At 67.0% G+C, this 54,693-nt stretch carries 56 protein-coding genes (2 of these 56 running past the window's edge); 29 read left to right on the top strand and 27 right to left on the bottom strand.

All coding sequences use genetic code 11. The features are described 5' to 3' along the window. The 3 genes from OE647_RS06090 to guaB form a co-directional block, all read right to left on the bottom strand. A protein-coding gene (locus tag OE647_RS06090) for a hybrid sensor histidine kinase/response regulator (RefSeq protein WP_263720813.1) crosses the window boundary here: on the bottom strand, positions 1-775 show its beginning. Its footprint begins 1,637 nt before the window's first position; 775 of the gene's 2,412 nt are visible here — the first part of the coding sequence; its start codon is at positions 773-775; its stop codon lies beyond the left edge, outside the window. A 90-nt stretch (positions 776-865) separates the two neighbouring features. After that, positions 866-2,053: an RsmB/NOP family class I SAM-dependent RNA methyltransferase gene (locus OE647_RS06085; RefSeq protein WP_263720812.1), complete on the bottom strand. Its 1,188-nt coding sequence runs from the start codon at positions 2,051-2,053 to the stop codon at positions 866-868. Positions 2,054-2,122: 69 nt separating this feature from the next. Then, positions 2,123-3,571, bottom strand: coding sequence for an IMP dehydrogenase (gene guaB / locus OE647_RS06080; protein WP_263720811.1), 1,449 nt, complete (start codon positions 3,569-3,571; stop codon positions 2,123-2,125). Positions 3,572-3,704: 133 nt separating this feature from the next. On the opposite strand from guaB, the gene OE647_RS06075 reads away from it, so the two are divergent. Then, on the top strand, positions 3,705-4,403 hold the full coding sequence (locus tag OE647_RS06075) for a type 1 glutamine amidotransferase (protein WP_263720809.1): 699 nt from the start codon (positions 3,705-3,707) through the stop codon (positions 4,401-4,403). Positions 4,404-4,410: 7 nt separating this feature from the next. Here the strand turns inward: OE647_RS06075 and OE647_RS06070 are convergent, their stop codons facing one another. Then, a complete protein-coding gene (locus OE647_RS06070) occupies positions 4,411-5,376 on the bottom strand; it encodes a TDT family transporter (RefSeq protein ID WP_263720807.1) in 966 nt (321 codons plus the stop codon). A 175-nt stretch (positions 5,377-5,551) separates the two neighbouring features. Between OE647_RS06070 and speB (OE647_RS06065) the strand changes: the two genes are divergently transcribed. The 7 genes from speB (OE647_RS06065) (at position 5,552) to OE647_RS06035 (ending at position 12,149) form a co-directional block, all read left to right on the top strand. After that, positions 5,552-6,529 carry an agmatinase gene (gene speB, locus OE647_RS06065; RefSeq protein ID WP_263720806.1) on the top strand — a complete coding sequence of 326 codons (978 nt, stop codon included), beginning with the start codon at positions 5,552-5,554 and terminating at the stop codon, positions 6,527-6,529. Positions 6,530-6,568: 39 nt separating this feature from the next. After that, the gene (locus OE647_RS06060) at positions 6,569-7,459 is read left to right on the top strand and encodes a DMT family transporter (RefSeq protein WP_263720804.1); all 891 of its coding nucleotides are present in this window, start codon (positions 6,569-6,571) and stop codon (positions 7,457-7,459) included. Between the two features lie 120 nt (positions 7,460-7,579). Beyond that, positions 7,580-8,656 carry an outer membrane protein transport protein gene (locus OE647_RS06055; RefSeq protein WP_263720802.1) on the top strand — a complete coding sequence of 359 codons (1,077 nt, stop codon included), beginning with the start codon at positions 7,580-7,582 and terminating at the stop codon, positions 8,654-8,656. An 84-nt stretch (positions 8,657-8,740) separates the two neighbouring features. Then, positions 8,741-9,604, top strand: coding sequence for an ATPase (locus tag OE647_RS06050; RefSeq protein WP_263720800.1), 864 nt, complete (start codon positions 8,741-8,743; stop codon positions 9,602-9,604). Between the two features lie 38 nt (positions 9,605-9,642). After that, on the top strand, positions 9,643-10,581 hold the full coding sequence (gene metA / locus OE647_RS06045; protein ID WP_263720799.1) for a homoserine O-acetyltransferase MetA: 939 nt from the start codon (positions 9,643-9,645) through the stop codon (positions 10,579-10,581). A 61-nt stretch (positions 10,582-10,642) separates the two neighbouring features. Beyond that, positions 10,643-11,539 (top strand): polyphosphate kinase 2, encoded by an 897-nt coding sequence (gene ppk2, locus OE647_RS06040; protein WP_263720798.1) that lies wholly within the window; start codon positions 10,643-10,645, stop codon positions 11,537-11,539. Next, a complete protein-coding gene (locus OE647_RS06035) occupies positions 11,532-12,149 on the top strand; it encodes a TetR/AcrR family transcriptional regulator (protein ID WP_263720797.1) in 618 nt (205 codons plus the stop codon). The genes ppk2 and OE647_RS06035 overlap by 8 nt, the downstream gene beginning before the upstream one ends. 3 nt (positions 12,150-12,152) lie before the next feature. Here the strand turns inward: OE647_RS06035 and OE647_RS06030 are convergent, their stop codons facing one another. After that, the gene (locus tag OE647_RS06030) at positions 12,153-13,556 is read right to left on the bottom strand and encodes an aminotransferase-like domain-containing protein (protein WP_263720796.1); all 1,404 of its coding nucleotides are present in this window, start codon (positions 13,554-13,556) and stop codon (positions 12,153-12,155) included. 109 nt (positions 13,557-13,665) lie between these two features. On the opposite strand from OE647_RS06030, the gene OE647_RS06025 reads away from it, so the two are divergent. After that, positions 13,666-13,881, top strand: coding sequence for a DUF1127 domain-containing protein (locus OE647_RS06025; protein ID WP_263720795.1), 216 nt, complete (start codon positions 13,666-13,668; stop codon positions 13,879-13,881). 64 nt (positions 13,882-13,945) lie between these two features. Here the strand turns inward: OE647_RS06025 and OE647_RS06020 are convergent, their stop codons facing one another. Continuing rightward, positions 13,946-14,197 carry a hypothetical protein gene (locus OE647_RS06020; RefSeq protein WP_263720793.1) on the bottom strand — a complete coding sequence of 84 codons (252 nt, stop codon included), beginning with the start codon at positions 14,195-14,197 and terminating at the stop codon, positions 13,946-13,948. A 174-nt stretch (positions 14,198-14,371) separates the two neighbouring features. Here OE647_RS06020 and OE647_RS06015 point away from each other — a divergent pair, with 174 nt between their 5' ends. From OE647_RS06015 to OE647_RS06005, 3 genes are all read left to right on the top strand, one after another. After that, a complete protein-coding gene (locus OE647_RS06015; protein WP_263720791.1) occupies positions 14,372-14,932 on the top strand; it encodes a DUF4202 domain-containing protein in 561 nt (186 codons plus the stop codon). A gap of 133 nt (positions 14,933-15,065) precedes the next feature. Beyond that, on the top strand, positions 15,066-15,332 hold the full coding sequence (locus OE647_RS06010) for a hypothetical protein (protein WP_263720790.1): 267 nt from the start codon (positions 15,066-15,068) through the stop codon (positions 15,330-15,332). A gap of 66 nt (positions 15,333-15,398) precedes the next feature. Continuing rightward, on the top strand, positions 15,399-15,743 hold the full coding sequence (locus tag OE647_RS06005) for a TfoX/Sxy family protein (protein ID WP_263720789.1): 345 nt from the start codon (positions 15,399-15,401) through the stop codon (positions 15,741-15,743). 76 nt (positions 15,744-15,819) lie between these two features. Here OE647_RS06005 and ndk read toward each other — a convergent pair whose 3' ends face one another. After that, a complete protein-coding gene (ndk, locus tag OE647_RS06000; RefSeq protein WP_263720788.1) occupies positions 15,820-16,242 on the bottom strand; it encodes a nucleoside-diphosphate kinase in 423 nt (140 codons plus the stop codon). A 186-nt stretch (positions 16,243-16,428) separates the two neighbouring features. On the opposite strand from ndk, the gene OE647_RS05995 reads away from it, so the two are divergent. From OE647_RS05995 to OE647_RS05985, 3 genes are read left to right on the top strand one after another with little or no spacing between them, the layout of a single operon-like run. Beyond that, positions 16,429-18,273 (top strand): ABC-F family ATP-binding cassette domain-containing protein, encoded by a 1,845-nt coding sequence (locus OE647_RS05995; protein ID WP_263720787.1) that lies wholly within the window; start codon positions 16,429-16,431, stop codon positions 18,271-18,273. Positions 18,274-18,276: 3 nt separating this feature from the next. Further along, on the top strand, positions 18,277-18,894 hold the full coding sequence (locus tag OE647_RS05990) for a MarC family protein (protein WP_263720786.1): 618 nt from the start codon (positions 18,277-18,279) through the stop codon (positions 18,892-18,894). Positions 18,895-18,904: 10 nt separating this feature from the next. Next, positions 18,905-19,480, top strand: coding sequence for a retropepsin-like aspartic protease family protein (locus OE647_RS05985; protein ID WP_263720785.1), 576 nt, complete (start codon positions 18,905-18,907; stop codon positions 19,478-19,480). Here OE647_RS05985 and OE647_RS05980 read toward each other — a convergent pair. Together OE647_RS05980 and OE647_RS05975 are read right to left on the bottom strand one after the other, a co-directional pair. Beyond that, a complete protein-coding gene (locus OE647_RS05980) occupies positions 19,477-19,950 on the bottom strand; it encodes a DNA polymerase III subunit chi (RefSeq protein ID WP_263720784.1) in 474 nt (157 codons plus the stop codon). The genes OE647_RS05985 and OE647_RS05980 overlap by 4 nt on opposite strands. Beyond that, positions 19,950-21,419: a leucyl aminopeptidase gene (locus OE647_RS05975; RefSeq protein ID WP_263720783.1), complete on the bottom strand. Its 1,470-nt coding sequence runs from the start codon at positions 21,417-21,419 to the stop codon at positions 19,950-19,952. The genes OE647_RS05980 and OE647_RS05975 overlap by 1 nt, the downstream gene beginning before the upstream one ends. 115 nt (positions 21,420-21,534) lie before the next feature. Between OE647_RS05975 and lptF the strand changes: the two genes are divergently transcribed. The 6 genes from lptF to rsmA are packed head-to-tail and all read left to right on the top strand — an operon-like array spanning position 21,535 to position 29,075. Further along, positions 21,535-22,689 (top strand): LPS export ABC transporter permease LptF, encoded by a 1,155-nt coding sequence (gene lptF, locus OE647_RS05970; RefSeq protein ID WP_318527934.1) that lies wholly within the window; start codon positions 21,535-21,537, stop codon positions 22,687-22,689. Continuing rightward, a complete protein-coding gene (lptG, locus tag OE647_RS05965; protein ID WP_263720780.1) occupies positions 22,686-23,774 on the top strand; it encodes an LPS export ABC transporter permease LptG in 1,089 nt (362 codons plus the stop codon). The genes lptF and lptG overlap by 4 nt, the downstream gene beginning before the upstream one ends. After that, positions 23,771-25,900: an LPS-assembly protein LptD gene (locus OE647_RS05960; protein ID WP_263720779.1), complete on the top strand. Its 2,130-nt coding sequence runs from the start codon at positions 23,771-23,773 to the stop codon at positions 25,898-25,900. The genes lptG and OE647_RS05960 overlap by 4 nt, the downstream gene beginning before the upstream one ends. 54 nt (positions 25,901-25,954) lie before the next feature. Further along, positions 25,955-27,247 (top strand): peptidylprolyl isomerase, encoded by a 1,293-nt coding sequence (locus OE647_RS05955; RefSeq protein WP_263720778.1) that lies wholly within the window; start codon positions 25,955-25,957, stop codon positions 27,245-27,247. Further along, positions 27,244-28,233 (top strand): 4-hydroxythreonine-4-phosphate dehydrogenase PdxA, encoded by a 990-nt coding sequence (gene pdxA / locus OE647_RS05950; RefSeq protein ID WP_263720777.1) that lies wholly within the window; start codon positions 27,244-27,246, stop codon positions 28,231-28,233. Before OE647_RS05955 ends, pdxA begins: the two co-directional genes overlap by 4 nt. Further along, positions 28,233-29,075, top strand: a complete 843-nt coding sequence (gene rsmA, locus OE647_RS05945) for a 16S rRNA (adenine(1518)-N(6)/adenine(1519)-N(6))-dimethyltransferase RsmA (protein ID WP_263720776.1) — start codon at positions 28,233-28,235, stop codon at positions 29,073-29,075. The genes pdxA and rsmA overlap by 1 nt, the downstream gene beginning before the upstream one ends. A 59-nt stretch (positions 29,076-29,134) precedes the next feature. Here rsmA and OE647_RS05940 read toward each other — a convergent pair whose 3' ends face one another. From OE647_RS05940 to speB (OE647_RS05920), 5 genes are all read right to left on the bottom strand, one after another. Further along, positions 29,135-29,800: a DUF4167 domain-containing protein gene (locus OE647_RS05940; RefSeq protein WP_263720775.1), complete on the bottom strand. Its 666-nt coding sequence runs from the start codon at positions 29,798-29,800 to the stop codon at positions 29,135-29,137. A gap of 248 nt (positions 29,801-30,048) precedes the next feature. Then, positions 30,049-30,906 carry a peptide chain release factor N(5)-glutamine methyltransferase gene (prmC, locus tag OE647_RS05935; RefSeq protein ID WP_263720774.1) on the bottom strand — a complete coding sequence of 286 codons (858 nt, stop codon included), beginning with the start codon at positions 30,904-30,906 and terminating at the stop codon, positions 30,049-30,051. Next, positions 30,903-31,958 (bottom strand): peptide chain release factor 1, encoded by a 1,056-nt coding sequence (gene prfA / locus OE647_RS05930; protein WP_263720773.1) that lies wholly within the window; start codon positions 31,956-31,958, stop codon positions 30,903-30,905. Before prfA ends, prmC begins: the two co-directional genes overlap by 4 nt. A gap of 109 nt (positions 31,959-32,067) precedes the next feature. Continuing rightward, positions 32,068-32,511 carry a DUF1499 domain-containing protein gene (locus tag OE647_RS05925; protein ID WP_263720772.1) on the bottom strand — a complete coding sequence of 148 codons (444 nt, stop codon included), beginning with the start codon at positions 32,509-32,511 and terminating at the stop codon, positions 32,068-32,070. Continuing rightward, positions 32,508-33,473 carry an agmatinase gene (speB, locus tag OE647_RS05920; RefSeq protein WP_263720771.1) on the bottom strand — a complete coding sequence of 322 codons (966 nt, stop codon included), beginning with the start codon at positions 33,471-33,473 and terminating at the stop codon, positions 32,508-32,510. The genes OE647_RS05925 and speB (OE647_RS05920) overlap by 4 nt, the downstream gene beginning before the upstream one ends. Positions 33,474-33,654: 181 nt before the next feature. Here speB (OE647_RS05920) and OE647_RS05915 point away from each other — a divergent pair, with 181 nt between their 5' ends. Next, the gene (locus OE647_RS05915) at positions 33,655-35,001 is read left to right on the top strand and encodes an NAD(P)/FAD-dependent oxidoreductase (RefSeq protein WP_263720770.1); all 1,347 of its coding nucleotides are present in this window, start codon (positions 33,655-33,657) and stop codon (positions 34,999-35,001) included. On the opposite strand, the gene OE647_RS05910 is transcribed toward OE647_RS05915, so the two are convergent. From OE647_RS05910 to OE647_RS05900, 3 genes are all read right to left on the bottom strand, one after another. Then, the gene (locus OE647_RS05910) at positions 34,998-36,398 is read right to left on the bottom strand and encodes an aminotransferase (protein WP_263720769.1); all 1,401 of its coding nucleotides are present in this window, start codon (positions 36,396-36,398) and stop codon (positions 34,998-35,000) included. The two genes, OE647_RS05915 and OE647_RS05910, sit on opposite strands and share 4 nt — an antisense overlap. Positions 36,399-36,653: 255 nt before the next feature. Beyond that, entirely contained in the window at positions 36,654-37,814 is a 1,161-nt protein-coding gene (locus OE647_RS05905; RefSeq protein WP_263720768.1) for a M20 aminoacylase family protein, read from the bottom strand. A gap of 80 nt (positions 37,815-37,894) precedes the next feature. After that, positions 37,895-39,058, bottom strand: coding sequence for a M20 aminoacylase family protein (locus OE647_RS05900; protein WP_263720767.1), 1,164 nt, complete (start codon positions 39,056-39,058; stop codon positions 37,895-37,897). 60 nt (positions 39,059-39,118) lie between these two features. Between OE647_RS05900 and mazG the strand changes: the two genes are divergently transcribed. Beyond that, positions 39,119-39,952, top strand: a complete 834-nt coding sequence (gene mazG, locus OE647_RS05895) for a nucleoside triphosphate pyrophosphohydrolase (protein WP_263720766.1) — start codon at positions 39,119-39,121, stop codon at positions 39,950-39,952. Here the strand turns inward: mazG and OE647_RS05890 are convergent. The 8 genes from OE647_RS05890 to OE647_RS05855 form a co-directional block, all read right to left on the bottom strand. Then, positions 39,949-40,530, bottom strand: coding sequence for a hypothetical protein (locus OE647_RS05890; RefSeq protein ID WP_263720765.1), 582 nt, complete (start codon positions 40,528-40,530; stop codon positions 39,949-39,951). The genes mazG and OE647_RS05890 overlap by 4 nt on opposite strands. Positions 40,531-40,572: 42 nt before the next feature. Further along, positions 40,573-41,076: a holin family protein gene (locus tag OE647_RS05885; protein WP_263720764.1), complete on the bottom strand. Its 504-nt coding sequence runs from the start codon at positions 41,074-41,076 to the stop codon at positions 40,573-40,575. Beyond that, positions 41,067-41,678 carry a holin-associated N-acetylmuramidase gene (locus tag OE647_RS05880; RefSeq protein WP_263720762.1) on the bottom strand — a complete coding sequence of 204 codons (612 nt, stop codon included), beginning with the start codon at positions 41,676-41,678 and terminating at the stop codon, positions 41,067-41,069. Before OE647_RS05880 ends, OE647_RS05885 begins: the two co-directional genes overlap by 10 nt. A 46-nt stretch (positions 41,679-41,724) precedes the next feature. Next, positions 41,725-42,183, bottom strand: coding sequence for a cytochrome c maturation protein CcmE (gene ccmE, locus OE647_RS05875; RefSeq protein ID WP_263720761.1), 459 nt, complete (start codon positions 42,181-42,183; stop codon positions 41,725-41,727). Between the two features lie 66 nt (positions 42,184-42,249). Beyond that, complete coding sequence (thpR, locus tag OE647_RS05870) at positions 42,250-42,819, bottom strand: RNA 2',3'-cyclic phosphodiesterase (RefSeq protein WP_263720760.1); 570 nt, start codon at positions 42,817-42,819, stop codon at positions 42,250-42,252. A gap of 41 nt (positions 42,820-42,860) precedes the next feature. Beyond that, positions 42,861-43,739 (bottom strand): DMT family transporter, encoded by an 879-nt coding sequence (locus tag OE647_RS05865; protein WP_263720759.1) that lies wholly within the window; start codon positions 43,737-43,739, stop codon positions 42,861-42,863. A gap of 109 nt (positions 43,740-43,848) precedes the next feature. Next, positions 43,849-44,661: a glutamate racemase gene (locus OE647_RS05860; protein WP_263720758.1), complete on the bottom strand. Its 813-nt coding sequence runs from the start codon at positions 44,659-44,661 to the stop codon at positions 43,849-43,851. A gap of 156 nt (positions 44,662-44,817) precedes the next feature. Then, positions 44,818-48,231, bottom strand: a complete 3,414-nt coding sequence (locus tag OE647_RS05855) for an indolepyruvate ferredoxin oxidoreductase family protein (protein ID WP_412174929.1) — start codon at positions 48,229-48,231, stop codon at positions 44,818-44,820. A gap of 146 nt (positions 48,232-48,377) precedes the next feature. On the opposite strand from OE647_RS05855, the gene OE647_RS05850 reads away from it, so the two are divergent. The 5 genes from OE647_RS05850 to grxD all read left to right on the top strand — a co-directional run bounded on the left by OE647_RS05850 (position 48,378) and on the right by grxD (position 53,396). Continuing rightward, positions 48,378-49,298, top strand: a complete 921-nt coding sequence (locus tag OE647_RS05850) for a LysR family transcriptional regulator (RefSeq protein WP_263720755.1) — start codon at positions 48,378-48,380, stop codon at positions 49,296-49,298. Between the two features lie 461 nt (positions 49,299-49,759). Beyond that, complete coding sequence (gene purL / locus OE647_RS05845; RefSeq protein WP_263720754.1) at positions 49,760-51,919, top strand: phosphoribosylformylglycinamidine synthase subunit PurL; 2,160 nt, start codon at positions 49,760-49,762, stop codon at positions 51,917-51,919. A gap of 89 nt (positions 51,920-52,008) precedes the next feature. Continuing rightward, entirely contained in the window at positions 52,009-52,659 is a 651-nt protein-coding gene (locus OE647_RS05840) for an ureidoglycolate lyase (RefSeq protein ID WP_263720753.1), read from the top strand. 119 nt (positions 52,660-52,778) lie between these two features. Then, positions 52,779-53,021, top strand: a complete 243-nt coding sequence (locus OE647_RS05835) for a BolA/IbaG family iron-sulfur metabolism protein (protein ID WP_263720752.1) — start codon at positions 52,779-52,781, stop codon at positions 53,019-53,021. Positions 53,022-53,027: 6 nt separating this feature from the next. Then, the gene (gene grxD, locus OE647_RS05830) at positions 53,028-53,396 is read left to right on the top strand and encodes a Grx4 family monothiol glutaredoxin (protein ID WP_263720750.1); all 369 of its coding nucleotides are present in this window, start codon (positions 53,028-53,030) and stop codon (positions 53,394-53,396) included. 70 nt (positions 53,397-53,466) lie between these two features. Here the strand turns inward: grxD and OE647_RS05825 are convergent, their stop codons facing one another. Together OE647_RS05825 and OE647_RS05820 are read right to left on the bottom strand one after the other, a co-directional pair. Then, positions 53,467-53,847 carry a cell division protein ZapA gene (locus tag OE647_RS05825; RefSeq protein ID WP_263720749.1) on the bottom strand — a complete coding sequence of 127 codons (381 nt, stop codon included), beginning with the start codon at positions 53,845-53,847 and terminating at the stop codon, positions 53,467-53,469. Continuing rightward, a complete protein-coding gene (locus OE647_RS05820) occupies positions 53,847-54,314 on the bottom strand; it encodes a hypothetical protein (protein WP_263720748.1) in 468 nt (155 codons plus the stop codon). Before OE647_RS05820 ends, OE647_RS05825 begins: the two co-directional genes overlap by 1 nt. A gap of 221 nt (positions 54,315-54,535) precedes the next feature. On the opposite strand from OE647_RS05820, the gene tkt reads away from it, so the two are divergent. Next, positions 54,536-54,693, top strand: the start of a protein-coding gene (tkt, locus tag OE647_RS05815; protein ID WP_263720747.1) for a transketolase. Its footprint extends 1,861 nt past the window's final position; the window shows 158 of its 2,019 coding nt (coding positions 1-158); its start codon is at positions 54,536-54,538; the stop codon falls past the right edge of the window.

Genomic DNA, 54,693 nt, shown 5'->3' with positions numbered 1-54,693 from the left:
GGCGCGGCTGGTTCGGCCGCGTGACCTCGGCAATCAGGAAACGCCGGCGCCCATAGCTCGTTTGAACCTCCTGGATGTCACCACCTTGGACCGGAAGGCGGCTGAAGACATCTGCGAGCGTGCTGATCCGCGCGCCCAGAAGCTGGCGCAGCGCGTCGTTCATGAAGACCACCGAACCGGCGGCAGAGACAGCCATCATCGGCAACCCCCCGCCATCGCCCGGGCGCGCCAGGGAGGTGTCGGCCCCGACCGCCTCGATCCGCCAGATGAACAGCGTCCGGGCCGCACGGTGAAGGCAAATCCGTAACGGGCCCCTGGCGGTCACGACCTCCTCCGCCGCAGATCCGTCGAGGAGCGCGCCCTGCCGGAGCCGCCGGAGGACCGGCGCGGGGGCCGCCATGACCGCCCCCAGAACCTCGCTCATGCTGCGCCCGCCCGCCCCGAACTGCGCCTGCGCGGCGCCGTTGCGCGCCAGGATCGCGCCATCTGCGCCTTCGGTAAAGCTCGCCAAACGGTCCTGCGCAACGAAGGCAGCCATTACCTCAGCCAGCCGGGCGTCACGCGCCGCGCGCAGACAGTCAAGGCAGAATACTGCCAGACCGATTGCTAGCAGCGTGGCGGCACCGGTCAGGCAGGCCAGTCCAGCAAACGTGCCCGCAGTCAGGTAGGCGAGAAACGACAGGACCACCCCGCCGGCCAATGGGATCGAGGCGCGCGACAGCCCTTCGAGTGCCCGCCTGATCGCGGGACGCGCCGCCCATGCCTCTCGCGTCACCAGTTCTCCTCCCGAATTCGAACGGTTCCATACGACCGACAAAGGCTTAACGGGCGCTTAACGACAAACCATCTGCGTAAAACTTGCAACCTAGCGGCGTCTGAGACAAGCGAGATAGAAACCATCGCCACCATCTAGCGGGCTGAAGCGACGCTCCAGCTCAAGCGTGAAATCCGCGAACCGCGCGAGGAACGCCGCGATCCTCTCCGCGTTTTCGCTGTCGAGCAGCGAGCAGGTCATGTAGGCCAAGAGGCCGCCGGGCCTGACGAAATTCTGCGCCTCGGCCAGGATTTCATCTTGCGTGCGGTTCAGCGCCGCGAGCCGTTCCGGCCGCAGGGTCCATTTCGCCTGCGGCGTGCGGCGCCAGGTGCCAGAGCCCGTGCAGGGCACGTCGGTCAGCACCAGATCGAAGGGCGCCTCGCCCGGAATCGCGGCGGTGGTCAGGCGGCGCACGGCCACGCCCGCCCGCTCTGCCCGCGCGGGCAGGTCCGCCATCCGCCGGGAATCGGCATCATGGGCGAACCAACTGCCCCGCACGCGCGCGGCCATGGCCAGGACCTTGCCGCCGCCGCCCGCGCAATAGTCGAGCGCGCGAAGACCCGCTTGCAGCGGCAGCGCTTCCACCGCCGCCTGAGAGGCCGCGTCCTGCAATTCAACCAGCCCCGTCAGGTAGGCTTGCGACGATTTGATCCGCGCGGCGCCGTCGGTGACCTCCAGCGCGCCAGCGGCAAGCACGGAGGGGCGGGTCGCGATGCCCTCGGCGGCGAGGGCAGCCATCGCGTCGTCTCGATCCCCACGCGCTGCGTTCACCCGCAGGAAGATGGGCGCGCGATGACGCATCGCCTCCATCGCGGCGTGAAAGTCGGCGCCCAGGCGGGCCTTCAGCGGCGCGACGAGCCAGTCGGGCAGATCCAGCGCCACGGCCTCGGGCAGCGCCGCGGCCGAAGGGGCAGCGGCCAGCGCCGCGGCCTCATCCCCGGTTAGGTGCGCGGGCGCGTAGCCTTGGCCCGAGAAAATCGTGGTCGGATCGGTGCCCGCGTCCCGCAGGAGCCCGATCATCAGCGCGCGCCCGGAAGGCGCCGCCTGCCCCGAAAGCGCCAGCGCCGAGCGGCGGCGGCGCAGCGCGTCATAGACATGGTCGCGGATCGCCGCGCGGTCGCGCGATCCGGCAAAGCGGCTGCCGCGCGCCCAGGTAGTCAGCGCGCGCTCTGCGGCCTCGCCGGCCAGCACCCGATCGAGGATTTCGACCGCGGCCCCGATACGTGCCTCTGGGGTCATGCGCTACCTCCGGTTGCGGCGGGGCCGCGCGGGCCGCCGCCCGGCGTCGGCAGCCCGAGGGTCTGGTCCCTACATCGCGCGGTAGTTGGGGCTTTCGCGAGTGATCTGCACGTCGTGAACGTGGCTTTCCTTGAGCCCCGCGCCGGTGATGCGCACGAACTGGCAGTTCTTGCGCATCTCCGCCACGGTCCGGTTCCCGGTATAGCCCATCGCCGCGCGCAAGCCGCCCACCAGCTGGTGGACGACGGCACCCGCGGAACCCTTGTAGGGCACCTGCCCCTCGATCCCCTCGGGCACCAGCTTGTCGGAGGCCGCGTCCTTCTGGAAATAGCGGTCAGCAGAGCCGCGCGCCATGGCGCCAAGGCTGCCCATGCCGCGATAGGCCTTGAAGCTGCGGCCCTGCCACAGGATCACCTCGCCGGGGCTTTCGTCGGTTCCGGCGATTGCGGACCCCACCATCGCGCAGGAAGCGCCCGCCGCGATCGCCTTGGCGAAGTCACCGGAAAACTTGATGCCGCCGTCGGCGATCACGGGGATATCGCCCGCCGCCTGCGCGGCATCCATGATCGCGGTCAGCTGCGGCACGCCCACGCCCGCGACGATCCGCGTCGTGCAGATCGAGCCCGGCCCGATCCCGACCTTCACCGCATCCGCCCCGGCGCCGATCAGCGCCCGCGTCGCCTCCGCCGTCGCAACGTTGCCGGCCACGACCTGCACGGCGTTCGACAGCTTCTTGATCCGCTCGACCGCCTTCGCCACGCCTTCGGAATGGCCGTGCGCGGTGTCGATCACCACCATGTCCACGCCCGCGTCGATCAGCGCCTGGCTGCGTTCGAACCCGGCGTCGCCCACGGTCGAGGCCGCCGCGACCCGGAGACGACCCAGGTCGTCCTTGCAGGCATGAGGGTTCAGGACGCTCTTTTCGGTGTCCTTCAACGTCAGGAGGCCGGTCAGCTTACCCTGCCCGTCGGTGACCAGAAGCTTCTCGATCCGGCGCGCCTTCATCAGGCTGATGGCCTGGTCGCGGTCCACCGGCTCTTTCAGCACGGCGAGGTTGTCCGAGGTCATCATCACCCGCACCGGCGTCTTGTCATCGGAGGCGAAGCGCATGTCGCGGTTGGTGACGATGCCGACGACCCGGCCCGCCTCATCCACGACCGGAAAGCCGGTGATGTTGTAGCGATCCATCAGCCCCTTGGCGTCGGCCAGGGTCTGGTCAGGCGTCAGGGTGATCGGACTGTAGACCACGCCGCTTTCGAAGCGCTTCACCCGGCTGACCTCACGCGCCTGCGTCTCGGGGTCAAGGTTGCGGTGGACCACGCCGATCCCGCCCGCCTGCGCCATGGCGATGGCCATACGCGCCTCGGTCACCGTATCCATCGCCGAGGACAGAAGCGGAATATTCATCCGGATCGAGCGGGTCACGAAAGTGGACGTGTCGGCATCCGATGGCAGCACGCTGGATGCGGCCGGGACAAGAAGCACGTCGTCAAAGGTGAGCGCCTCGCGAATCTCCATGGGGGCCTCCTCGGGGAGTCATCGTTTGGCGGCTCCCCATTTCACGGGGCGGTCAAGAGTGCAAGGCTTAAATCCTGTCCCTTGCACTTCCCCCGCGCGCCGTGATCAATCGCAACGACCGAAGGGGGGCATCATGCGCGTCGCGATCGTGGAGAATACCGAAGTCACACACCTGGGCCAGATCGGCGTTGCCCTGGCCGAGGCGGGCGCCCTTATCGACGTCTGGCGCCCATGGGAGGACAGCCGCCTGCCCGGCGGCATCGGGCGCTATGCTGGGCTTGTCGTGCTGGGGGGCGAGCAAAGCGCGCTTGACGACCATAGCCACCCGTACCTGCCGGACCTCGCCGCGCTGATGCGGGCGTCGGCCGATCAGGGCGCGCCGGTTCTGGGGGTCTGCCTTGGCGGCCAGTTGATGGCGCGCGCCTTCGGGGCCGCGAACCGGCTGGGCGAGGCGCACGAATTCGGCTGGCACCGCGTGACGCCCACCGACGCGGGCCGGGCCGACCCGCTTCTGGCCGGGCTGGACGCCGGGTTCCCGGTCTTCCAGTGGCATTCCGATACCTTCAACCTGCCGGAAGGGGCCGTGCATCTTGCAGGCAATGACGCCGTGGCCAATCAGGCCTTTCGCATCGGGCGGGCGGCCTATGCGACGCAGTTCCATTTCGAGGCCAGCCGCGCCGTCGTGCAGGCCTGGAACCGCGACTTCCCCGAGGCGGTGGAGGCGCGTCAGCCCGGTTGGCTTGCCGATTTCGCGCAGATCGCGGCTGAACACGCGGCCCAAGCCGACGCCACGGGCCTGGCGATCGCGCGGGCCTGGACGCGGCTACTTTAGCGCCGCGTCAGGCCACGGCCGCGTTGGTGATGGTGGCCAGTTGCCCCCGCGCCCAAAGCCTTAGCACCCGCCAGCCGATCAGCGGTACGATGGCGGAGGTCGCGGCAAGCGCGATCACGCCCGGCACCGCCCAGATCCCGCCAAGCGCCAGCCAGAGAGAGGCCGTCGCGGCGAGCGGAAAGGTGAAGGCGCCCCAGAACGGCGTGAAGCCTGACGCCGTCAGCCAGCGCACCCGGATCACCAGCAGGATCAGGATCGCGGCGGAAAACCCCGCGAACCCCATGGCCAGAGACTTCAGGTCGAAGCCAAGCGCCACGAGCCCGAAAAGGGCCGCAGGCGACAGGTGAATCGCCAGCAGCGGGCGCAGCGGCGCGGGCACGCCCTCGCGCCGGAACTGCTCAAGACTGGCGCCCCAGATGACCAGCGCCAGGAAGAAGGTCGTGACGAAGATCACCTCCGCCAGTTCGGCCAGCCGCATCGGCTGGGCCGCCAAGGCCGCGACGATGAAGCCCACGAAACTCAGGTGCCAGACTGGGGTGACGCGGCGCTGCTCCTTCGGGCCGCGCACGAACCGCGCGATCATCACGACCACGACAACCCCGTGCCACAGAAGCCCCGCGTAAAGCACCGCCCGCGCCACGCCCGGCACATAGGGCCAGAGCGCCGCGGCGGCGAGGTAGACGGACAGGCATTGTGCGGCCAGTCCCGCGCGCCCCGGGAGGATCGTCAGATCCTCCGCCAGGACCGCGGGGCGGCGCGCCAGCTTGACGACATAGGCCAGCATCGCGAAGGCGAAAAGCCCGGTGACCGCGCCCAGAACGATCTCTCCGATGACCGAGGGCCAGTCCAACAGCAAGCTGCCGCGGCGCCAGGCAAGGCCCAGGCCGAACAGCCCGAGGATGGAGGGGAAGACCGCGGGCGGCGTACGACGCCACAGCCCGGGCGGAACGGGTTTCGGGGGATGGAAGGCCATTTTTCTGCCTCTTCTGCTCGTGCGCGGACTCTGCCCCCTTCGCCGATGAGATGCGAGCGCAAACTGCCCCGGTTGGCACGATTTTCGGCCAAGGGGCGACATGGGGGCAACGGTTTGCAGATGGACGACCGGATGGACTGCCCCTAGTCTGCGCGCAAAACGGGAGACTCGGCCGATGGCGGGACACGGATATGAAAGCGGGCGGCTGAACCTGCCCTTCGTTGGCATCGCGACCTTCGGCAAGCGGCCCTATGTCTCGGACTGGGACGCGATCGAGGCCGACGCGGCGATCCTCGGGGCGCCCTTCGACATGGGCACCCAGTTCCGTTCGGGCGCCCGCTTCGGCCCGCGCGGGGTGCGGGAGGCCTCGACGCTTTTCTCCTTCGGCCACGCGGGCGCCTACGACCACGAGGACGACGCCACCTACCTCGGCCCCGAGGTTCGTATCGTCGACATCGGCGATGCCGACATCGTCCACACAGACACCGAGAAAAGCCACGCCAACATCGAGGCGGGCGTGCGGGCGATCCTGAAAGCGGGCGCCCTGCCGGTGGTCATCGGCGGGGATCATTCGGTCAATATCCCCTGCATCCGTGCCTTCGACGATCAGGGGCCGATCCATATCCTTCAGATCGATGCGCATCTCGATTTCGTGGACGAACGCCACGGGGTGCGGCACGGCCACGGGAACCCGATGCGGCGCGCCGCCGAAAAGGGCTACGTCACCGGCCTGACCCAGCTTGGCATCCGCAACGTCTCCTCGACCGCGAAGGAAGGGTACGCGGCGGCGCGCGCGATGGGATCGGATATCCTGTCAGTGCGCCAGGTCCGCGCCCTGGGGCGCGAAGGCGTGCTGGCCCGCATTCCCCAAGGCGCGCGGCTTTACGTCACCATCGACATCGACGGATTCTGCCCTTCGATCGCGCCGGGAACGGGCACGCCGAGCCACGGCGGCTTTCTTTACTACGAGGTCCTGGAGATTCTTCAGGGCGCCGCACATGCGCATGAGATCGTCGGCATCGACCTGGTGGAGGTCGCGCCGGATTACGATCCGACCGGATCGACCTCGATCCTCGCGGCGCAGCTGCTGCTGAATTTCATGGGCTTCATCTTTCACGCCCGCGCCAGCCGCGCTGGACAATCGCGCGGCTAGGCGTCAGGACACCGGCGACTTAGGAACCCGGGAGACCTCATGGGCGACGTCCACCGACCTTTTCTGGCCGCGCTCTGGATGATGGGCTCGGTGGCGGGCTTTTCGCTGATCGCGGTTTCCGGGCGGCAGATCGGCACCGCGCTCAACCCGCCGGAGATGATGCTTTACCGTTCGCTGATCGGGGTTGCGCTGGTCGTCGCCTACGCGCTTCTGTCCGGCCGCCTGGCCGAGATCCGGGCGGAACGCCTGGGTTTCCACCTGCTGCGCAACGTCATCCATTTCGCCGGTCAGAACCTGTGGCTTTACGCCCTGGCGTTGATCCCGCTCGCCCAGCTCTTCGCGGTCGAGTTCTCCTCCCCCCTGATGGTGGCGCTGGCCGCCCCCCTGCTTCTGGGCGAGCGGATGACCGCGACCAAGGCCGTCTCGGCGGCGGTGGGCTTCACGGGCATCCTGATCGTCGCCCGCCCTTTTTCCGAGGGCGGGCTCGGGCCGGGGATTCTGCTGGCGCTGGCTTCGGCACTGGCCTTTGCCGGCACCGCCATCGTGACGAAGCGCCTGACGCGGCGGGTCACGGTGGTCGGGATTCTTTTCTGGCTGACGGTGATGCAAAGCGGACTTGCCGCCGCGGTCGCGGGCTGGGACGGCGCTATTGCGCTGCCGGGGCCAGTGGAACTTCCCTGGGTCGCGGCGATGGGGATCGGCGGCATCGTCGCGCACATGGGGCTGACCAAGGCGCTGACGCTGGCCCCCGCCACCATCGTCGTGCCGGTCGATTTCCTCCGCCTGCCGGTCATCGCCGTCATCGGCATGCTGGCCTATGGAGAACCGATGGACCTTTGGGTCTTCCTGGGCGGCGCGATCATCTTTTGCGCCAATTGGCTGAACCTGTCGGCAGGCACCGCCCGCGCAGTTGCGAGCGGAAAGGTGTGATTCAAAATCTACCCTCGCCAAGATAATCGCCCGCAACGTCACGCCGCGCTCACGCCACGTCACCGATTGACGTATGAATTATGCAAAATAACGCTAACTCCGGTTTCAGGAGGAGGAACTATGCGAGCTAGGGTCATCTGCCTTTTGGCGGGCGTTTCGGGTATTGCGACAAGCGCGGTCGCAGGCGGGGTGGAGCGTGCGCCGTTTTCATCCGGGATCCTGTTCCAGGAGGGCGACTACGCCGAGTTCAGTCTGGGCTATGGCGATCCGAACGTCAGCGGCGTTCTTGGCATCGGCTCAGGCGATGCGCTTTCCGGCTACCTGACCTATTCCTTAGCCTTGAAAAAGGCGCTCAGCGACAAGCTTGACCTGGCCATCATCCTGAACGAGCCGATCGGGGCCGATATCAACTACCCATCCGGCACCGGCTACCTGCTTGAAGGCACCACCGCCAACCTGCAGGCCGCCGCGATCACCGGGCTTCTGCGCTATGAGGTGCAGGACAATATCTCGGTTTACGGCGGTATCCGGGCCGAGCAGGCCAAGGGCGATGTCTCGATCTCGCTTGGCGGGACACCGGTTTACCTGCTGTCGACCAACCGCCAACTGGCCTGGGGCTACATCGTCGGCGCGGCCTGGGAAAAGCCCGAAATCGCGGCACGCGTGGCGCTGACCTATACCTCCGATATCACTCATGAGCTCAACTCCACCGAAAACGGCGTGGCGACCGGCTCGTTCGAAACGACGGTCCCGCAGGCGCTGAACCTGGAGTTCCAGACCGGCATCGCCGAGGACACGCTGCTGTTCGGGTCGGTGCGCTGGCAGGAATGGTCAGCCTTCGACATCAGCCCTGCGGCCTACCTGACGGCGTTCTTCAACCCGCAGGGGCTTCCGCTGGCCTATTACCAGTCCGACCGCATCACCTATTCGCTGGGCGTCGGGCGCAAGTTCAACGACACCTGGTCGGGCGCGGTGACGCTGGGATACGAACCCTCGAACGGCGATGTCACCGGCAACCTCGGCCCCGTTGACGGGTTCAAGAGCCTCGGCCTCGCCGCCAGTTACACGCGCGACACGATGACCGTGACCGCGGGCGTCAGCTACTTCCAGATCGGCGACGCCACGACCTCGATCGGCGCCAATTTCGCCGACAACGACGGGATCGCGGCCGGCATCCGGGTCGGCGTCGGCTTCTAGGCGCGCCCGCGCGGCGAAAATTCCGCGTGAAACTTCCGTCGCCTGCCGGTAGGAACGTGCGAAACGAACCGGGCGGGCGGCGGAATGATCTATCGGACGGCGGAAGAGTGGCTGGGTGCGGACCGGAAGCGGGTGCTTCTGTTTGGCATGTCGGGCCTTGGAAAGACCTATGTGTCGAACATGCTGCGTGGAAGCGGCAAGTGGTTCCAGTACTCGATCGATTACCGCATCGGCACGCGCTACATGGGCGAACACATCGCCGACAACTTCAAGCGCGAGGCGATGAAGGTTCCGCTTCTGCGCCAGCTTCTGATGACGGACAGCGTCCACATCACCTCGAACATCACGTTCAACAACCTGGCGCCCTTGTCCACCTACCTCGGCAAGCCGGGCGATCCCGCGAAAGGCGGCCTGCCCTTTGCCGAATACCAGCGCCGGCAGGACCAGCACCGCACGGCCGAAGTCGCGGCCCTGCACGACACTGGCCATTTCGCCAACCGCGCGCATGACCTTTACGGCTACGACAATTTCGTCTGTGACTCGGGCGGCTCGATCTGTGAGGTCGTGGACCCCTGGGACGCCGAGGACCCGGTCCTGGGCGATCTGTCGAAGACCGTCCTGATGATCTGGATCAAGGGCGATGAGACCCACCGGGCCGAGCTGATCCGCCGCTTCGACCGCGACCCGAAACCGATCTACTACCAGCCCGAATTCCTCCTCCGCGTCTGGGGCGAATACCTGGAGCAGGAGGGCCAGCCCGCCGACCGCGTGGACCCCGACGGCTTCCTCCGCTTCGCCTATGCCCGGCTTCTGGATCACCGCCAGCCCCGCTACGACGCGATGGCCCGGAACTGGGGCATCACCGTGGAGGCAGAGACCGTCGCGCGCCTGCGCAGCGCCGGAGACTTCGCCGCACTTGTCGCCGAGGCCCTTGAGCAGGCGGGCTGACCGGCCTATCTACCGCGTTCCCGAAGGAGACTTCCCCGATGCCCATCACCCTGCCCCGTACCCTTCCCGCCTTTGACGTGCTGTCGAAGGAAGGCGTGATGGTGATGACGCCGGACCGCGCCGCGCATCAGGACATCCGGCCGATCCGCATCGCACTTCTCAACCTGATGCCGAAGAAGATCCAGACCGAGAACCAGTTCGCCCGCCTGATCGGCGCGACCCCGCTTCAGATCGACTTTCGCCTGATCCGCATGTCGGAGCATCAGACGCGGAACACCGCGTCCGAGCACATGGCCGAATTCTACCGCCCCTTCCAGGAGGTCAAGGACGAGAAGTTTGACGGCCTGATCATCACCGGCGCCCCGATCGAGCATCTCCCCTTCGAGGAGGTGACCTATTGGGACGAGCTGCGCGAGATCATGGATTGGACCCAGACCAACGTCCATTCCACCTTCGGCGTGTGCTGGGGCGGCATGGCGATGATCCATCACTTCCACGGCATCAAGAAGCACATGCTGGACCACAAGGCCTTCGGTTGCTTCCGGCACCGCAGCCTCACGCCCGCGTCGCCCTATCTGCGCGGCTTCTCGGATGATTTCATCATCCCGGTCAGCCGCTGGACGGAGATGAAGCAGGCCGAGATCGACGCCGCCCCCGGTCTGCGCACGCTTCTGGGCTCGGATGAGGTTGGGCCTTGCCTGGTCGAGGATCCGGCGCACCGCGCGCTCTACATCTTCAACCATTTCGAATACGACAGCGATACGCTGAAGCAGGAATACGACCGCGACGTGGCCAACGGCACGCCGATCAACGTGCCGATGAACTACTACCCCGACGATGACCCCTCGCGCGCGCCGCTGAACCGCTGGCGCAGCCACGCGCATCTGCTCTATGGCAACTGGGTCAGCGAGATCTATCTGACCACGCCCTTCGACATGGACCGGATCGGCCAGGAAAGCACCGACTGGCGCGGCTAGGCGCGATTGCAACCGGCCCTGCAATCGCCATACTGGCCCGACAGGATCCGGAGAGACCCGCATGGCAAGATCGGAAGCGCCCGCCCCCCAGGCCATCCCCTTCGTGGGCGAGATTACGAAGTTCCTTGAAACCGAGGCCCCGGAAGAGGTGCGCCGCGCGATCGCGGAGGCGGACAGGAAAGATATCCTGTCCAAAAGCTACCCCTACGACCGCGAGATGAAGCGCAAGGATTACGACGCGCAGATGGAGCGGCTCCAGATCGAACTCGTGAAGATGCTTCACGACCTGCGCACGACCGGCAAGCGGCTCTGCGTCCTCTTCGAGGGGCGCGACGCGGCCGGCAAGGGCGGCGCGATCGAGCGGATGCGCGAAAACCTCAACCCCCGCAACGCCTATATCGTCGCCCTGCCCAAACCGACCGAACGCGAAGCCTCCCAGTGGTTCTTCCAGCGCTACATCGACTGGCTGCCGGCGGCGGGGGAAATCGCGCTCTTCGACCGGTCCTGGTACAATCGCGGCGTGGTGGAGCATGTCTTCGGCTTCTGCACACCCGAGCAGCGCAAGCTTTTCTTCCGCCAGTTGCCCGATTTCGAGCGCATGCTGATCGACGAGGGGATCACGCTGGTCAAGCTCTGGCTCAATGTCGGGCGCGCTGAACAGCTGCGCCGGTTCCTGGCGCGCGAAAGCGATCCGCTGAAACAGTGGAAGCTCAGCTGGATCGACGTGGAGGGGCTGAAGAAATGGGACGCCTACACCGCCGCGATCCGGGAAACGCTGGAGAAGTCGCACGCCAAGACTGCGCCCTGGACGGTGATCCGTGCCGATGACAAGGCCCGCGCGCGCATCGCGGCGATCCAGTCCGTGCTGCATGCGCTTGACTACGCGGGCAAGGATCGCAAGGCCATCGGCAAGGTGGACGGAAAGATTTGCGGCGGCCCCGGCCTTCTGAATGGCTAAGCAGGGCTATCATCACGGCAACCTCAAGCAGGCGCTGATCGAGGCCGCCCTGAAACTGATCGAGCAGCAGGGCCCGCAGGGCTTTACGCTGTCGGACGCGGCCAAGTCTGCAGGCGTCACCCCGGCGGCCGTCTACCGACACTTCGCGGGGCGCGACGACCTGATCGCCGAATGCGCCCGCCAGGGGTTCGCGATCTTCGGCGACCTGATGGAACACGCCTACAACGACGGCAAGCCCTCGGCCCTGCGCGCGTTCGAGGCGACGGGCCGCGCCTACCTGGCTTTCGCGCGGAAGTTCCCGGGCCATTACATGGCGATGTTCGAAAGCGGCATTTCGCTCAACACCGACCCGGCGCTGGCGCGAAGCGCGGAACGGGCGCGCGCGGTCCTGACCCGCGCGGCAGAGGAGTTGACCAAGCAGATGCCCGCCGGACGGCGCCCGCCCGCTGCGATGTTCGCGGCCCACATCTGGGCACTAAGCCACGGTGTCGTCGAACTATTCGCCCGCGGCACACCCGGCGCGCGCTCCCCCTTCCCGCCCGAGGAACTGCTGGAGGCCGGTTTGGGGATCTACCTGCGCGGCCTCGGCCTCGTCCCGCAGGACAGCTGAGGGTCAGACCGGGATCTCGGCCGGTGGATTGTCCAACAGCCGCGCCAGAGTCGCGATCGCCTTGGTGAAGCGCGCCTCCTCGACCTCACCGTCCAGGGCGATACGCACGGCGTTTGGCGCATGGCCATCGACAAGCGCGTATTCGTCGGCGGAACGGATCAGCACGCCCGCGCTTTCCGCCTCGCGCGCGAAGGTCGAGCCGCGCCAGCCGCGCGGGAGCGGTAGCCAGACGAAGCTGAGTCCCATCTGCCAGCGCAACTCATGGCGTCCAAGGATATTGAGCAGCAGTTCCAGCCGGCGGGAAAAGACCGCCTGGCCTGCGTCGCGCAGCCGCGCGGCCTCGCCCGTCGTCAGCAGCTTCAGCGCGATCTGCGAAAGCGGCAGCGCAAGCCCGAAGTAGGAGTGCTGCGCGGCGATCCGGCCAGATTCGCCATGGCCCGTTGGGCAGATGATCGTGCCCACCCGAAGTCCCGCTGAAACCGATTTCGACAGCGACGTGACGTACCACGTCCGGTCCGGCGCCAGCGCGCGGATCGCGGGGGCGGAGGGTTCAGCCACCGAATAGCAGTCATCCTCAATGATCTGGAGGTCGTGAATCGCGGCGATCTCGGCGATCCGACGGCGGCGGGCAAGGCTCATCCGGCCGGCGGTCGGGTTCTGCGCCTCGGGCGTCACACAGAGAAGCCGCGCGCCGGTGCGGCGGCAGGCGGCGTCCAGCGCCTCGGGCACGATCCCCTCGTCATCAAGCGGCACCGCGACCACATCGGCCCGGTTGAGCCGCGCCGCCCGGCGAAAACCCGGAAAGGCCAACTCCTCGCACAGCACCGCCGGGCGCTCACCGCGCAGGCAGCATTGCATCACCAGACCGACGGCGTTCTGTCCGCCATGGGTCAGCACGAGGTCGTCGGCATCGAAGGCCCCGAGCCCCCGGTCCGCAAGCCAATGGGTGAAGGCCTGTCTAAGAGGCAGGTCGCGACGGTTCGTCGGATAGCCGCGCCAGTCGCAGCCTTCGCGGGCGATCTCCATCAAGATGCGGGCGAAGGCCTGCGAATGGCCAGCGTCGGGCAATTGCGGTGCGCGCAGGTCCACGGGCCCCTCGGCCCTGTCGGGAAGCGGCGGGGCATCGGTAAAAAGCGGCTGGGTCGGCCCAAGCCTCGGGTTGCGCGCCGCGACAAAGGTCCCGCGCCCCACGACCGCGTCCAGAAGCCCGTCCTGCGTGCCGATCTGATAGGCGCGCGCCACGGTGCCAGGGGTGATGCCAAGCTGCCAGGCAAGCTCGCGGACCGGGGGAAGCTTGGCGCCTTCGGGAAGCTCGCCCGATCGCACGGCAGCCCTGAGCGCATGGCTCAGCGCCAGATACTTCGGCCCCGCGAATTGTGCCAGGTCAGGCCGCCACTCCATGGTCATGACATCCTCTTTGTACCCGTGACAATGTTTCTATGGACGTCATTGTGCCCCTATTGTAGCCATATGTCTACAAGATAGTTCTACATTGTATCAATACAAAGGTGATCCGATGACTGCCCCCGCCAAAACCGCCCTTTCCCTGCCGCAAAGCGCTGGCATGGCCGGCCGTGTGGCGACGCGGATCGTGACGATCCTTCGCGACAGCCGCCAGCGTCGCAAGACCCGCCGCGACCTGGCCCGCCTGGACGACCGGCTGCTGCGCGATATCGGCGTCGATCCGCTGACCGCGCAAAACGAATGCTCCCGCCATTTCTGGCAGGGCTGAGGGCCTCCACAAACATCCCCTGTGGAGTCTCTTCCAACTGGCCGGGCAGCCGCCCGGCCATTTTTCATCCCGCGACGGTCTCCACCGCGATGGAGCGCTTCCTGAGCTCGGCGTAAAGCGCGGGAACGACGCGGCTCTGGTTGACGGCGGTGCGCAGGATATCCCCCAGCGCCCGGTCGCTGACCGCCGAGCGGACCCGCCAGACCTTGCGGCGCGCCACGCCGTCGTCATAGACGATCTCTGTCCCGCCCACGCGATCTTGCCTGAGCCCAAGGTAATCTACACCCCCGGAGGGGCTGTGGAACGTTTTTTGCATGGGCATTTTCTGCTCGTTATGCTGCCTCTGTCGGGAATGATGTGTGTAGCGGGGCGCCTGCGTCAATCGGGGGCCGAACAAATCCCGGTGAACGAGTCGGCGCGGCCACACCGGCGGGCGCTTGACCCGCGCCCCACGCAATGCGACCGTCACCGGAAAACCGACAGGAATGCCATGTCCCGCCTTGATGCCGCCCTCGCCGCGATCGACGTCGCCAACACCCAGGACCCCGACACGCATGAAGGCCGCCCCGCCGCATTGCTTTACGGCGAGCGGATGAGCGACGAGCTGGCGCGGCTTTTTCCCGATGCCTCCGACGTCCTTCAGATCGCGGCGCGCGGCCAGCACATCGAGCGCTGGACCTCGCCGCGCGACAGCTACCCGGAGGGGCGGGCGGGCTACCTTGCCTGGCGGCGCGATCTGGGCGCCTTCCATGCCCGGCGGGTCGCGGAGATCATGCGCGACGCCGGCTACGACGAGGCCGAGGCGGAGCGGGCGGGCACCCTGCTGCGAAAGGAGGGGATCAAGCGCGACGCAGAAGTCCAGGCGCTGGAAGACGTGATCTGCTTCGTTTTCCTGCGCTGGTACTTCGCCCCCTTCGCGGATGGGCGCGATGCCGACGCGCTGCTCAGAATCGTCGAAAAGACCGCCCGCAAGATGTCGGCCAATGCCCGCGCACGCGCTTTGCGGGAATTTTCACTGCCCGAATCCCTTGCCGCCGCCTTTCAGGGCTAGACGGAAAAACCCCCACACTGGAACGAATAGGGCGCAACACGAACGATTGTTGCGCCCTATTGCGCAATGAGCGCCGAAGATGTCGCCTTCGCGTCCGGGTTTTGGCAACTGGGCGGATTTGCCGCAAACTCTCTTGACGATACCTCTTTCCGGCCATATCTGCGCCGCGCTCGATCCACAGGATCCGAAGCAGACAAGCAAGACCAAGGATGGAAACGCCGTTATGGAAAACACCCCGCAAATGACCTCCGGCGAGGTTGAGGGCCAGCAACCGGGCGACGCGCCGACCGCCAGGCGCCAGATGGCGCAGGAAAGCCAGCGCCGCATCACGCAGCCCGGCGACAGCCAGGACAGCCCGCGGATGGGCGACCAGATCATCACCGACTGGGCCTCGATCTAGGGCATTGCCCTTGGCCCCGGTGCGGCTAGTCTGGGGACGAAACCGCCCCCACCATAGCCCCGGCACATGCCACGCCCTGTTTCCAGCATTCCCAATCTCGGCCCCGCCTCGGAGGCAGCCTTTGCGCGTGCGGGCATTCACTCGGCCGAGGAGATTGAGGCCTTGGGGCCCGACGCGGCCTATGAAAGCTTCCTGCGCGCCGGCAATCCCCCGCATTTCATCGGCTATTACGTCCTGGTGATGGGATTGCAGGGGCGCCCCTGGAACGATTGCCAGGGCGAGGAGAAGGCAGCCCTTCGCCGGCGCTTCGATGCGATCAAGGCTCGCGTCGCGGCGCGCCCCTCAAGCGCGATGATCGACGCGAAGCTTGAGGCGGTGCTGGACGAGATCGGGATCAGACCCCGCCGCTGAAGATGGCTCCAAAGAAGCAAAAGGCCCGCGCCGGTATCCCCGGCGCGGGCCTTCGCGATTTCAGGGGTGAACGGGATCAGCCGACCAGTTCGAGGCCCGAGAAGAAGTAGGCGATTTCCACTGCGGCGGTTTCCGGCGCGTCGGAACCGTGGATCGAGTTTTCACCGATCGAGAGCGCGAATTCCTTGCGGATGGTGCCCTCGGCGGCCTGCGCCGGGTTGGTGGCGCCCATCACTTCGCGGTTCTTCGCGATCGCGTCTTCGCCTTCCAGGACCTGCACCACGATCGGCTCGGACGACATGAACTCGCACAGTTCGTCGTAGAAGGGGCGTTCCTTGTGGACCGCGTAGAAGACGCCGGCCTGGGCCTTGGTCAGGTGGATGCGCTTCTGCGCGATGATGCGCAGGCCAGCGGCCTCCAGCTTGGCGTTGATCGCGCCGGTCAGGTTGCGGCGGGTCGCGTCGGGCTTGACGATCGAGAAGGTGCGTTGAACAGCCATGTCGGAACCTATCGTTGGGGGCGCGGGGCCCGCGCCGGAGTTGGATCGCGCGCCTGCTATCACGCGCGCGCGGGTTTGAAAAGGTCGCGTGGGCGAAGCGCCACGGGAGCCTCCGGCGGGAGTATTTGGGGCCAGAATGAAAGGGGGGCGCTTTTCGTCCCTCGCGGGCTCTGATATGGGCCGCCCATGCTCAGGATTTCCGACATCACCTATTCGGTCGAGGGGCGCCCGCTGTTCGACGGCGCATCGGCGACGATTCCCACCGGCCACAAGGTCGGCCTGGTGGGCCAGAACGGCGCGGGCAAGACCACGCTTTTCCGCCTGATCCGGGGCGAACTGGCGCTGGAGGGGGGAGAGATCACCCTGCCCTCCCGCTCTCGCGTGGGTGGCGTGGCGCAGGAGGTTCCGTCGTCCTCGGCCTCGCTCCTCGATACGGTGCTGGCCGCCGATACGGAGCGGGCCAGCCTGATGGCGGAGGCAGAGACGGCCGCCGACCCCCACCGCATCGCCGAGATCCAGGCGCGGCTGGCCGATATCGACGCATGGTCGGCCGAGGGGCGCGCCTCCGCGATCCTGAAGGGCCTTGGCTTTGACGCAGAGGCGCAGCGGCGGCCCTGTTCGGATTTCTCCGGCGGCTGGCGGATGCGGGTGGCGCTGGCCGGCGTGCTTTTCGCCCAGCCCGACCTGCTGCTCCTGGATGAGCCGACAAACTATCTCGACCTCGAAGGGGCGCTGTGGCTGGAGAGCTACCTGGCGAAATATCCGCACACCGTCATCGTCATCAGCCATGACCGCGGACTTTTGAACCGCGCGGTTGGCGCGATCCTGCACCTTGAAAACCGCAAGCTGACGCTCTGGTCGGGGGGGTATGACACCTTCGCCCGATCCCGCGCCGAACAGCGCGCGGTGCAAGCCGCCGAGGCCAAGAAGCAGGAGGCGCGGCGCGCGCATCTGCAAAGCTTCGTTGACCGGTTCAAGGCCAAGGCGTCGAAAGCCGTGCAGGCGCAAAGCCGGGTCAAGATGCTGGACAAGATGACGCCGATCCTGGCGCCGGAAGAGGCCCGCAAGGTGGTTTTCACCTTCCCGGCCCCCGAACAGCTGTCGCCCCCGATCATCACGCTGGATGGCGCGGCTGTCGGCTATGGCGGGGCGCCGGTTCTGCGGCGGCTCGACCTACGCATCGATCAGGATGACCGGATCGCGCTTTTGGGTCGCAACGGCGAGGGGAAATCCACGCTTTCCAAGCTATTGGCCGGAAAACTTGAGGTCTGCGAGGGGAAGATCACGCGGTCCTCCAAGCTCAGGATCGGCTATTTCGCGCAGCATCAGGTGGATGAACTGCACCTAGACGAAACGCCCTTGCAGCATATCCAGCGCATGCGCCCGGCAGAGCATCAAGCCAAGCTGCGCGCGCGGCTCGCAGGCTTCGGCCTGGGCGCGGACCAGGCGGAGACGGTGGTCGCGCGGCTTTCGGGCGGGCAGAAGGCGCGGCTGTCGCTGACGCTGGCGACGCTCGATGCGCCGCATCTTCTGATCCTCGACGAACCGACCAACCACCTCGACATCGAAAGCCGCGAGGCGCTGGTGGAGGCGCTGACGGAGTATTCCGGCGCCGTGATCCTCGTCTCGCACGACATGCACCTTCTGGGGCTGGTGGCGGACCGGCTGTGGCTGGTCAAGGGCGGCGCGGTCACGCCCTATGCCAACGACCTCGACACCTACCGTCGCGAACTGTTGGCGGGGGACGACGCCGAAAAGCCCGCGTCCAAACCCAAGGAAAAGCCCGCGCGCCCCTCGCGCGAGGCGATGCTGGCGTTGAAGGCGGACGTTCGCAAATGCGAGGAAAGGCTGGCCAAGCTCAACGAGATGCGCGACAAATTGGCGGTGAAGCTGGCCGATCCGGAACTGTATGCGCGCCCCGACGAAGCCGCCATCTGGCAGAAGAAATATGCCGAGGTGATGGAAGCCGTGGACCGCGCGGAAGATCTTTGGATGAGGGCGGCCGAGAAGCTCGAAGCGGCAGAGGTCTGATCCTTGGACATTCAGCTTTACCTGACGGCCTTCGTCACGCTCTTCGTGATCGTAGACCCGATCGCGCTCACGCCGCTGTTCATCGCGCTGACGCAGGGCATGAGCCCGGCGCATAGGCGCGCCGTCGCCCTCAGGGCCTGCTTGATCGCGGCGGTGCTGATGACGCTCTTCGGCCTTCTGGGCGACAAGATCCTGAGCGTGATCGGGATCTCCATGCCCGCCTTCCGGATCTCGGGCGGGCTGCTCTTGTTCATCACCGCGCTCGACATGCTGTTCGAGCGGCGGACGCAGCGGCGCGAGGGGCAGCATGCCGAGCCGCAGCATGACCCCTCGGTCTTCCCGCTGGCGACGCCGCTGATCGCGGGTCCCGGGGCCTTCACGACGATGATCCTTCTGATCAGCAACTCGCCCGCCAAGGGGGTGGCGCATACGTTCGCCATTCACGGCGTCATGGCCGCGGTGCTGGGTTCCGCCTTCCTTCTGTTCCTTGCCGCACCTTTCGTGGAACGCCTGCTGGGCCGCACAGGCATCGTGGTGATCACGCGGCTTCTGGGGATGCTGCTGGCGGCGCTTTCGGTGCAGTTCGTGCTCGACGGCATTCGCGGCACCGGCCTGGTCTGAGGGGGCGGGGATGGGCGGCGACGAATTCGGCCGGTTCGCCTACCTTCTGTTGCTGCTTCTGGTGGTGGGGGGGTATTTCCTCGCGCAGGGACGCCGGAACCTTGGCCGCGTGGCGCAGCAGGCGGCGATCTGGACGTTCATCTTCGTCGGCGTGATCGTGGCCTACGGTCTGTGGGGCGATCTGCGCCGCACGGTCATTCCCGAACAGATGCGCGTGAACGGTCAAGAGCTGGAGGTCGCGACATCCCGCGATGGCCATTTCTACCTGACCGCAGAGGTCAATGGGGCCAAGGTCCTTTTCGTCGTCGATACCGGGGCAAGCCAGCTCGTCCTAACCGAACGCGATGCCCGCCGCGTAGGGTTCGAACCCGACAGCCTGAGTTATTTTGGCGCCGCGCGAACCGCCAACGGCATGGTGCGGACCGCCCCGGTCCGGCTGGAGAGCTTCACGCTCGGCCCCTTCGAGGACAAGGGTCTTGCCGCCGTCGTGAACGAGGGGGAGCTTGACACATCGCTTCTGGGGATGAGCTACCTGGGGCGCTTTGAAATGACGCTCAGCGGCGACCGGCTGGTGCTGCGCCGCTAGGCGGGACGCGCGCCGCTTTCGGCCTTTTTCTGCCAGCGGCCGCTTTCCTCGCTCCAGTATTGCGCGGGAACGCCGGCGGCGATCATCTGGCGCCATTGGCCCCGCGCGGTGTCGAGCGCGGCCTGATCGTTGCCATCGAAGATCACGCAGACCCGCGTCAACGCCAGCGCCTCTTCCGGCTCGAACGGGGCGCCATCAATCGTCATCAGGCACTGTGCTCCGTTCGGAACCTCCGGCCCGGTGGTCAAAAGGACCGGCTGGGCGGCGTCATGCACCCCCCCGGCCAGCCCGTGTGGCAGGAACGACTCCTCCGGACCAAGCCAGAGATGCTGGTCCAGCCAGTCGAGCCGCCCCGCATCGGCGCCCCGGACCACGACGTGCCAACCGTTCTGGAGCGCGCGCGCCAGAAGCGTCGGCAGCGCCCCCTCAAGCGGGGAGCGCGTGAGGTGGTAGAAGAACGCCTCCCCCATCAGCGTTCCAGCATGTCGCGGATCAGCCGGTTCAGCGTCATCACTCCCCAGCCAGTGGCGCCCTTCGGGGCAAGGGCCGTTTCCGCAGGCGGCAGGGCCACGCCCGCGATGTCGATATGGCACCAGGGGGTCTCGTCCTTGACGAAGCGGCGCAGGAACTGGGCGGCGGTGATCGACCCCGCTGGCCGGCCGCCGGTGTTCTTCATGTCGGCCAGGCGCGACTTGATCAGCTTGTCGTAGGGCGCGCCCATCGGCATCCGCCAGGCGCCCTCGCCTTCGCGCGCCGCCGCCGCCAGGAACGCGCCCGCCAGCGCGTCGTCGTTAGAAAAGACGCCCGCGTGGTCATGGCCAAGCGCGATGATGATCGCCCCGGTCAAGGTTGCCAGGTTGATCATGCCGCTGGGCTTGAAGCGGTCCTGTGCGTACCAAAGCACATCGGCCAGCACCAAGCGCCCCTCGGCATCGGTATTGATGACCTCGATCGTGTCGCCCTTCATCGATTTCACGATATCGCCCGGCCGCTGGGCCTTGCCGTCGGGCATGTTTTCGACAAGCCCCACGATGCCGACGACATTGGCCTTTGCGCGGCGCAGCGCCAGCGTCCGCATTACGCCTGCGACGACCCCCGCGCCGCCCATGTCCATCGTCATCTCCTCCATCCCCGCCGCGGGCTTGATGGAGATGCCACCGGTGTCAAAGACCACGCCCTTGCCGACCAGCGCGAAGGGGGGCTCATCCTTCTTGCCGCCGTTCCACTGCATCACCACGACCTTCGACGGGCTTTCAGACCCCTGCCCCACGCCCAGAAGTGCCCGCATGCCAAGCCTGGCCAGATCCGCCTCTTCCAGGATCTCGACCTCCAGGCCCAGTTCCTGCATGGCCGCGAGGCGCGCGGCAAAGTCGTCCGTCGTCAGCACGTTCGCGGGTTCGTTCACCAGATCGCGGGTGAAGAAGACGCCCTCGGCCAGCGCCATCAGCGGCTGCGCGGCGGCGGCGACGGCGGCAGGCTTGGTCACCGAAAGCGTGACCGCGCCCTTGTGTGTCCTGTCGCCCGACCTGTAGGCGTCGAAATCATAGGCCCTAAGCGCGAGGCCAAAGGAAATCTCCGCCGCCTGCGCATGGGCGCCGGCCAGCACGAGCGCGCCCGCCTCGCCCAGTGACTTTCCGATCGCGGCGCCGGCCTTGCGGGCCTCCTCCACCGTGGCCTTGCGCGGCAGTTTCACCAGTTGCAGCGCCTCTGCGGCGATCCCCGCCGGATAGGCCAGATCCAGCGACTCGCCCGCCTTGAGCTTGCCCCAGGCCTTGCCCTCGGTGGCGCGCGCGACCGCGCCCCGCGCCGCGCGATCAAGCCGCCGCGCCTCGGGGCCAAGCTTGCCTTCGTGGTCGAGGATCAGGGCGATCCGGCCGGCAAAGGCCGCGATCTCTTCTGGCGTGGCGGTGTCAAAGCGGATCTCGGCGGGGCTGGTCATGGCATTCTCCGGCTGCGTTTTGCCGGACCCTACCCAAGCCCTCGGGCCTTGGCCAGATATAGGTTCCCCCCGCCCCCGCTTTGGGCTAGGGAAAGGGTCGAAAGATCGTGTGGGGATGGTGCGGGTGTCCAGATTCGACAGATACATGCTGTCGCAGCTGATGATGCTATTCGGCTTCTTCGCGCTTGTCCTCGTCGCGGTCTATTGGGTCAATCGCGCCGTCCAGCTTTTCGACCGGCTGATCGCCGACGGGCAGTCCGCCTGGACGTTCCTTGAGTTCACCGCGCTGACGCTACCTTACGTGATCCGCATCGTGCTGCCGATCGCGGCGTTCGTGGCGGCGCTATATGTAACCAACCGCCTGACGGGTGAAAGCGAGCTTGTGGTGATGCGCGCGACCGGCTTTTCGCCCTTCCGCATGGCGCGCCCGGTTCTTTACTTCGGCCTGGCCGTGGCGCTGATGATGGCGATTCTCGTGCACTTTCTGGTCCCAGCCAGCCGCACGCAGCTGGCCAACCGCAACGACGACATCGCCGCTAACGTCTCTGCGCGACTTTTATCCGAAGGGTCGTTCATCCATCCCGGCGCTGGCGTGACGTTCTTCGTGCGCGAGATCACCCCGCAGGGCGAATTGCGGCAGATCTTCCTGTCCGACGCGCGCCGCGCCCGCAGCGGGACGGCGCCGGCCGGCACCAGCACCACCTACTCCGCCGAGCGGGCGCTGATCGTGCGCAGCGACAGCGGGCCGAAGCTTGTCATGTTCGACGGCATGGCCCAGCTTTACGACGGGAAGTCGGGCCGGCTGACCGTCACGCGGTTTTCCGACTTCTCCTTCGATATCGGCGCGCTGGTGTCGCGTACGCGCGAGCGGGCAGTCAAGATCGAGGAACTCTCGACACCCGCCCTGATCGCCGCGAGCGACGAGACGCAGGCGCTCGTCGGCGCGGATCGCGCGGTGCTGCTGTTCGAAGGGCACGAGCGTCTGGCCCAGCCCCTGATGGCGCTGGTGGCCTCACTGCTGGCCTTCGCGGCGCTCATGACGGGGGAATTCAGCCGCCTTGGCCTTTGGCGGCAGATCGCGGCGGCAACGGTCTGCCTGATCGGGGTCGAGCTTCTGTCGAACATGGCAACTGGCCTTGCGCGGGCGAACGACGCGCTGTGGGCGCTGGCCTATCTGCCCGCCGTGACGGGGTTTGCGATGGCCTTCCTGATGCTCGCCTATGCCGGGCGCACCCGGCGGGTGCGGCATGTGGCGGAGGCGCCGGCATGACCCTGACCTTCTACATCGCGCGCCGCTTCCTGACCCTCTTCGCGATGGTGTTCGGCGGGTTCCTCTTGCTGTTGACCCTGATCGACATGGTCGAACAGGTGCGCCGGTTTGAAGGCATCGGCATGGGCGAAGCCGCCCGGCTGGCGGTGCTGAGCGTTCCGTCCACGCTTTACCGCATCCTGCCGCTGATCGTGATCCTCAGCACGGTCGGGCTGTTCCTTTCGCTGGCGCGCAGTTCCGAACTGGTGATCACACGGGCGGCGGGGCGTTCGGCGCTGGTCACGCTGATGGCGCCGGTGGGGGCGGCGCTCCTGATCGGGGCGTTCGGGGTTTCGGTGCTGAACCCGATCGCCGCGGCCACGACGCGCGCCTATGATCTGCGCTCGGGCCAGCACGACACCTCCTCGAGTACGCTTTCGGTCAGTGGCGAGGGGTTCTGGCTGCGCCAGGGCGGGGCTGAGGGACAAACGGTCATTCACGCCGAACGCTCCAACGCCGATGGAACCGCGCTCTGGAACGTCACCTTCCTGACGCTGACGCAGGATGGCCAGCCCGCCCGGCGTGTCACGGCCGCAAGCGCCGTGCTTGAGCCTGGCGGCTGGCGCCTGTCGGAGATCAAGGAATGGCCCCTTGGCGCCGGGCGCAACCCCGAGGCCGCCTCGATCCTTGCGCCAGAGCTCTTGCTGTCCTCGGATCTTACAGCGGACCGCATCCGCAACAGCTTCAGCCAGCCCTCGACCATCCCGATCTGGGACCTGCCCGAGTTCATCGACGGGCTGCAAAGCGCGGGCTTTTCCGCGCGCGCCCACATGGTCTGGCTTCAGATGGAACTGTCGCTGCCGCTCTTTCTGGCCGCGATGGTGCTGATCGGCGCGGGCTTCACCATGCGCCACGTCCGCTTCGGCCGCACGGGCCTCATGGTGCTGCTGGCGCTCGTCTCCGGGTACGCGGTCTTCTTCCTGCGCAACTTCGCGCAGGTCCTGGGCGAAAACGGCCAGATCCCGGTGGCGCTCGCCGCGTGGAGCCCGCCTGTCGCCGCCACCTTCCTGTCGCTCGGCCTGCTTCTGCATCTGGAGGAAGGATGATCCGCAAGTCCCTTCTTCTCTCTCTCTGGCTTCTGGCCGCGACGCCGCTCGCCGCGCAGGAGGCCGCGACGCTGATTGCGGATCGTATCTTCCTGACCGGGACGGGGACGCTCACCGCCCAGGGTCATGTGGAGGTGTTCTATGACGGCGCGCACCTGACGGCGGGCGCGATCATCTACGACCCGGAAGCCGACAAGCTGACGATCGAGGGGCCGGTGCGGCTTGATGACGGGCGCGGAGTGCTGCTGCTGGCGGATGGCGCGAACCTGTCACGCGACCTGACCGACGGCATTCTGGAAAGCGCGCGCATGGTCATCGACCAGCAGATGCAGATCGCCGCGAACGCAGTCGTGCGCGAGGCCGGCCGCTACACGCGCATGGAGCGGGTCGTGGCCTCCTCCTGCGAGGTCTGCCCATCCAATCCGACGCCGCTGTGGGAAATCCGCGCCGAGCGCGTCGTCCATGACCAGGAAGAGCGGCAGCTTTACTTCGATCACGCCCAGTTCCGCTTCCTGGGGGTGCCTCTGTTCTACGCGCCCTGGCTGCGCATCCCCGACCCGATGCTTGACCGGGCGACGGGCTTCCTGCTGCCGCGCATCCGCTCGACCTCGACCCTGGGGACCGGGGTGAAGATTCCCTATTTCGTAACGCTGGGCGACAGCCGCGACGTGACGCTAACGCCCTATCTGTCCGGCCGCACCACGACACTGGAACTGCGCTACCGGCAAGCCTTCGTCAACGGCAAGGTCGAGGTGGAGGGCGCGATGTCTCGCGACGACATCCTGCCGGGCGAGGATCGCGGCTACCTTTTCGGCACCGGCAGTTTCCGGCTGCAGAACGATTTCGTGCTGAGCGGAGAACTTCGCCTCGTCTCCGACGACAGCTACCTGCTGGACTACGGGGTATCGGACGACGACCGACTGCGGTCTGGCATCGACATGACGCGGACGCGTCGGAACGAATACATCGCGGGCTCGCTCGCGAACTATCACTCGATCCGCGAGGGCGACAGCAACAGCACGACGCCCACGGGGCTTGCCGCGCTGATCTACGAACGCCGCTTCGCCCCCTTCGGCGGCGAGGGCGGGTTCCGCTTCCAGACCCGCGGCTTCTACCGGCCCTCGAACGAGGACACGGATGTGAACGGGGACGGTGTGGCAGACGGGCGCGACGTGGCGCGCGCCTCGGTCGGGCTCGACTGGCGACGGAACTGGCTTCTGAACAGTGGCATCGTCGCCTCGGGCATGTTCGACCTGTCGGCCGACTTCTACGCCATTTCCCAGGACGCGAGCTTTCCCGGAACCATCACCCGTGCAACCCCGACGCTTGGCGCCGAGCTGCGCTGGCCGCTGATTAAGTCCGGCACCAACGGCGCGGTCCATGTGCTGGAGCCGGTCGCGCAGCTGGTCTGGACCCCGGACACCGACAAGCGCGTCCCCAACGAGGACAGCGCCCTGGTGGAGTTCGACGAGGGCAACCTGTTCTCGCTCGACAGGTTCCCGGGCCTCGACCTGCGCGAGCGCGGACTGCGCGCGAACCTCGGCGTCAGCTGGACACGCTACGACCCTGATGGATGGACGCTCGCCCTGGCTGGCGGGCGCGTGCTGCGGGAGGAGGACCTCGGCCAGTTCACCGCCAGTTCAGGCCTGGACGAAACCGCCTCTGACTGGCTGGTTTCGGGGCAGATCACCATCCCCGACGGGCTGACCTTTGTCGGACGGGCGCTGTTCGATGACGACCTCAGCATCACCCGCAACAGCCTGTCGCTGTCCTGGCAGCGCCCGGACTACGGCCTGTCGGCGAGCTACCTGATGCTTGTGGATGACCCCGCCGAAGACCGGCCCGAGGATACGTCGGAACTGTCGCTTGCCGGGTCCTGGCAGGTCAGCGAGGGCTGGCGCGGCAGGCTGGAGGGGCGCCACGATTTCACCGCAAGCCGCACCGCCTATGCGGGGCTGGGCTTCGAATACAGGACCGAATGTGCCCTGATTGATCTTTCCCTCTCGCGTCGGTTCACGTCCTCGACTAGTGTGACGCCGACGACGGACTTCAACCTGTCGGTCACGCTGGGCGGGATCGGCAGGGGCTATGATAGCACGTCCTACCGGCGCAGCTGCGCCCGATGAAGCCGGGGCGCCCGCCCCGAAGACACGAAAAAGAAGAGCAGACGGACTGTGACGATGCGCGTGATCCCCCTTCTTCTTGGCTTGGCCCTGTCCCTTGTTGCGCCCGCGGCGCAGGCGCAGGGCGATTTCGCCCCCGCCATCACGGTCAACGGACGGGTCATCACCGGCTACGAGCTTGAGCAGCGGATCATGTTCCTGGACCTGCTGCGCGTGCCCGGCGATCACGTCGCCGACGCCGAGCGCGGGCTGATCGAGGACCGGCTGCGCTTTGAGGCCGCCAAGCGCGAGGGGATCTCCGTCACGCCCGACAAGCTGACCGCCGGGATGGAGGAATTCGCCGCCCGCGCGAACCTGAATCTGGAGCAGTTCCTGGAGGCGATCGGCCAGGGCGGCATCGCCCCCGAAACCTACCGTGACTTCGTTCACGCCGGGCTCTTGTGGCGCGATGTCGTGCGCAAGCGTTTCGCGGGCCGGGTGATCGTCACCGACGCCGATGTGGCCCGGGCGGGGTCCATCGAGCAGGGGCGCGGCAAGGGGCCACGGGTCCTGATCTCTGAAATCGTGATCCCGACCTCCGCGGCAACCTTCGTTGAAAAGCGCGACCTTGCAACCGAGTTGGTGGAAAGTCTGACCAGCGAGGCGGCCTTTGCCGCCGCGGCGCGCCAGTATTCCGCGGCGCCCTCGCGCGAGAACGGTGGCCAGATCGGCTGGATTCCGATCACCAACCTGCCGCCTCAGCTGCGCCCCGCCGTGATGCAGATGCAGCCCGGCCAGATCAGCCCGCCCGTGGCGCTGACGGACGCGATTGCGTTCGTGCGCCTGCGCGCTGTGGACCAGGGTGGCGACATCGCGCCCGCCAATGTCACCATCGACTATGCGCAGTATCTCGTGCCCGGTGCGGGCACGCCCGAGGCCGCGGCCGAGATCGCGCGCCTTCAGGCCGAGGTCCAGACCTGCGGGGAACTTTACGAATATGCCCGCGAACACCCCGGCCCGGAGCTTTTGCGCGATGTGAAACCGCAACCTCAGGTTCCCGCTGAGATCGCCGCCGTCCTCGCCAATATGGATGAGAACGAGATCGACGCATCGCTCAGCCGGGCGGGGATGCAGGTCGTCCTGATGCTTTGCGACCGCAACGCCTTCACCGCGCCGGGTGCCGCCGAAATCCCCGTCACCGCCGCCCCGCACGAAGGCAGCGAGATCCCGCCGGTCAACGACAAGCTCGGCTTCGCCCAAGGCCCCTCGGACGAGGTCTTGCGGGCCGAGATCAATGACCAGCGGCTAGGCGCGATGGCGAACGCCTATATGGCGGAGTTGCGCGCGGCGGCGATCATCACCCGGCCATGACCGCTCCGCGCACGGCGTTTCCCGTCGCGCTGACCTGTGGCGAGCCGTCCGGAATCGGACCGGAAACCGCCGTGCGGGCGCGCGCCATCCTGGGACCGAATGAGCCCTTTTTCTGGATCGGCGACCCGCGCCACCTGCCAGACGGCACGCGCTGGCGGGAAATCGCCGCGGGCGCGGAGGCGACCTCGGTTCCAGGCGACTGCCTGCCGGTCCTGCGCCATGACTTCCCCGCGCCCGCCATCCCCGGTCGCCCCGACCCGGCAAACGCGGCCGAGGTGGTCGGCGTCATCGCGCGCGCGGTGGACCTTGTCCGCCGGGGCGAGGCAGCCGCCGTCACGACCGCGCCGATCAACAAGAAGGCCTTGAAGGATGGTGCAGGCTTCGCCTTTCCGGGCCATACGGAGTATCTGGCGGCGCTGGCGGGCGTCGAGCGGGTCGTGATGATGCTCGCCTGTCCCGGCCTGCGCGTCGTCCCGACCACGATCCACATCCCCCTGTCCGAGGTTCCTGCGGCGCTGACCGCGGATCTTCTCGAAACCACGATCCGCCTGACGCGGGATGGTCTCATCGAAAGCTTCGGCCTGACCGCCCCACGCATCGCCGTCGCGGGCCTGAACCCCCACGCTGGCGAGGGCGGCGCGATGGGGTGGGAGGAGATCGCGCTGATCACCCCCGTCCTCGACCGGCTGCGCGCGGAAGGGATGGCGATTTCAGGCCCCCTGCCCGCCGACACGATGTTCCATGCCGGCGCGCGCGCGGGATACGACGCAGCCGTCTGCATGTACCACGACCAGGCGCTGATCCCGATCAAGACGATCGATTTTGCGGGCGGCGTGAACGTGACGCTGGGCCTTCCCTTCGTGCGCACCTCCCCCGACCACGGGACCGCCTTCGACATCGCTGGCAAAGGCCTGGCCGACCCGTCGAGTCTAGTGGCTGCGCTGCGGATGGCGGCGGACATGGCGCGGCTGCGGGGGCGGACCTGATGGCGACAATCGACGGACTTCCCCCCTTGCGCGAGGTCATCGCGCACCACGGACTTTCGGCGCGCAAGAGCCTGGGGCAGAACTTCCTCCTGGACCTCAACCTGACCGCGAAGATCGCACGGATGGCGGGCGATCTGTCGGGGTCGGACGTGCTGGAGGTCGGGCCCGGTCCCGGCGGCCTGACCCGCGGCCTTCTGGCCGAGGGCGCCCGCCGCGTGCTGGCCGTCGAAAAGGACGACCGCTGCCTGCCCGCCCTGGCCGAGATCGCCGCCGCCTACCCCGGCCGGCTTGAGGTTCTGAATGCCGACGCGCTCGCCATTGACCCGCTGGCGCATCTGACGCCCCCGATCCGGATCGTCGCGAACCTGCCCTACAACGTGGGAACGGAACTGCTGGTGCGCTGGCTGACGCCGCCCGCCTGGCCGCCGGTCTGGTCGAGCCTGACGCTGATGTTCCAGAAGGAGGTGGCCGAGCGCATCGTGGCCAAGCCCGGCTCCAAGGCCTATGGGCGGCTTGCGCTCCTCGCCCAGTGGCGCACCGATGCCCGCATCGTCCTGACCCTGCCGCCGGAGGCCTTCACGCCCCCGCCCAAGATCCACTCGGCCGTCGTGCACCTGACAGCCCTACCCGAGCCGCGCTATCCCGCCGATGCCGCGACCCTGTCGCGCATCGTCGCCGCCGCCTTCAACCAGCGCCGCAAGATGCTGCGCGCGAGCCTCAAGGGCGTGGCCCCGGCAATCGAGGATCTGCTGCTGGCGGCGGGCATCCAGCCCACCGCGCGCGCAGAAGAAATCTCGCTGGAGTCCTTCTGCGCACTGGCGCGCCTGGTGAAGGCGGGCTGAAAAGCAAAACCCCGCCGGGTTAGGGCGGGGTTCATGTGTCTTGCAACCGTCCGACCGCCTTACTCGGCGGCGGAGGAGTTTTCTTCCGGAGAAGCCGGCGCGTCCGCTTCCTTCGGTTCGCGCTTTTCACGCGGACGGCGGGGACCGCGCGGGGCACCCTCGCCCCTCGGCTTGCGCTCCTTGCGCCCTTCGGCTTTCACGGCGGGCTGATCGCTGTCCGCAGCAGGGGCCGCCTCGGGCGCCTCGGCCGCTGCGGGCTTCGGCTCCACCACGGCAGCGCGCGCCTCGGGCGTCTCGACCAGGCCGGAGCCCTCATCGGCCTCCGTCTCCAGGCCGAGCGCATGCGCCTCGCCGCTTTCCTCGCCACGCTCAGCACGCTGCTCATAGCGGTCACGGCCATTGTTCTGGCCGCGGTCCCCGCCCTGATGCTGTTGCTGGTTCTGGCTCTGCTGCTGGCGCTGCTCCTGCTCGCGCTGAAGCTCGCGCTGCGCCTCGCCCAGCATGCGCGTGTAGTGCTCGGCATGCTGGAGGAAGTTCTGCTCGGCCACCCGATCGTTCGACAGCTGGGCGTCACGCGCCAGCATCAGATACTTGTCGATGATCTGCTGCGGCGTTCCGCGCACCTTGCCTTCGGGGCCGGAGCTGTCGAAGACCCGGTTGATGATATTGCCGAGCGAACGCTGACGGTTCGACTTCGAACGCGAACGGGATTTGGAAGATCTCATGTGCTTTCGTGGTCTGATCCAGAGGGCAGTCTCGGACCTCACCCGGCATGCGACCCGAGCCAAAAATGGCTACACGGCCTGCAACACCTTACTGTCGGGCGAGACACGACGGCCGGACCGAGGTCTGGTCGTCACGGGTCCTGTATGCACGATGTGCAACACATGACAAGCGGATTCTGCGAATTGGCGCATATCTCGCGGAAAAAAGCGCAAAATGTCGCCCTGGCGCCCCCTTCGGAATACCCCGCCTAGGCGGCACCGCAGTCGTCGGGGTCGCCGGGCTTTGTCGCGTGGACAACGCGATCGCGCCCGTCCAGATCCTGCCGCACCCCAACCCGATCGAACCCCTGCGCCCGCAAAAGTGCCGCAACCGCCGCACCCTGCGTCGGCCCGATCTCCAGCAGAAGCCGCCCGCCGGCCATCAACCGCGCCCCCGTCCCCCGCGCGATCGCGCGATAGGCGTCGAGCCCGTCACCGCCAGGCGTCAGCGCGCCGTGGGGTTCCCAGTCCCGCACCTCGGGCGAAAGCTCCGCCATCTCCGCCGCCGCGATATAGGGCGGGTTGGAGACGATCAGGTCGAAGCGGCCAGAAATGTTCGAGAACCAGTCCGATTGCGCGAACCGGGCCCGTTTCGCGAGGTCGAGCGACTGCGCGTTCTCCTCCGCGACCGCCAGCGCGGCGGGGGAAATGTCTGTTCCCACCCCCGTGGCGAAGGGCATGCCGCCGAGGCAGGACAAGAGGATGCAGCCTGTCCCCGTGCCAAGGTCGAGCATCTTCGTGAAGGGACGTTCCAGCGCCAGCGCGACAAGCGCCTCGGTCTCCGGGCGCGGGTCGAGCGTGTCGCGCGTGACGCGGAAGCTGCGCCCCCAGAACAGCCGCCGCCCGGTGATCTGGCTGACGGGTTGGCGCGCGATGCGCCGGGCGATGGCAGCGGCGTAGCGGTCGGCGGCATCTTCGCCCAAGGGCTCTGGCAGGGACAACGTCAGGCGGTCGGGGGGAATGCCCATCGCATGGGCCAGCAGCAGCCGGGCATCGCGGGCGGGGTCCGCGACCCCGGCCGCCGTCAGGCGGGGGATGGCCGCGCGCAGAGCCTCGGCGCCGGTCATGCCTCCATCTCGGCCAGCTTCGCGGCCTGATCGTGGGCAACGAGCGCGTCGATCACCTCGGTCAGGTCGCCCTCCATGATCTGGTCGAGGCGGTAAAGCGTCAGGTTGATCCGGTGATCGGTCATCCGCCCTTGCGGGAAGTTGTAGGTGCGGATGCGTTCGGACCGGTCGCCAGAACCCACCTGCGCCTTGCGGTCTGCGGCGCGGGCGGCATCGGCGCGATTGCGCTCGATGTCGTAAAGCCGAGCGCGCAAGACGGCCATCGCGTTGGCGCGGTTCTGGTGCTGCGACTTTTCCGAAGAGGTCACGACGATGCCGGTCGGGATATGGGTGATGCGCACCGCCGAGTCGGTGGTGTTAACGTGCTGCCCGCCCGCGCCTGAGGCGCGCATCGTGTCGATGCGGATGTCGTTTGCGGGAATGTCGATCTCAACCTCTTCGGCCTCGGGCAGGACGGCGACGGTGGCGGCGGAGGTGTGGATGCGCCCCCCGGCCTCGGTCGTCGGGACACGCTGGACCCGGTGCACACCGCTTTCGTACTTGAGGCGCGCGAATACGCCCTCGCCCTCGATCCGGGCCATGGCTTCCTTGACCCCGCCAAGCTCGGTCTGGGTCAGTTCCAGCAGTTCGAAGCGCCAGCCCTGCGCCTCGGCGTGTTTTTGGTACATCCGGAGCAGATCGCCCGCGAAAAGCGCGGCCTCCTCCCCGCCGGTGCCGGGGCGGATCTCAAGGATCGCAGGGCGCGCGTCCGCAGCATCGCGGGGAAGAAGCGCGATGCGCAGGCGCCCCTCCATCTCGGGGATGCGGGCCTTGAGCGCCGGGATCTCGTCCTCCGCCAGCGCGCGCATCTCCGGGTCGGAGAGCATGGCCTCGGCCTCCGCCAGATCGGCGAGGGCCTGGCGGTAGGCGGAAATTTCGGCGACGACCGGCTTGAGGTCCGAATATTCACGGCTGAGTGCCGCGATCTCGGCCGGGGCGGCGCCGGATGCGAGCTTCGCTTCGAGGAATTCGAAGCGGCGCGCGATCTGATCGAGTTTGTCCATGGGTACCATGGCAGCGATGTGCCCTCAGACCCGGCGGCGGTCAAGGGGGAGCGGCCGGGGGCTTCCCGCCCCCGGGCCCCCGGGGGTACTTTCACAATGAAGAATAGCGGGGCGAAGATCAGGGAGCGAGCCGGGCAAGCCATTCCAGCAGGCGGGCCGCATTGACGCCAAGGTCGTTGCGGCCGAAGCGCTGGCGCGCGAAGAGATCAAGCCGGGTGGCCGCCCCCTCGGCGCGCGCGGCGGCGGTCGTGTAATCGGGAAAGCCGAAGAGCGCGGAGCGGGTCACCCATGTGATCCGCCCCTCCGCCGCGCTGCCGGCAAGGCGCCGGGTGCGCGGGGCCGAAAGCGCGATGGCGTCGAGTTGGCCTAGGAGCGTTGCCGGCGTGGTGTTTGCGAAACGGACCACGGCGCGGGCGCCCCCGGGAACGGCAAGGACGCGCCCGGCAGGGGTATCCGTACCGACGGGATCAATATGCCAGCGCGCCGGGTCGGAGGGGGCAAGGCGCACATAGGCCATGCCCCCCGCCAGGAGCGCGACGACAAGGAGGAGCGCCGCCCTCACCTGCGGGTTCGCGCCCAGTGGTAGAGGCAGATCAGTTCGTAGGCAACGTGCGCGCCCGCGATCGCGGTGGCGCCGGTCGTGTCGTAGGGGGGTGAGACCTCCACGATATCGCCGCCGACGAGGTTGATACCGGCAAGGTCGCGCAACATCGCCGCCGTCTGCCAGGAGGCGAGCCCTCCCCAGACCGGCGTGCCGGTGCCGGGCGCGAAGGCGGGGTCAAGCGCGTCGATGTCGAAGGTCAGATAGACCGGCCGGTCGCCCACGACCTTTTTCGCGCGGGCCACGGCCGCTGCCACGCCCTGTTCATGCACGTCGCGCGCGGTGAGGACGTTCACGCCCAGATAGTCCTCGGTCGTGGTGCGGATGCCGATCTGGATCGAGCTTGCCGCATCGACATAGCCCCCCTTCACCGCCTTGTAGAGCATGGTGCCGTGGTCGATCCGGGCCGGGTTGTCGTCGGGCCAAAGGTCGGAATGGGCGTCGAAATGGATGACGCTCAGGGGGCCGAACTTTTCCGCATAGGCCTTGAGGATCGGGTAGGTGATATAGTGATCTCCCCCCAGCGTCACCGTCCCTGCGCCCGCCGCGAGGATCGTGCGGATATGGGCGGTCAAGGTCTCGGGGAATTCGGCCACATTGGCGTAGTCGAAGGCGACATCGCCGTAGTCGATGACATTCATCTCCTCCAACGGGCTGGTGGGCCAACCGTGGGGCGGGTCGTAGGGCTGAAGGCTCGACGCCTCGCGGATGGCGCGCGGGCCGAAGCGGGTGCCGGTCCGGTGGCTGACCGCCTGGTCGAAGGGAACGCCGGTGATGGCGAGGTCGACGCCGCTCAGGTCCTTGGTGTAGCTCCGGCGCAGGAAGCTGGTCGCGCCGGCAAAGGCGTTTTCATAGGCCAGGCCGCGCTGGCCCCGACGGGTAAAGGCGGAATCGATCTCATTCTTGGAGTCTTCGAGTGCCATGAGTGTCTCTCGGGATAGGTCGCGTCGTCGTTCATGGCCGGAGACGCCGCGGATCCGGATGGTCCGAAAAGGCCAGCGGGGGCGGCGCTTGTCAAGTTTAATTTGATCAAAATACCCGCTCTGCGATAGGTATCGGCGGGAACGGTCCCGGCCGATCCGATTCCGCACCGCAGGAGCCCCCATGCGCCGCCTTTATCAAGCCCCCGCCTATGACCCCGCCTGGCCGAAGAGCCATTGGCGCGCCGCGCATCCTGCGCCCATGGTGCTGCCGCCGCTCGACGGCGCCGCGAAGGCGGATATCGCGGTGATCGGCTCGGGCTACGCCGGGCTGAACGCGGCGCTTGAGGCTGCAAGCGCCGGCGCCAGCGTGATCGTCCTGGAAGCGGTGCAGCCGGGTTGGGGCGCCTCAGGGCGCAACGGCGGGTTTTGCGGCTATGGCGGCACGAAGCTGTCGGACGCCGCGATCACGGCCCGCGTCGGACGTGACGGGGCGCGCGACTTCCGCGCCTTTCAGCGCGCCGCGATCGCCCATGTCGGGCAGCTGATCGACTCGAACGGCTGGGCGGCGCGGCAGGGCCCTGAGGGTGAGGCGATCCTGGCGCAATCGCCCCGCGCCTGGGCGGGCTTCGCCGAGGAGGCGCGCGAAATTCAGGACCGCTACGGCGAAAGCGTCGAGGTCATCCCGCCCGAGGCGCTGCGGGAGCGCGGGCTGGCGGGACCCGGCTTTCACGGCGCCCTGATGCTGAAGGAGGGCTTCCCCGTCGATCCCATGGCCTATGTCGAGGGGCTCGCCCGGCTTGCCATCGCCAAAGGCATCCGCATCTGCGGCGAAAGCCCTGTAACAGACATGACCCCCGCCGATGGCGGCTGGCGGCTGGCGACACCTCATGGGACGGTCACGGCCCGCAGGGTCCTCGTCGCAACGAACGGCTATACCTCGGACGACCTGCCGCGCTGGATCGGCGGGCGCACCCTGCCCGCGTTCTCCGCCGTGCTCGTGACCCGGCCCCTGACCGAGGCGGAGCGGCAGGATCAGGGCTACACCGACCCGCGGATGGCCTTCGACGCGCGCAAGCTGCTGCACTACTTCCGCCACCTGCCCGATGGCCGTTTCCTGTTCGGGATGCGTGGCGGCACCTCGGGCACCACGGCCGCTCTGCGCGGGATGGAAGCCAATGTGCGCAGGCATTTCGAGGCGCTCTTCCCCGCCTGGGCCGGGGCGGAGACCGAGCAGACGTGGTCCGGCCTCGTCTGCCTGACCGGCAGCCTCGCCCCCTTCGTGGGCGAGGTTCCGGGGGCGCAGGGCCTTTACGCGGCCTTCGGCTGGCACGGCTCGGGGGTGGCGGCGGCCTCCTATTCCGGCCAGCAGGTTGGGCGCCTCATGACCGGCCAGGCGGCACACCTGCCCGCGCTGGTGCGCACGGCTCCGCGCCGCTTTCCCCTGCCCGCCTTCCGCCGGTCCTGGCTGCAACTGGCCTATGCCGGTTACGGGCTGACCGACGGCGGGCTTCCGAAAGCGGGGCGCTAGGCGATCCTGATCCCCTCTCGGACAAGCTGGTCGGTGACATCGACGATCGCCTTGCGCAGCGTCTGGACAACGAAATCCGCCTGCCCCTCGGTGATGACGAGGGGCGGCGACATGACGTTCAGATGCCCCATGGGCCGCACCATCAGCCCCATCGCCTCGCAGGCGTTCGAGATGCGCTTGCTCTCCCCCACCTCGTCGGGCAGCGGTTCCTTCGTCTCGCGGTTCGCAACGCTTTCGACGCAAGCCATCAGCTTGCGGCCGCGGACATTGCCGACCAACGGCAGATCCGCCAGCGTCGCCAGCTGCGCCTCGAAATAGCCGCCGACCCGCGCCGCCTGGGCCAGAAGCCCCTCGCGCTCGATGATCTCGATGTTCTTGAGCGCCGCGCGGCAAGCCACGGGATGCCCGGAATAGGTGAACCCGGTCGAGAACCAGCGATGCCCGCCCTCCGCCATCGTGTCCCAGATCCGGTCCGAGAAGATGAGCGCCCCCAACGGCACATAGCCCGAGGTCAGCCCCTTGGCGCAGGTGATCATGTCCGGCACGATGCCGAATTCATCCTGCGAAGCGAACCAGTGCCCGATGCGCCCGAAGGCCGTCACCACCTCGTCGGCGATGAAGAGGATGTCGTGACGCTGGCAGACCTCCCACATGCGCTTCAGATAGCCCTTGGGCGGAATGACAATCCCGCCCGAGGCCTGGATCGGCTCGGCGATGAATCCGCCGATCCGTTCGGCCCCGACGCGCGCGATCAGGTCCTCGAACTCCGCCACGAGCGCATCGCAGAACGCGTCCTCGCTCATCCCCTCGGGACGGCGGTAAAGGTTGGGGCTCGACAGGTGATGAATCCCCTCCTCCTTGTAGCGGAACTCCTCGATCCGGTCGCCCGCCCGCTTGCCGACCGAGATCGTCAGGTAGGTGGACCCGTGATATGAGGCATCGCGCGAAACGATGTGGGTTTTGTCCGGGTTGCCGCGAACATGGTGGTAATAGGACACCATGCGCACCGCGGTATCGACCGCGGTCGAGCCGCCGGTGGTGAAGTGGACGCGGTTCAGGTCGCCCGGCGCCAGTTCCGCCAACCGCGCCGCCAGAAGCGCCGCAGCATCATTGCCAATATCCACGAAGTAGTTCGAATACCCCAACCGCATGGCCTGCTCGGCGATGGCATCGGCCATCTCGCGCCGGCCAAGACCGATGTTCGTGCACCACATGCCGCCGACCGCGTCGAAGTAGCGCCGACCATCCGCGTCCCAAAGGTAACAGCCCTCCCCCTTCGTGACGATCAGAGAGCCTTGTCGCTCGAACGGTCCGAAGTTGGTCCAGGGATGGACCGCATGGGCCCGGTCCTTTTCCCAAAGCGCTTCGTTGGCGAGGCTGTGCGCGGCATGTGTCATTTTGAATCTCCAGTCAATATGAACAGAATACCGATTGGGGCCGGAATCTCAAGCCTTTTGATCAAAACAAGGCACACCCCGTTCGACGCGGCCGGAAACGGAAAAAAGAAGTGTTGAGTTCGCGAAGAAACGGCCTAACCGCCGTTCTTCATTGCGAAATACCCCCGCCGGAGGCAAAGGCCCGAGCCGCGCCTGCCCCGGCAGGCGCGGCGAGAGATGCCTTGCGCGGCCCCGGAAGGGCCGCGCGCCGCTGGGTCACAACGGCTGGGCGCGCTCGACGAGGCGGGCGAAGAAGCTGGCACCGAAGGGCGCGGCCTCGTCGTTGAAGTCGTATTTCGGGTGGTGGAGCCCTGCCCCCTCTCCCTGTCCAAGGAACAGGTAGCAACCGGGCCGCTTTTCCAGCAGGTAGGAGAAATCCTCCGCCCCCATCTCGCGGCCCGCGTCAGCGACCACGCCCGCCGCACCCGCGACTTCCTCGGCCACGCGCACGGCAAAGGCGGTGCGATCGGCATCGTTGACCGTGGCGGGATAACCCCAGTCGTAGTCGATCACGGCCTCCACCTCGTAGGCCGCGGCATGGCCTGCCACCACCTGTTCGATCCGCGCCTTGGTCGCCTTGCGCACGTCCGGGTCGAAGGTCCGGATTGTCGCCCCGAACCAGGCCTCCTCGGGGATGATGTTCGAGGCCGTCCCGGCATGGATCTGGGTGACGGAGATCACGATCTCGGCCAGCGGGTTGGTGTTGCGGCTGACAATGGTCTGGAGCGCGGAAATCATGCCCACCGCCGCCGCGATCGGGTCGATGCAGTCATGTGGATAGGCCCCGTGCCCGCCCCGCCCCTTCAGATCGACGCGCAGCGTGTCCACGGCCGCCATGATCGGCCCCGGCGTGGTAACGAACCGCCCAAGCGGCACCTGCGGCGTGTTGTGGAGCGCATAGACCTCGCCGATGCCGAAGCGGTCGAGCATGCCTTCACGCACCATGACATCGCCGCCGCCGCCCTCTTCCTCGGCGGGCTGGAAGATCAGCGCCACGCGGCCCCGGAAGTTGCGCGTCTCCGCGAGGTATTTCGCGGCGCCCAGAAGCATCGTGGTATGCCCGTCATGGCCGCAGGCATGCATCCGGCCCGCGACGGTCGAGGCGTGTTCCAGCCCCGTCGCCTCTTCGATCGGGAGCGCGTCCATGTCGGCGCGCAGCCCGATGGTCGGCCCCTCGCCCTGGCCGTCGATGATCGCGACAAGGCCGGTCTTGGCGATCCCTTCGTGAATCTCGTCCACGCCGAATTCACGCAGCCGCGCGGCGACGAAGGCCGCGGTTTCGTGGCAGTCGAATTCAAGCTCGGGGTGCTGGTGCAGCCAGCGGCGCCATTCGCGCATCTGGGGCGCATAGTCGGCGATACGGTTCAGGACCGGCATGGGAACCTCATGTTCAGGACTCACAGACAATCCCACCCCGGCGCGCCGGGCGCAATGGGGTCGCGGGACCTGCCCCTGCGTCAGCCGCCGTTCAAGGCCCGCTCGACCAGCCGCGCGAGGTAGCTCGCCCCGATCGGGGCCGCGGCGTCGTTGAAGTCGAAGTCCGTCTCATGCACGCTGGGGCCAACGCCCTGTCCCAGAAACAGCATCGCGCCGGGCCGTTCGGCCAGCATCGCGCCGAAATCCTCCGAACCCATCAGGGGCGGATAGTCGCCTTCGACCCGATCAGCACCCGACACCTCCCGCGCGACCGAGATGGCGAAGCGCGTAGCCTTGGGGTCGTTCACCGTTGGCGCCAGGTCGATCTGGCCGCCGATCTCGACGGTCACGCCCATGGCGGCGGCGCAGCCCTCGCAGATCTCCCGCAGGCGGCGCTTGGCCAGGTCCTGGATCTCGGGCCGGTAGCTGCGGATCGTGCCGCCGATATAGGCCTCGGCCGGGATGACGTTATGGGCGCTGCCCGCGTGGATCTGCGTGATCGAGAGCACGAGCTGGTCGTTCGCCGCCGTATTGCGGGCGAGGATTGTGTTGAGCGCGTTGCCAATCGTCAGCGCCGCCGCCACCGGATCGCGGGTTTCCTCGGGGCGCGCGCCATGCCCGCCCCGGCCCCGGATGCGGATATCGAAGTCCGAAACCGCCGCCATGAAGGGGCCAGACCGGGTCACGAAACAACCGAGATCGTGCTTGGGCGAGGTGTGGAGCGCATAGATCTGCGTGATCCCGAAACGGTCCATCAGCCCGTCGGCCAGCATCGCCGGCCCGCCCTCGCCCGTCTCCTCGCCCGGCTGGAAGACGAGCGCGACGGTTCCCGCGAAGTTGCGCGTGCCCGCAAGGTACTTCGCGGCGCCCAAGAGCATCGTTGTATGCCCGTCATGCCCGCAGGCATGCATTCGCCCCGCGACAGTCGAGGCATGGGGCGCCGCGGTCGTCTCGGTCATCGGCAGCGCGTCCATATCGGCGCGCAGCCCGATCGTCGGCCCGGCGTCTCGTCCCCGGATCAGCCCGACGACGCCAGAGCGGCCAACGCCTTCGTGGATCTCATCCACGCCGAAGTCGCGCAGGCGCTCGGCCACGAAGGCCGCCGTCCCGTGACAGTCGAGCCCGAGTTCGGGATGGGCATGCAGATACCGCCGCCATCCCTTCATCTCCGCTTCCATTTCCGCGATACTGTTCAAAACGGGCATGATCGCCTCCGGCAAGGGTCGCCCCGAGACTAACCGCCTTCGTGCCAGGAAAGGAAGACCATGAGCCCTGAAGAGAGCCAGCGCCTCTGCCTCGACCCCGAAGGCGGGCTGCCGCGCCTGCTGGAGATCATGCGCCGCCTGCGCGACCCCGAAACCGGCTGCCCCTGGGACATCGAACAGGACTTCGCCACCATCGCCCCCTACACCATCGAGGAAGCCTATGAGGTCGCCGACGCGATCGAGCGGCAAGCCTGGGGCGAGTTGAAGGGAGAGTTGGGCGACCTCCTGTTGCAGGCCGTCTACCATGCTCAGATGGCGGATGAGGCGGGTCATTTCGCCTTCGGCGACGTGGTCCGGTCGATCTCCGACAAGATGATCGCGCGCCATCCGCATGTCTTCGGCGACGAAAGCCGTGACAAGACGGCGGAGCAACAGACGCGCGACTGGGAACGGGTGAAGGCGGCCGAGCGGGCGGCCGAGGGGGCCACGCGCGGCACGCTCGACGGGGTGGCGCTAGGGCTGCCCGCGCTTTTGCGCGCACTCAAGCTACAGAACCGCGCGGCGCGGGTGGGGTTCGACTGGCCCTCCACCGATGAGGTTCTGGACAAGATCGTGGAGGAGGCGCGCGAATTGGTCGAAGCGCGCGAGACGATGACCGAGGCCGAGACGTTCGAGGAGTTCGGCGACCTGCTGTTCGTCGTGGCGAACCTGGCCCGGCACCTCAAGATCGACCCGGAGGCGGCGCTGAGGGCCGCCAACGCCAAGTTCACCCGCCGCTTCCGTTCGATCGAGGCGGCGCTGGCCGAACGCGGGAAACGTCCCGAAGAAAGCAACCTGGCAGAGATGGACGCGCTTTGGGACGCGGCAAAGGCGCTGGAAAAAGCCGGGGCCTAGGCGCTGACGCGCGCGGCCTGGGTCCCGACCGGGGTGAGGATCGCCTTGCCGTCGCGGATCTGGCCGCGCACCAGAACCTCCGGAAGGCCGAGCGCGGGAAACGCGTCGGACCAGTCACGGTATCGATCATTGGTCACGATCCGGGCGGAGAGGGCCTGCGCACCCTCAAGAATCAAAGGGTCGGCCGGAGTGCCCTTCGGCGCCACGAAGACCTGCGCGGCGGGAATGCCTAGCTGCCGCGCAAGCGCCCCCGGCCCAAGGTAGCGCCCGGCCACCAGATAGCCCGCATTCGCGTCGAACCAGACGACCGGCGTCAGATCCCGGCGCAGCAGTTCCCCCACCACCAGCCGCACGGTGGCGAGATCGGGCGTGTCATTGCGCCAGTAAAGCACGTTCGATCCGTCGACCAGGATCCAGTCCCGCCGTGGTGTAAAGAGACCCGCGACCACCCAGATCAGGGCAACAAGGACCAGGCCCATCGGAACGAGCGTCGCGGTCTTGACGGCCGGTCCGACCCAAAGCACGGAACCGGCGAACGCGGCGACGGAGAAGAAGAGAATCAACAATCTGAAAGACATGGCCGGAAGCTACTGCGATAATCCGGCGCCATGCAACCGGCGCTAGCGGTCGCGCCCCCGCGCGTGCCGCCATTCCTCAAGCGCGGGATTGCGGGCAGGGGCGGGCGCGGTCGCAACGGGCTGGCCCTCGCTGGCGGGCAGCGCGTCTGCCCGGGTGCGGAAATAATGCGCCTCGCGTGCACCAAAGTAGAACCCGACGATGGCCGCCAACAGCCACCAGAGCGGCTCGGGGACGTAGTTCAGCCCGACCATCCGCTGGGCGAAATGGACCGGGTCGATCATCGCGTAGATGAAAAGGCCAAGCGTTCCGAAGGCCAGCATCGGCCGGGGCAGCCGGTTCAGGCCGTTGACCAACCGGTCGAAGCGCCCGGGCCTGAGGTACTGGAACTCCGCCCCGAATTCGTCCAGCGCGGCCAGGTAGGCGGCCTGTGCGGTCTCCAACCGGCGGGTGGCGTTGGGGGTGAAGGCGCCCGCGACCTCCACGACCGCCTGCCCCAGCGCCGTGGTCGCCGTCGGCGCCCCGAAGATGCGAGAGATCAGGCCCATGCCGCGATCCTTTCCCGATGCTCTGCCGCGCTGAGGTGAAAGCGGGGGGAGATGAATTCCTCGGCCCTGAGAATCCAGCCGCCCTTTCCGCCGTCGCGGCGGCGGGCGAACTTGCGGCTGGCAGGCCTGCGGTCAGCGAGCGCGTAGTAATAGTCGCGCCGGGCGATCCCGTAGGCGTCGGCGAAAAGATCCGGCGCGCGCTCTGCCGCCGCGATGGCCGCCGCCACCGTCTGCGGCCCGATGACCCCGTCCACCGCAACCGCATAGCCCATGTCGTTCAAGAGCCGCTGGAGCAGGCGCACGGCCTCTGCCCCCGCGTTCACATACATGTCGAAGACGCTGGCCTGCACGGCCTGCGGCAAAAGGCCGAGCCCGGGCTTGCGGAAATACTCCTCGACAAAGATCTGTTCGGCCCGCGCCCGCGTCAGGCGCTTGACGTCAGAGGCCCCCACCCGCCCGTCGCCATCCAGGTCGATGCCGAGCCTGCGCATCGTGGCCAGCGTGACGCCGTGATTGGTGGCGCCGCCCGGATCGTCCGGGTCGTTCACATAGCCTCCCTCGCGGGCGGCAATCTCTCGGGCAATGTCTTCGACGCTGGGCATGGAACCTCCCGGGGCTGGCGCGTCCGGGAAGGGTCCTCAGAATTCGTTAATTCGTCGCTGCGCCAGCGTCCGGTTCGACATAGACGCCCTGTTCCTTGAGCGCGTCGATGACTTCCTTGGGCATGTAGGTTTCGTCGTGCTTGGCCAGGATCTCGTTCGCCTCGAAGGTCCCGCCGACAAGCTTGCCGGTCGCCACCACGCCCTCGCCCTCGCCGAACAGGTCGGGGAGAAGGCCGGTATAGCTGACCGGCACCACGCCGTTGCCGTCCGTCACGCGGAACGTGATCTCCGCCCCCTCGCCGCGGACCAGGCTGCCGTCCTCGACCAGCCCGCCGATGCGGAACGTCTCCGACGCCGAGGGCGGGCTCGCGATCACCTCGGTCGGAGAGCGGAAATACTGGAGCGCGTCCGGCATCGCGAACTTGAATGCGGCCAGCGCCCCCGCCATGGCCAGAACGGCCAGGACGATGATCTGGATGCGGCGCTGCTTCTTCAGACCCTTCATTGCGGCTCCCCGTTGCGGTCCGGACCGGTTCCGGCCCCTGCTAGATGGCCGTCCCTTGTCCGGGTTTCAACGGGAAAATTCGTCGCGCCCATCCATCGGGTCGAAGGCGTAGCGCGCCAACTCCTCGTGCCGCGCCGTTTCGCCGCCAAGGTAGGATCGGAAGAGCGACAGGCCGGTGACCGGAATCGGCCCGGCCCGGAACGTCGCGTGCCGACCCAGAAGCCGGGCAAGCGTCGCATCCTCGGCATCGCCCGGGCGCAGCCTCAGCACCGTGACATGCGGGCGAAACCGCTCGCGCGGCAATTGCACACGCGCGCCATTCAGACGGGAGCGGAGCGCCCGCGCCAGCGCCTCAAGCCGCGCGTCTGGGGCGACGCCTGCGGCAATCACACCGCCGGGCGCGCGTCCCAGGTGTTGGAGCCCGGAGAGTTCAATCGCGAAAGGTTCGGGCGCCAGCGACGCCGCGGCCTCATGCGCGGCTTCGAGCGTCTGGTCCGAAACCTCGCCCAGGAAGGCGAGCGTCAGATGCAGGTTCTCTGCCGGGACGGCACGGCCGAACGGGATTGCGCCCTGAAGGCGCTCGATCTGATCGATCACCTCGTCGGGCAGGGTCAGGGCAAAGAAGGCGCGGATCATGACCGATCCCTCTCATGGATCGCGCGGTGCCGCAATCGGGCTCAGAGCGTCAGGGGCACCCTGCCCCGCATCCCGCTGATCGCGTTCCAGATCACCGCGCCCACCAGAAGCGCGCCGCCCAGGATCGTACCCTCCGACGCGGTTTCGCCCAGGAACAGCCAGACCCAGACCGGGGCCATGAGAACTTCGACGATCGACAGAAGCGTCAGTTCAGCCGCCGGGATCACCCGGCTTCCAACGGTGTAAAGCGCCATGCCGGTTGCCAGCAACCCGGCCCCCATCCCCATGGACAGAACGATGTCGTGGGTCGAGACCCACAGCGTCTCGCCCATCATCGGCGCGACCAGGGCAGCGGCGATCATGGTGAAGACCCCGCCCAGAACCACGGTCGGCACCATGTCGCCCTGCCGGCCAGAGCGGATCGCGATCGTGAAGCCCGCAAACCCCAGGGCGGAGCCAAGTGCCGCCAGGTTTCCGTCCATCGCGCCAAGGGCCAGCCCCTCGCGCACCATGACATAGATCCCGACGGCGGCGAGCGCGATCGCCCCCCAAGTTGACCGGCGGACGCGCTCGCCAAGCAGCGCCCAGCCCAGGACCGCCGTCAGGAAGGGCGCAGCCGCAAAGAGGAAAACCGCGTTGGCCACCGTCGTGGCCTGGATCGAGTAGATCCCGCCGAGCGAGGCAGCGATCAGGCAAAGCCCGCCGATAGCGCCGGAACGGCCCGTCGCCAGGACCCGGCGCATGGCCTGCCCCTTCGACCGCCAGGACACGAACAGCATCAGCGCCGGCACCAGCGCGACCGAGCGCCAGAAGACGACCGCCCATGCCCCCGCACCATCCAGGTGCCGCACGGCAAGGCCGAATCCCGACCAAAGCAGCCCGGCCGTCAACACCAGCACGACACCTGTTCCGTAGCGCATCCCGCCCTCCCCCAATTGCGGGCAAGATTCACCACCCTCGGGGAAAAACTCTTTCCCGCGAGCGACTTGTTTCAAGAAGGAAGTCGTGTTTGCGACGCGAAAACGACGTTCAGGCGGCCTCGAACCGGATGGGCCGGCGCAGGAACTGCGTCGCCTTGTCCGAGACGCTTTGCGGGTTGCCGGTGGTCAGGAACTTCGAGACGCGGCCCGCGCCCAGGAACTCCGGCCGGCGGGCGAGGTAATCCTGGAGGCTGGCCGCGACCAGATTGGCCTGCGAAAAGACGGCGACATCCGGCCCCAGCGCCGCACGGAAGACGCCCTCCATCAGCGGGTAGTGCGTACACCCCAGGATCGCGGCCTCCGGTTTGGGCATGCGGCGCTTGAGCGCCTCGACATGGCTGCGCACCAGCGCCTCGGCCAGGATCTCGTCGCCTTGTTCGATCGCATCGACCACGCCGCCGCAGGGCTGCGCCTCCACATCGACGCCGATGGCACGGAAGGCGAGCTCGCGCTGGAAGGCGCGGCTGGCCACCGTCGCGGGCGTGGCAAAGAGCGCGACATGCTTGACCGCGACCTCGCGCGGGGGGGAGTTGTCGCCCCACTGCCGCTCCGTCAGCGCCTCGATCAGCGGAACGAAGACGCCCAGAACCCGCTTGTCGTCAGGTATCCAGCTTTCCTGCATGCGCCGCAGCGCCGCGGCGGAGGCCGTGTTGCAGGCCAGAATCACGAGGTCACAGCCCTCGGACCAAAGCCGCTCCACCGCCGCGCAGGTCAGGTTGAAGATGTCATCGGCATCGCGCACGCCATAGGGCGCGTGGGCGTTATCGCCGAAATAGACAAAGGGCACCTCAGGCAGGGCGCGGGACACCGCATCCAGAACCGTCAGGCCACCCAGCCCGGAATCGAATACGCCAACCGCCATCCCTGCCTCCGCGCGACCGCGCTAACCCCGGCGCGGTGGTGTTTCCCGGTTGCGCCCCCGCCGTCACAGCGGCGACCGCAACCTTGGCTGAGACTCATACGTTGCCCGCGCCCGGAAATCCATCGCCCCTTTGGGGGCCTGTGCGGGCGCGACCGGCTATTGCGCCGCCTGCGCCTCGGGCACGCCGCCAGAGCGGATCACCGCCAGGAGCTCTTCCCGGCGCTTGGCCGTTCGCTCGATCGCCGCTTGCTTGACCGGGCCGAAGCCCCGGATCTCCAGCGGCAGTTCGGCAAGGGCGCGCACCGCGTCTTCGGTCGCAGCCGTGACCAGAGGCAGGACCTCCGCCATGTCGCGTTCGTATTGCGCGATCAGCGCGCGTTCCGTCCGCCGCTCGGGGAGCCACCCAAAGGGGTCGATCGCCCGGCCGCGCAGCCCTTTCATCGCCGCCAGGACGCGGAACACCGTCAGCACCCAGGGGCCGAAAGCGCGCTTCTTCGGGCGCCCGTCGGGGCCCTCACCGCCCAGAAGCGGCGGCGCCAGGTGGAAGGTCATCCGGAAGTCGCCCTCGAATTCCGCCCGCGCCTTGTCGGCGCTTGCCAGGTGAAGCCGCGCAACCTCATATTCGTCCTTGTAGGCCAGAAGCTGGTGATAGCCCTTCGCCACAGCCTCTCGTAGCGCCTCGGGCGCCGCCGCCACCAAACGCCGGAACCGGTCCGCATAGGCGCGGTTCTGATAGTCCTCAAGCCGCGCCGCCCGAAACTCGATCTTTTCCTGAAGAGTCAGAGCCTTCGGATCGTCTTCTGAAGCCATCTCAACCGCGGCGTCTGGGTGGGCGGCCGCCCAGCGACCGATGTCGAAGGCGCGCAGATTTCCTTTCACGGCCGCACCGTTCATTTCGATCGCCTTGCGGATCGCCTCGCCCAAGATCGGCACCAGCCCACGCTGCCAGGCGGCCCCAAGGACCAGCATGTTGGAATAAATCGCGTCGCCCAGAAGCCGCGTGGCCAGTTCGGAGGCGTCGAAGAATGACACCCGATCCCGCAAGCGCGCTTCAAGCGCGAGCCGCATCTGCCCGGACGGCACCCGGAATTCGCGATTGCGCGTGAACTCCCCTGTGATGATCTCGTGCGCGTTGACGACGGCCCCGGTCCGTCCCTGACGCATCAGCCCGATGGTCTTGGCCCCTGCCGTCACCACGAGGTCGCCGCCGATGACGCAGTCGGCCTCACCCACCGCGACACGGATCGCGTTGATATCCTGCGGCTTCTCCGCCAGGCGCAGGTGGATGTGAACGGCGCCGCCCTTCTGCGCGAGCCCCGCCATCTCCATCATCCCGGCGGCCTTGCCGTCCAGATGTGCGGCCATCGCCAGAACCGCGCCGATGGTAACGACCCCGGTGCCGCCAACGCCGGTGATGACCACGTTATGCGTTCCCTCGATCGTCGGCAGCACCGGATCGGGCAGGTCCGGCAGGTGAAGTTCGGCTGTCGCGCCCTTCCTGACCTTCGCGCCCTCAAGCGTCACGAAGGACGGGCAAAAGCCGTTCAGGCAAGAAAAATCCTTGTTGCAGGAGGACTGGTCGATCGCCCGCTTGCGACCAAGCTCCGTCTCGACCGGCACGATGGAGACACAGTTCGATTGCACCCCGCAATCACCACAGCCCTCGCAAACATCGGTATTGATGAAGACCCGCCGGTCGGGATCCGGGAAGGTCCCGCGCTTGCGTCGGCGGCGCTTTTCGGCCGCGCAGGTCTGAACATAAAGAATGACCGACACGCCCTTGAGATTTCTGAACTTCTCCTGCACGCTCATCAGCTCGTCGCGCAGATGGAATTCGACCCCCGAGGGGAACAGCCCTCGGTCCACCTCTTCCTTTTCATCCATCACGACGGCGATGTCGCGGACCCCCATCGCTTGGACCTCGCGTGCGATGCGGTCGGCGGTCAGCCCGCCTTCGTTCGTCTGGCCGCCGGTCATGGCGACGGCGTCGTTGAAGAGGATCTTGTAGGTGATGTTCGTCCCTGCCGCGAGGGCCGCGCGGATCGCCAGCACACCCGAGTGGTTGTAGGTGCCATCGCCCAAGTTCTGGAACACATGCGCGCGGGTGGAAAACGGCGCCTCGCCCACCCAGTTCGCGCCCTCGCCGCCCATGTGGGTGAAGCCGGTTGTGGCGCGGTCCATCCACTGGACCATGAAATGGCAGCCGATCCCGGCATAGGCGCGGCTGCCCTCCGGCAGCTTGGTCGAGCTGTTGTGCGGGCAGCCCGAACAGAAATAGGGAAGACGCGCGGCCAGCTCAGGCACGTTCGCAGCTTTCTGCGATTCGCCAATGGTTTGCAGCGCCCCCTTTACGTGATCCGTTCCACGCCCCTCCTCGACCAGGATCTCTCCGATCCGCGCGGCGACCATCACCGGATCCAGCGCCATACGCGTCGGGAAAAGCTCCTGCGCGTGCATGTTGCCGGCGCCACCCTTGTACCAGCCGTAGACCCGCCGCCCCTGCCGGTCGTCGAAGATCGCTTCCTTGATCTGGACTTCGATCAGCTTGCGCTTTTCCTCGACCACGACGATGAGGTCGAGCCCCTCGGCCCAGTCGTGGAACGAGGTCATGTCCAGCGGGAAGGTCTGCCCCACCTTGTATGTCGTGATGCCCAGCCGTTCGGCCTCCGCCGCGTCAATGCCCAGAAGCGAAAGCGCATGCGTGAGGTCGAGCCAGTTCTTGCCCGCCGCGACGAAACCGATCCTGGCGCCCGGCTTGCCCCAGACGCGTCGGTCGATGCGATTGGCGCGGGCGAACGCCTCCGCCGCGAAGCGCTTGTGGTCGATCATCCGCGCTTCCTGGGGAATCCAGTGGTCCTTCAGCCGGATGTTCAGCCCGCCCTCTGGCATCGGGAAATCCGGCGTGACGAAATTCATGCGGTCAAGTTCGCTCTCCACGACCGAGGTAACCTCGATTGTGTCCTTCATGGTCTTGAGCCCGACCCAGAGCCCGGAAAACCGCGACAAAGCAAAGCCGTAGAGCCCGTAGTCGAGAATTTCCTGCACGCCCGCGGGCGACACGATCGGCATATAGGCATCGACCAGCGCCCAATCGGACTGATGGCACACGGTGGAGCTTTCGCCCGTGTGGTCGTCCCCCATCGCCATCAGCACGCCGCCATGCGCCGAGGTGCCGGCCATGTTGGCATGGCGCATCACGTCTCCGGAGCGGTCCACCCCCGGGCCCTTGCCGTACCAGAGTGCGAAGACGCCGTCATACTTGCCCTCGCCACGCAATTCAGCCTGCTGGGTACCCCAGATCGCGGTGGCGGCCAGATCCTCGTTCAGGCCGGGCCGAAAGACGATGTCGTTGGCTTTCAGCAGCTTGTCCTCGCGCGCCATCTGCTGGTCCACCGCGCCCAGCGGCGAGCCGCGATAGCCCGACACATAGCCCGCAGTGTGCAAACCGGCGCGGCGATCGCGCTCTTTTTGCATAAGCATTAGGCGAACCAGCGCCTGTGTGCCGTTCAGCAGGACGGACGGCTTGGTAAGGTCAAAGCGGTCCGCTAGGCTTATGTCGTGTCGCATCATGGAACTCCTACCCTTGAGCGGCATTATAGGTCAAAAATACTGACCTACAAAATCTTTTGTGCGGACATGATCTTTTTGTCATCAGTTTACGCACTATGTAGGGCGACTTGCGCGACGAGGCGGAAACACGGCAGAAAGTTACGATCATGGATTGGGACAAGCTCAGAATATTTCACGCAGTTGCGGACGCAGGGTCTCTGACCCATGCGGGCGACACGCTGCACCTGTCGCAATCCGCGATCAGCCGACAGATTCGGTCGCTTGAGGACAGCCTCGACACGACCCTGTTCCACCGTCACGCGCGGGGCCTGATTCTCACCGAGCAGGGGGAGTTGCTGTTCGAGGCGACGCGCTCGATGAACAAGCGGCTTGAGGCGACGGCCGCACGCATCCGTGACAGCGAGGACGAGGTCTACGGAGAGATCCGCGTCACCACGACCACGGGGTTCGGTACGCTTTGGCTCGCGCCGCGCCTGCCGACCCTTTACGACCGCTATCCCGACCTCAAGATCGACCTGATGCTGGAGGAACGCGTTCTGGACCTTGCCATGCGCGAGGCCGACGTGGCGATCCGCATGAAGGAGCCGAGCCAGGCCGACCTGATCCGCCGGCGCCTGATGAATATCCGCATGCGCCTTTATGCGTCGGCGGAGTATGTCGCGGAACGCGGTATTCCCGAGACGCTGGAGGACCTGTCGGAGCACCGGCTGATCTGCCAGAACGCCAATGCCGCGCAGGTGCAGGCCGGCGGTGTGCTGGTGCAGCATCTTCTGACCTATGACATCCGCTCCACCCTCACGGTGAACAACTACTACGGCGTGCTACAGGCGGTGCGCAGCAATCTTGGCATCGGGGTCCTGCCGGACTATCTGACGGAAGATTTTCCCCAGCTGATACGCGTATTCCCCGAGGTCGAAAGCGCCGAGGTTCCGGTCTTTCTCGCCTATCCCGAGGAGCTGCGGCATTCCAAGCGCGTGGCGGTTTTCCGCGACTTCGTCACCGAAGAAATCATCGCCTATCGCAAGCGCCAAGCCAGCGAAAATCTCCTTGCTGCGCGTGAGGCATGACGGCAACGCATAGCGGGATTGTTCTTGGCGGGATTGGATTTTTCTTGATCGCCCGCCGTCATGATCCTACATGAGCTTCAGGAAGCGGCGGTCGAGAATATCCCGCAACTTCCTACCTCCCTGTTGGACTTCGGCCGAGCTTTGTCTCGGCCTTTTTTTTGTCTTTTGGGATAGCGCCACAGTCTTTCCGTTCTGTCTACGGGCAACATCCGAAAGACGGCGACTTTTTCGCATTTCCGAGGTGCCTGCACAGGGCGCGACCAGTTCTTTCTGCACCTGCACAATAAACGCGCGGCCGACGAAGGGGTCCGGAGCACCGGAGCCGTGGACACGGCCGGCCCGGCGCGCTTTGGCCATGCTGGCAAGATTATTCCACACACGCGGGTATTGGGGCCTTTTCTCCGGCTGCCTTCCCCCCTAAAAGGCGCGCAATCGCCAGCGCGCTCTTCGGGGGAATTGACATGCAGGAACCGCAGATCACCGACGACCTGATCGCCGCGCACGGGCTGAAGCCAGATGAGTACCAGCGCATCCTGGAGATCATCGGCCGCGAGCCGACCTTTACCGAACTTGGCATCTTCTCCGCCATGTGGAACGAACACTGTTCCTACAAGTCCTCGAAGAAGTGGCTGCGCACGCTGCATACCACGGGACCTCAGGTCATCTGCGGGCCGGGCGAGAACGCGGGCGTTGTCGATATCGGCGACGGGCAGGCCGTGGTCTTCAAGATGGAAAGCCACAACCACCCCTCCTACATCGAGCCGCACCAGGGTGCCGCGACCGGCGTGGGCGGTATCCTGCGCGATGTCTTCACCATGGGCGCGCGCCCCATCGCGGCGATGGACGCCCTGTCCTTCGGCCTGCCCTCGCATCCCAAGACCGCGCATCTGGTGAAAGGCGTGGTTGAGGGCGTGGGCTCCTACGGCAACTGCTTTGGTGTGCCCAACGTGGGCGGAGAGGTGCGCTTCCACGCCTCCTACAATGGCAACTGCCTGGTGAACGCCTTCGCCGCCGGGCTGGCGGACGCGGACAAGATCTTCTACTCGGCCGCCTCGGGCGTGGGCATGCCGGTCGTCTATCTTGGCGCGAAAACGGGCCGTGACGGCGTCGGCGGCGCCACCATGGCCAGCGCGGAGTTCGACGACACCATCGAGGAAAAGCGCCCCACCGTTCAGGTCGGCGACCCCTTCACCGAAAAACGCCTGCTGGAGGCCTGCCTTGAGTTGATGGCGTCGGACAGCGTGATCTCCATCCAGGACATGGGCGCCGCGGGTCTGACCTGTTCGGCGGTCGAGATGGGCGACAAGGGCGGCCTTGGCATCAAGCTGCACCTCGATCAGGTGCCGCAGCGCGAAAAGAACATGACCGCCTACGAGATGATGCTTTCGGAAAGCCAGGAGCGGATGCTCATGGTGCTGAAGCCTGAACGTGAGGCTGCGGCGCGCGCGATCTTCGAAAAATGGGACCTCGACTTCGCCATCGTCGGCGAAACCATCGTCGAGGACCGCTTCCTGATCCTGCACGGCAACGAGGTCAAGGCCGACCTGCCGCTGTCGAAGCTTTCGTCCAGCGCGCCGGAATACGACCGCCCCTGGGTCGAAACCCCGGCCCGGGCGGCTTTTGCCGAGACGCTCGACATCGACCCCATTGCGGGTCTCAGGGCGCTGATCTCCTCCCCCAACCATGCCCACAAGTCCTGGGTCTGGGAACAGTACGACACCTCGGTCATGGCCGACACGGTGCGCGCGCCCGGTCTGGGCGCGGGCGTCGTGCGGGTCCACGGCACCCCGAAGGCGCTGGCTTTCACCTCGGACGTGACGCCGCGCTACGTGAAGGCCAACCCCTACGAGGGCGGCAAGCAGGCCGTGGCCGAAGCCTGGCGCAACCTGACGGCCGTAGGCGCCACGCCGCTTGCCGCGACCGACAACCTGAACTTCGGAAACCCCGAGAAGCCCGAGATCATGGGCCAGTTCGTCGGCGCGATCAAAGGCATCGGCGAGGCCTGCCGCGCGCTCGACTTCCCCATCGTGTCGGGCAACGTCTCGCTTTACAACGAAACCGACGGCAAGGGCATCCTGCCCACGCCGACGATCGGCGCCGTCGGCCTTCTGGCGACGCTGGACGAGTTGATCGCAGGCCTTCCGGGCGAGGGCGACATCGCCGTGGTGATCGGCCAGACCTCTGGCCATCTCGGCCAGTCCGCGCTGCTTGCCGAAGCCTTCGGCCGCGAAGATGGCGACGCGCCCCATGTCGACCTGGCGCTTGAGCGCAAGAACGGCGACTTTCTGCGCGCCAACCGCAAGTCCGTCCGCGCGGCCTCCGACCTGTCGGACGGCGGGCTGGCGCTCGCGGCCTTCGAGATGGCAGAGGGCGCGAAGATCGGCGTGACGCTTGATAGCGCCGATATCGGCCAGCTTTTCGGCGAGGATCAGGCGCGCTACCTGGTTGCGCTCGCACCCGATGCACTTGACGGCCTTCTGGCCGCCGCGCGTGCGGCCGGTGTTGACGCCGCGCGCGTCGGCACTTTCGGCGGCGCCGACGTACGGTTCGGGTCCTCTAACGCACCCATGGCGGAACTGTCCGGCCTGTACCGCAGCGCCTTCGCCGCCGCCGTCGCATAAGCCGATCGCACGCGACAGATAAGGTAATCGCAATTGCAGGCGGCCAATAGGCCGCCTAGCCTCCTTCCGATCATTGCGGGAGGGGTCCAGTGAACGCACCTGTCTACATGTTCGATGCAGCCGAAAAGCCGAGCCTGCCGTTGCATCAGGTGCCGCTTGTCGAAGCGACGGCAGAAAGCCTGAAGGGGTACGGCTACCTCGTGGACGATTTCGAAGGGTTCGAGATCGAGATCACCCGCTGGCCCGAGCAAGGCTGGCGCCCGGTCGACGAGGGTACGGGTGATGAGGGCGGCTGGGTCGAAGGCATATTCCGCTGCGACTGGCGCGGCGACGTCCTTTACGGAGAGAACGAGGCGGTCAAGGGCAACTATGTGCTGGGTTGGTCGGCCGACCCGCAGAAGGCGCAGACAACCCGCGCGACCGCGCCGCGCGACAAGGTGCTTCTTTGGCACATGAACTACCACCCGGACGGGGGCCAGCTGTTCTTCCCGCTCGACCGCAAGCCCTTCGTGGTGCCGCTGGCGCTGCCGGGCGATGACCTGGTGCCGGAGAAGGTAGTTGCCTTCTGGTGCGACGGGAGCCGCGGGCTTTATATCCATGCGAACATCTGGCACGAGGGCGTCTTCCCGGTCGAGGATCGGCAACGGTTCCTCGACCGCCAGGGCCGCGTCCACGCGCGCGTCAGCGCTGACATCGGGGCGGAGTTCGGCGTCTACCTCTCCGTACCGCTGCGCCGCTGAGGTGCGAGCCTGCGGCTTTTAACCGCCGCGATCCGTCGAAGGACCGCCCGCTCTGCGCTTGCGGAGCGCGGGCGGCGGTTCTACATGTAGGGCAAGAACCACAGACAGGACTTAACCCCATGGCTATGGAAGCCCAGGATATCGAACACCTCATTCGTGCCGCGTTTCCGCATGCGCAGATCACGATCACCGATCTTGCCGGCGACGGGAACCACTATGCCGCCGAGGTGATCGACGAAAGCTTCCGCGGCATGAACCGAGTTCAGCAACAGCGCGCGGTCTATGCCGCGCTCAAGGGAAAGATGGACGGCGCGCAAGGAGAGCTTCACGCGCTCGCGCTGACCACCAAAGCACCGGAGTAGACCCAGATGACCACCACCACCGCGCAGGACCAGATCCGCGAAACCGTGACCGCGAACGATGTCGTGCTTTTCATGAAGGGCACCAAGGCGATGCCCCAGTGCGGGTTCTCCTCGCGCGTGGCCGGCGTGCTGAATTACATGGGCGTCGACTATGTCGATGTGAACGTGCTCGCGGACGCCGATATCCGTCAGGGGATCAAGGACTTCTCCGACTGGCCGACGATCCCGCAGCTTTACGTGAAGGGTGAATTCGTCGGCGGCTGCGACATCGTGACCGAGATGACGCTGTCGGGCGAGCTTGACCAGCTATTCGACACCAAAGGCATCGGCTATTCGAAGGACGCGGCGGAAAAGATCCGCGAAGCGAACGGCTAAACCGTTACGTTTGAAGGAAAAGCGCGGCGCCCTGCCCCAAGGCACGGGCGCCGTTTTTCTTGGGCATCCCCTAACCCGCGCGTTCTTCCAGCCGCGCCGCCAAGGCCTCGGCCCGCGCGGCGATCTCGGCCAGGGTGTCCGTCACGACATCGGGGATCACCGGGACCTCGACCCGTTCGGGGTTGGCGCGGGCGTTCGCGGCCACCCGCTCGGCCAGCGTCGCGCGCTCCTCGGCGCCGCGGAGCTGGTCTTCAAGCCCCGCGGCCTTGTCGGCGATCATCAGCCCGGCCATCAGCAGCATCCGCGCCTCAGGCATCCGGCCGATCTGGGAAATCAGCGCGCTCGCCTCGTTATCCAGCATCTGCGCGGCAGAGCGCAGGAACTGTTCCTCGCCCTCCTGGCAGGACACTTCGAATTCCCGCCCGCCGATGGTGATCCGCATCTCCGGCATCAGGCCACCTCCTCGATCAGGGGTTTGAGTTCGGCGAGGATCTGCTCGATCTCGGCCATCTCGGCATCGCGCTCGGCCCTCAGCGCGGCAAGCTCGCCCTCCAGCGCAGTGTTGATCGCGTCTGACGACGGCGATGCATCGCGCGCCGTCTCGGTAAGCTGCCGGTTGACCGCCACAAGGTCGGTGTTGACCTGCCGCTGGCGCGCCAGATCGCGGGACGCAGCGTCCAACTGGCGCGTCAGCTGCGCGACCTTGCGTTCCAGCGCCGTGACGACGTGTTCCTGCTTTTCCTTGATGGCGCGCACCCGTTCGGTCAGCTGCGCATTGGCGGCGCGTTCGCTTTCAAGCGCCTCGCGCAGCGCGGGATCGTCGGGCGCGGGCGCCGGTCGCGTCAAGGTGTCGAGCGCCCGGTCGATGCGCGACAGCGCGGCCGACACGCGGCGTTCCAGTTCGGTGATGTCACTCATGACGACAAGGCCCCTTCTGTCGATCTGCGCATGCGGGTCTTCGCCCGCCTGACTGCCCGCGCTGCCACGAATCGGCCGCAATCGGTACTTGGCCCATGTTATCCAAACAACCGGGGCTTTTCTGCCCCTTTCGCCCCAATGCTTTAGGGGCTGCGCTTGATCTTGCCCGGATCATTGCTATCAAGCGCGCAACTGCATGCTGCTTCAAAAGGACCGGGCCCTTGGATATTGCCACGCTTCGCGAGAAACACTCCGACCACTGGATGAAGGCCTGCGCGATCCGCGCGCTGGCCATGGACGCCGTTCAGGCTGCGAACTCGGGCCACCCCGGCATGCCGATGGGCATGGCCGACATGGCGACGGTGCTCTTTGAAAAGCA

It is taken from the genome of Albidovulum sediminicola (assembly GCF_025751575.1).
In the GTDB taxonomy this organism is placed as follows: Bacteria; Pseudomonadota; Alphaproteobacteria; order Rhodobacterales; family Rhodobacteraceae; genus Albidovulum; species Albidovulum sediminicola.
The sequence above is the reverse complement of the archived record's forward strand: the minus strand, read 5'-3'. Positions and strand labels throughout refer to the sequence as shown.

What these genes read in the sequence shown, in the direction of transcription:
- OE647_RS06085 (WP_263720812.1), bottom strand. Translation starts at nt 2,053, where the DNA reads ATGACCCCAGAGGCACGTATCGGGGCCGCGGTCGAAATCCTCGATCGG.
- guaB (WP_263720811.1), bottom strand. Translation starts at nt 3,571, where the DNA reads ATGGAGATTCGCGAGGCGCTCACCTTTGACGACGTGCTTCTTGTCCCG.
- OE647_RS06075 (WP_263720809.1), top strand. Translation starts at nt 3,705, where the DNA reads ATGCGCGTCGCGATCGTGGAGAATACCGAAGTCACACACCTGGGCCAG.
- OE647_RS06070 (WP_263720807.1), bottom strand. Translation starts at nt 5,376, where the DNA reads ATGGCCTTCCATCCCCCGAAACCCGTTCCGCCCGGGCTGTGGCGTCGT.
- speB (WP_263720806.1), top strand. Translation starts at nt 5,552, where the DNA reads ATGGCGGGACACGGATATGAAAGCGGGCGGCTGAACCTGCCCTTCGTT.
- OE647_RS06060 (WP_263720804.1), top strand. Translation starts at nt 6,569, where the DNA reads ATGGGCGACGTCCACCGACCTTTTCTGGCCGCGCTCTGGATGATGGGC.
- OE647_RS06055 (WP_263720802.1), top strand. Translation starts at nt 7,580, where the DNA reads ATGCGAGCTAGGGTCATCTGCCTTTTGGCGGGCGTTTCGGGTATTGCG.
- OE647_RS06050 (WP_263720800.1), top strand. Translation starts at nt 8,741, where the DNA reads ATGATCTATCGGACGGCGGAAGAGTGGCTGGGTGCGGACCGGAAGCGG.
- metA (WP_263720799.1), top strand. Translation starts at nt 9,643, where the DNA reads ATGCCCATCACCCTGCCCCGTACCCTTCCCGCCTTTGACGTGCTGTCG.
- ppk2 (WP_263720798.1), top strand. Translation starts at nt 10,643, where the DNA reads ATGGCAAGATCGGAAGCGCCCGCCCCCCAGGCCATCCCCTTCGTGGGC.
- OE647_RS06035 (WP_263720797.1), top strand. Translation starts at nt 11,532, where the DNA reads ATGGCTAAGCAGGGCTATCATCACGGCAACCTCAAGCAGGCGCTGATC.
- OE647_RS06030 (WP_263720796.1), bottom strand. Translation starts at nt 13,556, where the DNA reads ATGACCATGGAGTGGCGGCCTGACCTGGCACAATTCGCGGGGCCGAAG.
- OE647_RS06025 (WP_263720795.1), top strand. Translation starts at nt 13,666, where the DNA reads ATGACTGCCCCCGCCAAAACCGCCCTTTCCCTGCCGCAAAGCGCTGGC.
- OE647_RS06020 (WP_263720793.1), bottom strand. Translation starts at nt 14,197, where the DNA reads ATGCAAAAAACGTTCCACAGCCCCTCCGGGGGTGTAGATTACCTTGGG.
- OE647_RS06015 (WP_263720791.1), top strand. Translation starts at nt 14,372, where the DNA reads ATGTCCCGCCTTGATGCCGCCCTCGCCGCGATCGACGTCGCCAACACC.
- OE647_RS06005 (WP_263720789.1), top strand. Translation starts at nt 15,399, where the DNA reads ATGCCACGCCCTGTTTCCAGCATTCCCAATCTCGGCCCCGCCTCGGAG.
- ndk (WP_263720788.1), bottom strand. Translation starts at nt 16,242, where the DNA reads ATGGCTGTTCAACGCACCTTCTCGATCGTCAAGCCCGACGCGACCCGC.
- OE647_RS05995 (WP_263720787.1), top strand. Translation starts at nt 16,429, where the DNA reads ATGCTCAGGATTTCCGACATCACCTATTCGGTCGAGGGGCGCCCGCTG.
- OE647_RS05985 (WP_263720785.1), top strand. Translation starts at nt 18,905, where the DNA reads ATGGGCGGCGACGAATTCGGCCGGTTCGCCTACCTTCTGTTGCTGCTT.
- OE647_RS05980 (WP_263720784.1), bottom strand. Translation starts at nt 19,950, where the DNA reads ATGGGGGAGGCGTTCTTCTACCACCTCACGCGCTCCCCGCTTGAGGGG.
- OE647_RS05975 (WP_263720783.1), bottom strand. Translation starts at nt 21,419, where the DNA reads ATGACCAGCCCCGCCGAGATCCGCTTTGACACCGCCACGCCAGAAGAG.
- lptF (WP_318527934.1), top strand. Translation starts at nt 21,535, where the DNA reads ATGGTGCGGGTGTCCAGATTCGACAGATACATGCTGTCGCAGCTGATG.
- lptG (WP_263720780.1), top strand. Translation starts at nt 22,686, where the DNA reads ATGACCCTGACCTTCTACATCGCGCGCCGCTTCCTGACCCTCTTCGCG.
- OE647_RS05960 (WP_263720779.1), top strand. Translation starts at nt 23,771, where the DNA reads ATGATCCGCAAGTCCCTTCTTCTCTCTCTCTGGCTTCTGGCCGCGACG.
- OE647_RS05955 (WP_263720778.1), top strand. Translation starts at nt 25,955, where the DNA reads ATGCGCGTGATCCCCCTTCTTCTTGGCTTGGCCCTGTCCCTTGTTGCG.
- pdxA (WP_263720777.1), top strand. Translation starts at nt 27,244, where the DNA reads ATGACCGCTCCGCGCACGGCGTTTCCCGTCGCGCTGACCTGTGGCGAG.
- rsmA (WP_263720776.1), top strand. Translation starts at nt 28,233, where the DNA reads ATGGCGACAATCGACGGACTTCCCCCCTTGCGCGAGGTCATCGCGCAC.
- OE647_RS05940 (WP_263720775.1), bottom strand. Translation starts at nt 29,800, where the DNA reads ATGAGATCTTCCAAATCCCGTTCGCGTTCGAAGTCGAACCGTCAGCGT.
- prmC (WP_263720774.1), bottom strand. Translation starts at nt 30,906, where the DNA reads ATGACCGGCGCCGAGGCTCTGCGCGCGGCCATCCCCCGCCTGACGGCG.
- prfA (WP_263720773.1), bottom strand. Translation starts at nt 31,958, where the DNA reads ATGGTACCCATGGACAAACTCGATCAGATCGCGCGCCGCTTCGAATTC.
- speB (WP_263720771.1), bottom strand. Translation starts at nt 33,473, where the DNA reads ATGGCACTCGAAGACTCCAAGAATGAGATCGATTCCGCCTTTACCCGT.
- OE647_RS05915 (WP_263720770.1), top strand. Translation starts at nt 33,655, where the DNA reads ATGCGCCGCCTTTATCAAGCCCCCGCCTATGACCCCGCCTGGCCGAAG.
- OE647_RS05910 (WP_263720769.1), bottom strand. Translation starts at nt 36,398, where the DNA reads ATGACACATGCCGCGCACAGCCTCGCCAACGAAGCGCTTTGGGAAAAG.
- OE647_RS05905 (WP_263720768.1), bottom strand. Translation starts at nt 37,814, where the DNA reads ATGCCGGTCCTGAACCGTATCGCCGACTATGCGCCCCAGATGCGCGAA.
- OE647_RS05900 (WP_263720767.1), bottom strand. Translation starts at nt 39,058, where the DNA reads ATGCCCGTTTTGAACAGTATCGCGGAAATGGAAGCGGAGATGAAGGGA.
- mazG (WP_263720766.1), top strand. Translation starts at nt 39,119, where the DNA reads ATGAGCCCTGAAGAGAGCCAGCGCCTCTGCCTCGACCCCGAAGGCGGG.
- OE647_RS05890 (WP_263720765.1), bottom strand. Translation starts at nt 40,530, where the DNA reads ATGTCTTTCAGATTGTTGATTCTCTTCTTCTCCGTCGCCGCGTTCGCC.
- OE647_RS05885 (WP_263720764.1), bottom strand. Translation starts at nt 41,076, where the DNA reads ATGGGCCTGATCTCTCGCATCTTCGGGGCGCCGACGGCGACCACGGCG.
- OE647_RS05880 (WP_263720762.1), bottom strand. Translation starts at nt 41,678, where the DNA reads ATGCCCAGCGTCGAAGACATTGCCCGAGAGATTGCCGCCCGCGAGGGA.
- ccmE (WP_263720761.1), bottom strand. Translation starts at nt 42,183, where the DNA reads ATGAAGGGTCTGAAGAAGCAGCGCCGCATCCAGATCATCGTCCTGGCC.
- thpR (WP_263720760.1), bottom strand. Translation starts at nt 42,819, where the DNA reads ATGATCCGCGCCTTCTTTGCCCTGACCCTGCCCGACGAGGTGATCGAT.
- OE647_RS05865 (WP_263720759.1), bottom strand. Translation starts at nt 43,739, where the DNA reads ATGCGCTACGGAACAGGTGTCGTGCTGGTGTTGACGGCCGGGCTGCTT.
- OE647_RS05860 (WP_263720758.1), bottom strand. Translation starts at nt 44,661, where the DNA reads ATGGCGGTTGGCGTATTCGATTCCGGGCTGGGTGGCCTGACGGTTCTG.
- OE647_RS05855 (WP_412174929.1), bottom strand. Translation starts at nt 48,231, where the DNA reads ATGATGCGACACGACATAAGCCTAGCGGACCGCTTTGACCTTACCAAG.
- OE647_RS05850 (WP_263720755.1), top strand. Translation starts at nt 48,378, where the DNA reads ATGGATTGGGACAAGCTCAGAATATTTCACGCAGTTGCGGACGCAGGG.
- purL (WP_263720754.1), top strand. Translation starts at nt 49,760, where the DNA reads ATGCAGGAACCGCAGATCACCGACGACCTGATCGCCGCGCACGGGCTG.
- OE647_RS05835 (WP_263720752.1), top strand. Translation starts at nt 52,779, where the DNA reads ATGGCTATGGAAGCCCAGGATATCGAACACCTCATTCGTGCCGCGTTT.
- grxD (WP_263720750.1), top strand. Translation starts at nt 53,028, where the DNA reads ATGACCACCACCACCGCGCAGGACCAGATCCGCGAAACCGTGACCGCG.
- OE647_RS05825 (WP_263720749.1), bottom strand. Translation starts at nt 53,847, where the DNA reads ATGCCGGAGATGCGGATCACCATCGGCGGGCGGGAATTCGAAGTGTCC.
- OE647_RS05820 (WP_263720748.1), bottom strand. Translation starts at nt 54,314, where the DNA reads ATGAGTGACATCACCGAACTGGAACGCCGCGTGTCGGCCGCGCTGTCG.